Raw genomic sequence first — 56125 nt, 5'->3', positions numbered from 1 at the left:
CTGAACCGCAGCCTGATCCGCAGCAATAACACGCTCAACGCGAGCCCCAGCTATCCGCGCTACATGACTTTCCTGACCCGCGTGATGCCGGTGAGTGGTGTGAGCTATGACGTCAATACCCGCCTGGCTGAGTTCGAACTGGCCTTTGCCGACAGCCGTGTGGTGCTGGTGCTGCGCGGAGACGCCAGCAGCAGCAATGTGCGACTGCAGACTGTCGAACAGGGTGGGAGTGATGTGGTTGCGAAGATCGACATGACCCAGCCGCATATCTTCCAGATCGCGGTGACCCTGACCAGCGCCTATGCCGGTACCGTGGCAGTGTATGTGGATGGCGACTCCACCCCCTTGCTGGGCCCGCTGAGCACCACCAACATGCAGCGCACCTATGCGGTGGGGCAGGACTATGTCCAGTTCGGTGACAACCGCAATGTGGCCTTCCGCAGCAATCTGGACTGGATGGCATGGACCACCCAGGGCGCTTACAGCCCGGCGCAGCTGGCCGGCAAGCTGCCCAGTGGCCTCGGGGTGACCACCGGTTACTGATCCGCTATTGCCGTAGTCGCGAGGGCGCAGCTTTGGCTGCGCCCTTTTTCTTTGTTGCGACGCATCACGCTGAGCGGCGCAGGCTGGCAGAATCCGGTTTTGCCGATTTCTGGCCGCTTGCCATGATCCTCTACCTCCACGGTTTCCGTTCCGGCCCCCAATCCCAGAAGGTGCAGGCGCTGGCCCTGCGCATGGCGCAGCGCGGCCTGGGCGATTACCTGTGGTGCGAACAGCTGTCGCCGGTGCCTTGCGAGGCGATTGCCCAGGCCGAGGCACAGCTTGCGCGCTGCACCACGCCGCCACTGCTGGCGGGCAGTTCGCTGGGCGGCTTCTACGCCACCCATCTGGCCGAGAAGCATGCGCTGCAGGCTGTGGTGATTAATCCCTTCGTGCCCCATGCCGGCTTTGACCAGAGTCTGTTCATCGGAGAGCACCAGATGATCTACAGCGGTGAGCGCTTCAGCTTCACGGCGGAACACGCCGCGCAGATCGCCGCGCTGGATGTGGCGCGGATCAGTCGGCCGGAGAATTTCTGGCTGCTGGCTGAGGAGGGCGACGAGGTGCTGGACTACCGCCATGCGCTCAAGCGTTACGCCGGCTGCCACCAGAGCGTGCTGCCCGGCGGCGACCATAGCTTCACGCGCTGGGATGATTACCTCGATGCAGTGATCGAGCGCGCCGGGCTGGCCGCATGAACGCAGCACAACAAGGCACGCGCGCCGGTTTCCTGGCGGCGCTGACGGCGTTTTCGATCTGGGGCGTGGCCCCGCTGTACTGGAAGCTGCTTACCGGCGTGCCAGCGCTTGAAACGGTGGCCCACCGCGTCGTCTGGTCGCTGCTGATGCTGACTGGCGTGATGGCCTGGCGGGGGGGCTTCACGGTGTTGCGCCGGCTGGCGGGCGAGCCGCGCCTGATCGGTCTGCTGGCGCTGACCACGACCCTCACAGCGGTGAACTGGTTGCTCTTCGTGTGGGCCATCGTCAACAACCATGTGCTGGAAGCCAGCCTCGGCTACTTCATCGCGCCGCTGATCAATGTGCTGCTGGCCGCGATCTTCCTGCGTGAGCGTCTGCATGCCTGGCAGAAACTGGCGGTGGCCCTGGCCTGTGCCGGCGTGCTGTGGCGGGTGTGGCATCTGGGTACGCTGCCCTGGGTGTCGCTGAGTCTGGCCGTGACCTTCTCGCTCTACGGCCTGCTGCGCAAGCGCGCGCCGATCGGAGCGCTGGACGGGCTTTTCGTCGAAACCCTGCTGGCTGCGCCGGTGGCGCTGGGCTGGCTGCTGTGGCTGCAGGCCGGTGGCGAGGGCCATTTCAGCGGTGCCGGCACGATTGCGGCGCTGATCGGCACCGGCCTGATCACCGCTGTGCCACTGTTTCTCTACACCGTGGGCGCGCGCCGCTTGCGTTACACCACCCTGGGCTTCATCCAGTATGTGGGCCCGAGCCTGCAATTCGCCCAGGCGGTGTTCCTGTTTCATGAGCCCTTCAGCCATGTTGCGCTGATCAGCTTCATGTTCATCTGGGCCGGGCTGGCGGTGTTTTCACTGGACGCCTTGCGCCGCGCCCGTGCGGCTTGAGCAGCTTCCGGGGCGGCGCCCGCTATAATCGCCGGTCGCAACCCCCGCAGGCTGAATTTGATGAATGTGCTGTTTGAAGAGGACGGGTCTTTCAAGACCGCCACCATCCTCACCGATAACGATTCCTCCCTGCAGGTGGAAACCGCCACGGGCAAGCGTGTGAAGCTCAAGGCGGCGAATGTGCTGCTGCGTTTTGCCAGCCCCTCTGCGGCTGATTTGCTGGCCCAGGCCGATGTACTCACGGCCGACATGGATACCGAATTCCTGTGGGAAATGTGTGGCGACGACGAGTTCGCCTTTGCTGAATTCGCGGCCGATTATTTCGGTCACACGCCCTCGGCGGTCGAGTCGAGCGCCGTGCTGGTGAAGCTCTTCGCTTCGCCGATCCACTTCCACCGCAAGGGCAAGGGCCGCTTCCGCAAGGCCCCGCCCGAAATCCTCGCGGCCGCCCTGGCCGGCGCCGAGAAAAAGCGTCTGCAACAGGAGCAGGTCGAGCGCATGAAGACCGAACTCATGGCCGGCACGCTGCCCGCCGAGTTTCCGGCCATGCTGCAGGCCTTGCTCTACAAGCCGGACCGTAACCGCCTCGAAACCAAGGCGCTTGAAGCGGCGGTGGACGAGAGCGGCCAGTCCGCGCCGCGCCTGCTGCTCAAGGCCGGCGCCTTGAAGAGCAGCCACGAACTGCATCTGGGCCGCTTCCTGTTCGAGTATTTCCCGGAAGGCACGGCCTTCCCGGCGCTGGCCGCCCCGCCCCTGCCGGAGGATCTGCCGCTGGCACCGGCCTCGGCCTTCTCGATCGACGACGCCACCACCACCGAGATCGACGACGCCTTTTCGCTGGTGCCGCGTGCCGAAGGTGGCTGGACAGTGGGCATCCACATTGCCGCGCCGGGCCTGGGCATCCGCCCCGGCTGCCCGATCGACGCGGTGGCCCGCAAGCGCCTGTCCACGGTGTACATGCCCGGCAACAAGATCACCATGCTGCCGGATGAGGTGGTCAGTGCTTACACCCTCGGAGAAGGCCAGGCCCGCCCCGCGCTGTCGCTCTACGTCGAAGTGAATCGCGACTTCAGCATCGCCGGCATGGCGAGCCGTATCGAGCGCGTGCATGTGTCGGCCAACCTGCGCCATCACGACATCGAGCCGGTGTTCAACGAAGACAGCCTGCAGGCCGAGGCCTTGCCGGATGCGCCTTACATGACTGAGCTGAAGACCCTGTGGGAGTTCGCCACGGTGCTGGAGGCCGGGCGCGGTAAGCCTTCGGCCAACCAGAATCAGATGGACTTCAACTACTACGTCGACTGGTCGCAGGAGACGCAGGATGGCCCGGGCTTCATCACCATCGAGCAGCGCAAACGTGGCTCGCCGCTGGACAAGCTGGTCGCCGAGCTGATGATCCTGGCCAACTCCAGCTGGGGCAAGCTGCTGCATGAAGCCGGCCTGCCGGCGATCTACCGCATCCAGGCCGGTGGCCGGGTGCGCATGAGCACGGCGGCCGGCCCGCACGAAGGCCTGGGCGTGGATAACTACGCCTGGAGCTCCAGCCCGCTGCGCCGCTATGTCGACCTGTGCAACCAGTGGCAGCTGATTGCCCACCTGCGTGGCGAAGCGGCCCCGTTCGCACCGGGCTCGGCCGAGCTGGCGCACGCGATGAGCGATTTCGACGCCACCTACAGCGCCTACAACGAGTTCCAGCGCGGCATGGAGCGCTACTGGTGCCTGCGCTGGCTGCGTCAGGCCGGGGTGAAGGAAATGCCGGCCAAGGTGCTGCGCGAAAACATCCTGCGCCTGGAAGAGGTGCCGCTGGTGTTCAAGCTGCACTCCCTGCCGGCGGGTGTGAATGCGCATGAGCGCGTGCAGGTGGGCGTCGACAAGGTGGATCTGATCGACGTTGAGCTGCGCGGCAAGTACCTCGCCACCCTGGCGCCGCTGACCACCGCGGAAGACGGGACCGACGGCGAAGAAGAAGAAACGCCGCTCGCGTAGAATTCCCGCGCATGTCTGCCGCTACTCCCCGCCCCTCCACCCCCAAAGCAGCCAAGGCTGAAAAGCCCGCTGCGGCGGTGAAACCTGCTGCCTTGGCTAAGTCGTCTTCTTCCGGCAAGCCGGCGCGCAAGCGGGTGCGGGGCCGTTCCCTGTCCTGGCTGGGCGGCCATGCCCTGGGCTTGGGGATTGCGCTGTCGGTGCTGTTGCACGGCGTGTTCGGCGCAATGAATTTCGTGGCGCCCCCGGGCGGCCTCAAGAAGCTGGAGGAAAAGGGCCTCCAGGTGGTGCTGGTGAATTCCCGCCACAAGAAGCCCCCGCGCGATGCGCAGGCCTTGGCTCAGGCCAACCTCGATGGGGGGGGCGAGCAGGCTGACCAGAAACACATGCCGACTTCGCCGCTGCCGCCGCAGGATTCGGTGCGTGATGGCGAGGCCGTGGCCGAAGCCCAGCAGCGTGTGCGCCAGATGGAGGCGCGCCAGCGTGAATTGCTGGCCCTGGCGCAGGGCAGCAAGAAGCAGGTGGCACCCGAGCGGGCCAAGCAGAGCGAAGAAACCCCTAGCGAAACCAAGCCTACCGAGCGTGGCCTCGATCTGAATTCGGCTCAGGCCATCGCGCGCCAGGAGGCGGTGGTGGACAAGCTCGTCAAGGATTACGCCTCGCGGCCGCGCAAGGGCTTCATCTCGCCGCGCACCAAGGAACACAAGCTGGCCATGTACGGCGAAGCTTTCCGCCTCAAGCTGGAGCGTATCGGCGAGGTGAATTTTCCGCGCAGCGCGCGCGGCTCCATGTACGGCAGCGTGATGGTGGTGGTCGAGATCCGTCCGGACGGTTCGCTCGAATCCGCCGAGATTGCCCGCCCGAACGCCAATCCCAAGCTCAATGAAGCCGCACTGCGCATCGTGCGGTTGGCTGCGCCCTATGCGCGCATCCCGGATGAGCTGCGCAAGGATTACGACATCCTGGTGCTGGCGCGCACCATGAACTTCACGCGCGACGAGATCAGCGTCGAACAGTGAGCGCTGACCGGGGGGCGAACATGTTCAGACTGATTGCTGCCAGCCTTCTGATGCTCGCCCTGCTGCCGGCCGCCCGGGCTGACGAGGCGCCACTGGCGGCGGCGAGCCCGCCAGCTGAAGCCGCCGCGCCGCGTACCATCGTCGTGGCCCTGCGCAGCCGCGAAGCGCGCCTAGCCTTCTATCGTGAGGCCTGCCTGCAACAGATCCTCTCTGAATTGCGCGAGCGGGTGCCGCGCGATGCGGCAGGCAAGGTCGCCCATGGCAAGAGCCTGCTGTCGCTGGAAGTGGCTGCCGATGGCAGGCTGGTGGCGAGCGAGCTGATCCAGCCGGATACCAGTGCGGCCCTGAATGCAGCGCTCTTGCAAAGCGTGCAGGCGGCCGCGCCCTATCCCGCTTTTTCACCGGCGTTGAGCAAGGATTACGATCACATGGTCCTGATCCTGCCCTTCAATTTCGGTGACTGAGAAGCGCCTCACGCACGCTTCCAGCGGGCCAGAGGCGGCCCTCGAAAGTTTGCGCGTGCTGGCCGCCGCGGCCGTGGTCTGCGTGCATGTGGCGGCGACCGCCCTGATCGCTGCGCCCGATGCCGTGAGCTGGTGGAGCGCGAATCTGTGGGACAGCTTTGCGCACGGGTGCGTGCCGGTCTTCGTGATGCTCAGCGGCGCCTTGCTGCTCGGTCGCCGCGAGCCGGCCCCTCATTTCTGGCGCAAGCGCGCGGCGCGCCTGGTGTGGCCGCTGGTCGGCTGGAGCCTGATCTATCTCGGGCTGCAGGCCTGGCAGGCTGCGCACTGGTCGCTGCCGGGCCTGCTGGCTTTGCTCGTGCGCGGCACGCCTTATTACCACCTCTGGTATCTGTGGATGTTGCCGGGCCTGTATCTGACCACGCCGGCGCTACGCCTCTGTGTGGCGCGCTGCTCGCGGCGCCAGTTGTGGTGGCTGTGTGCAGGGCTCAGCGTGCTGGCGGCACTTGAGGTGCCGCTGGGCTGGAGCAAGCAATTTTTCCTGAGCAGCAGCCTGGCGTATCTGGGCTGCTATCTGCTGGGATGGCTGTTGTTCACCCAGCCAACCCAGCCGCCTGTGCGCTGGCTGTGGGCCGGTTTTTTGCTGGCCGGCGCTGGGGTGGCGGTGGGCGCCGGGCTGTTGCGACCCCTGCTGGGAGCACAGGCCATTGAGTGGATGTATGCCTACCCGAACCCGCTGGTGTTGGGCATGGGCGCCTGTGCCTTCATGCTGGGCCTGCGCCTGTTGCCGGGGAAGGCCTGGGCCGGGTGGCTCGCACAGTTCGCGCCACTTTCCTTCGGCATCTACCTGGTCCATCCGCTGTGTTTGCTGGGCCTGTCGAAAGCCGGCCTTACGGCCCTGCACTGGCATCCGGCACTGGGCATTCCGCTGCTCAGCGGACTGGTGCTGCTGCTCTCGGCCGCCGGTGTGGCCTTGCTGGCGCGGCTGCCGGGGATGTGGCGCCTGGTCCGCTGAGCGAAGGCTGCATACGCTAGCATTTTGAGTTGGGTCAAGTAAGGCGCGGGTGGCTTCAAGCTTGGCTGCGGCCGGCCGTTAGGACCTGATGGCCCGCTTCATTTGTCACCCTGAGCGTGACGCAGATACGGCCTCTCCTTTGACTCCTGTGCATTCCCCACGGCCATGAACCTCAGCGTATCCAGCCGCCTGCTCGTGATGAGCGGCGCATCCATCCTGTCCCTGTTCCTGGTTTCATTGGCCGGTTTCTTTGCCGCCAGAGCCCCGCAGCAAAGCCTTGAGCAGTTCCAGCAGAACCTGTTGCCAAGCATGGAGCTGGTGGCTGATATCGAGCGCGATTTCCTGGCCGTGCGGCGCCTGATCACGGTGCACGTCACCGAGCTGTATGACACCAAGAAGAAGGAGGATCGCGCTGCGATCATGGCAGCACGTCAGCGCATGGATGCCGCCTTCGAGCGTTACAGCCGGGAGATGGTGGTCGATGAGGAGGACCGCAGCCTGCTCGAAGCGGTGCGCAATGAAGTGGCCACTTACGATCGCGTGCGCGACGAGGTGCTGGCCAAGTCCGATGATTTCGATGTGGATGGCGCCCGCGATGCCCTCACCGGCATCGGCGTGGCGCAGGGCAACAAGGTTTCGGAGGCGATCAAGGCCCATCGCGAGTACAACCATCGGCAGGCGGACCGGATGGTGCAGGCGGCCTCCAGTCAGGCCTCTTTACTGCTGACGGTCTCCTGGATCGTGGCCTTGCTGGCGACCGTCATCAGTGGTGGCCTGGCTTTCATGCTGATCCGCAGCGTGCGCGTGTCACTGCATGCGGTGCAGGATACGGTCGAGCATATTGAGCGCCGGCTGGATTTCACGCGGCGCATCCCGGTACTGCAGCGCGACGAGCTGGGCGCCATCGCGGGGGCGATCAATCGCCTGATCGATCGCATGCAGGGCAATCTGCAGACCATTGCCGGCAACGCCCAGTCCCTCGCCGCCGCCGCCAGCCAGACGGCCGGATCCTCCGAACAGGTCGCACGCGCTTCGCTGCAGCAGAGCGAAGCCGCTTCCGATATGGCGGCGACCGTCGAAGAGATGACGGTGAGCGTCAACCATGTGGCCGAACGCGCTCAGGAGGCGAACCAGCTCTCCAATGCGTCGGCACAACTGGCGGCCAACGGCGAACTGGTGATCGGCCAGACCGTGCGTGACATCAATGACATCGCCGTGGTCGTCGCGGATTCCTCGGCCCGCATCCACGAGCTGGAGGCTCATGGCGAACGCATTTCCAGCGTGGTGGCCGTGATCAAGGAAGTAGCGGATCAGACCAATCTGCTGGCCCTCAACGCAGCCATCGAGGCCGCCCGGGCGGGTGAGCAGGGGCGCGGCTTTGCCGTGGTGGCCGACGAGGTGCGCAAGTTGGCCGAGCGCACCCGCAGCTCCACCCAGGAGATCGGCTCCACCATCGAGGCTATGCGCGGCAGCGCCTCTGCGGCGGTGGCCTGCATGCAGGAAGCCGTGCTGCGGGTCGGCACCGGCGTTTCCGGCGCGGAAGAAACCAACCAGGCGATTCAGGTGATCCGCAGCGGTAGCCGCGACGCGGTGCAACGCGTGGAAGAAATCGCCACCTCGATCCGTGAGCAGGGCGCCGCCACCAACTCGATCGCGATCCAGGTCGAGAAGATCGCCCAGATGTCCGAAGAAAGCAGCGCCGCCGCAGGCGAGAGTGCCGACGCGGCGCGTGCCCTGGATCAGCTGGCCCGCCAGATGCACGAGATCGTGGCGGCCTATCGGCTGTGAGGGGGGAGTAAAGTTGGCGCGGTTTCCGTGGCTGCGGCGTCAGTCACGCGCAATGCTGACGCCATGACTGGCTTCGAGTTCGTCGAAGAAATCATTGAGGCGCCGGCCGGGCTGGTCCGGGAAGCGGGCGGGCAGGGTGTCGAGATGCTGGATGCGGTCGACACGGAAATGGCGGAAGCCCTCGCGCAGTTCGCACCAGGCAATCAGGGTCCAGGCGCGTCCCCAGAAGAACAGGCCTAGCGGCCACAGGCGGCGCTGTGAGGGGGTCTGGTCTTCGCGCACATAGGCGATGTGCACGATCTTGTGCTCGCGTACTGCAAGGCGCAGCGGCTGCAGCCAGGGGAGCAGATCTGCGCCGATCGGTGGCACGAACAGGCGGGCGAGCTGGGCTTCGCGTTTGAGCGCTTCCGGCAGCACGTTGTGAATCTTGGCCAGCGCAGCGCCGGCCGAACGCGCCAGTTCCGCATCGCCCCAGGCCTGCACCATGCGCGAGCCGACCAGCAGGGCTTCGAGTTCTTCCGGGCTGAACAGCAGTGGCGGCACATCCAGCCGGTAGCGCAGGCGGTAGCCGACTCCGGCCTCACCCTCGATCGGCACGCCGGAGAGGGTGAGGTCGTGGATATCGCGGTACAGGGTGCGCAAGGACACCTGCAGCTGCTCGGCGAGCCACTGGCCGGTGGCATGGCGCCGGGCACGCAGCAGTTCAACGAGGCGGAAGAGGCGGTCGGCGCGGCGCATCAGGCAGAGTGGAGCGGATAGCTGAAGAATCGCACCTTACACCAGGCCGCTCAGTGCATTGAATGCAGGCCGATGACATTGCCCTCGGTATCAAAGAACAGGGCGAAATAACCGATCTCGGGGCGGATCAGGGTCTTGGGCGTCACGATCATGCCGCCGGCTGCTTCGACGCGCGCCAGCACCTGGCCCAGGTCGTCGCCACCGTTCAGATAGATACGTACCCCGTCCTTGTGCGGGCGGGCCTGGGCCATTTCGATCAGGCAGCCGCTTACCGCTTCGCCAGCGTGCGGCCAGATCGCCATGCGGCTGTCCGGCCCGCAGGCTTCCGGCTTGAGTTCGATGGCGAAGATAGTTTCGTAGAAACGGCGGGCGCGCTCGAAATCGGCGACGGGGATTTCAAACCAGTGAATGGCATGCATGACAGACTCCTTGTTGCGGTTGAGGAGACGTCATGTTGCGCGGGGCCTGCTGACAGCGTGGTGTCAGCAGGCTAGCGCTGCAGACTCAGTTGCAGCGGCCCTGCAGCGAGTTGCAGCAGCACGCTGCCGTCCGCCTGCTGCTGCCAGCTTTGCGCGCCACTGAGGGTTTTCACGCCAAAGCCGGGGCGCAGCCGCAAGCTCAGTGGCTCGCGTAGCGTGGCGGAGAGACTCAGCCCGTGGGGAGTGCGGAGGCCTTCCAGACTGAGCGCTGCGCTGGCGGAGAGCTCCAGCGGGCCCGCCAGGCTGCGGGCTTCGATCAGGCTGAAGCGCAGCGTATCGCCCTCGCTGCTGAAGCTGGCGGCCATCCCGGCAAGCTGCCAGCCCGCCGCCTCGACCTGCTTCTCGGCCTCGCGGGCGATCAGGATGAGATCATCGCCAATCCGGGCGGCGTAGCCCTTGCTGGCGGGCAGAGTCTGCACATTGGGCAGACCCGCTTCGTTTGCCCGCCAGGGATAGAGCAGGGTGAGGAAATCCTGCTGCTGCGCGGGCGACCTTGTTTCGGTCGTGACATGCCATTCGTTCGGCATTTTCGCTTGGTAGCTGGCGCCCACCGGCGGTTCGAAGGTGTCGCTCTGGCGCATCGTCAGGGCACTCGCTGCCGGGCTGAGGAAGCGCACCGTGAGGCGTGCGTCCTTCTGTTGCTGGGTGATCTCGCCACGCTCCGGCACGAGGCTCATTTCGCTGCGGGCATGGAGTTGCCACTGGAACTTCACCGCCTCCGCTGCGCTGGCTTCATCGAGCATCACGAAGTAGCGCCGGTTGACGAAGAACACGTGGCGCAGAGCGCGCTCGGCATGCGGGGAATAGGCGCGGCTGGCGTCGCCCGTGGCGAAGCTGTAGCTGGCGCCATCGGCAAAGCGCGTGATCGTGCCGCTGGCCGAGGCGTCCTTGATGCGCTGGCCCTCGCCGCCGAAGAGCAGCGCGTTCTTGGATTTCGTCTGGCGGCTCCAGCCTACGTGGTGCGGGCTGTCGTAGAACTCGCGGTAACCCGAGTTGATCGCCAGCGGCTGGCCGAAGGCGTTGAGCACGAAGCTGTTCTGGTCGGCAAAGCCATGCGAGGCCGAGCCCTGTGGGCTTGAGCGGAAGGCCAGCATGATGTCGTCCGGCGAGCCGAGTGCTGAGTGCATGCTGACGACGCCGATGTCGTCGAAATAGCGGCTCTGCGGCAGCTCCGTGAGCTTCACGTCAGGCAACGCGGCCTGGCCGGTGCGGAAGCGTTGCAGGAAGGCGTCGATGCCATCGTAGGTGTAGTAGCCGAAGCTGGCCGGTGGTTTCTGCCGCAGCAGGCGCGCATAGGCCAGCGGGTAGGGGTCGGCATTCAGCACCGCGGCCTTTTCGAGGATCAGCGCGATGCTGCCGGAGGGGTTGGCGATGTTGTTCAGATCGCCGAAGAAAGAGCCGCCATAGGGCATCTGGTTGTACACGCCGAAGTAGGCGGTGTTGCGCCAGAAGGGGCGGGCCAGCGGTTCGCTGAAGCCCAGCAGGGCCATGCCTTCGAGGAAGCGTTGGTGCTGGGTGATGCCGGTGCTCCAGTAGTTGAGCCCTTCGGCCCAGCCGCCGGCCGGTCCGCCCCACACTGGGAACTGGCGCAGGTAGTACTCATGGCTCCAGGCCAGCCAGTCCGCTGCAGCCTTGTGTTCGTGCAGCAGCGCGAGGCCGCCCTGACCGAGCGTGGAGATGAAGCGCATCGGGTGGCTCAGCGAGTTGTCCGGCACGGTCGGGCGGGTGAGGCTGAACTTGGGCTGAACCTGACTCGCCAGCACTTCCATGCGTGCAATCAGCGCGCGGCTCACGGTCTTGCGCTCGTCTTCGCTGAGCGCGCCATGAGCCCAGTCGTACGCAAACAGCATGGGGCGCAGGGATTGGATGAAGAGCTCGTCGTTGCTGCGATAGGTGTCGCGGTCGATCGACCAGCTGGCCAGATGCAGCAGCCAGCGCGCGGCTTCGCGGCCGTAGGCGGGGTCTTCGGTGAGCAGCCAGGCCAGCGCGTAGCGTTGTGCCCAGGCGGCGGTGTCATTGGCGGCCTTGTAGCCGGCCTGCCAGAGCTGGGTGCCCTCGCTTGTGCCGTTCTTCACGGCGCGGGGTTCGGGGATCAGTGGCTTGTTGTCCAGCGCGGGCAGGGCCAGCTTCGCGAGCGTGGCGCCGTCCGGTTGCGCCGGCAAGTCTTTCAGGAAGGCACGCAGGGCGGGCAGGTCGGCCGGGCGCAGCAGCAGGCGCGGATGCGTGTTGGCGATTTTCTGGCTGAACTCGGCACTGCGCGTAGCGACCAGATTCGCGTCGCTCTGCGCGAAGACGGGCAGACTCAGGAAGGCGATGAGGCAGAGCAGCTGGCGCATGGGGGTTCTCACGAAAAAGCTGTGCAACGTAGGTGCGACTTCAGTCGCACGCGGAGTGTGGCGGCGGACTGAAGTCCGCCCTACGAAAACCCGCCTCGCTTCTACAGGAGTTCGACCAGCACCGGCGCGTGATCGGAAGGCCGCTCCAGCTTGCGCGGTGCTTTGTCCACCCAGCAGCGCGTGGCCTGAGGTTGCAGCGCCTGCGAGAGCAGCAGATGGTCGATACGCATGCCGAAATTACGGCGGAAGGCCATCATTCTGTAGTCCCACCAGGAATAGATTTTCTCGGGTTGCTCGAAGAGGCGGAAGGCATCCGCGAGGCCCAGATCGAGCAGGCGGCGGAAGGCTTCGCGCTCGGGCACCGAGACGTGGATTTCGTCCTTCCAGTCCGGGTGGGCGTCCCGGTCTTCCGGGGCGATGTTGTAGTCGCCGGCCAGCACCAGCTTCGGGTGGCGGGTGAGCTCATCCTTGATCCAGGCGGTGAGTGCCGCGAGCCAGTCCATTTTGTAGGCGAATTTCTCGGACCCGACTGCCTGGCCATTCACCACGTAAGCGCTGATGATGCGCACATCACCTACGGTGGCGGCAATGATGCGTTTCTGCTCGTCGGCGAAGCCGGGGATATCGCGCTGTACATCCTGCGCCGGCAGTTTCGAGAGGATGGCCACGCCGTTGTAGGTCTTCTGCCCGTTGAACACCGCGTGATAGCCGGCCGCTTCGATCTCGGCGAGCGGGAAGGCCTTGTCTTCGCACTTGAGCTCCTGCAGGCAGACGGCGTCGGGCGATTCGCTCGCGAGCCAGTCGATGAGATGCGGCAGGCGGACCTTCAGGCTGTTGACGTTCCAGGTGGCAATCTTCATCTGTTGTTTAACCTATTGATTTTTTGTTATAAAAAATATTTGTTTTTAAAAAATACCCGCATCGATACCCGCTTTCAGCGCTCATCGTAAGGTGGCCCTGAACGACCCATCGCTGTGCGGGGGGGCTCTGATGGCGGCTTTCCTTTGAATACTCGCACAAGTGAGCGCGTTCTCGTCCGCTCCCTTACCGAGAGCCTCAACGGGTTGCATTCTCTTTGAATTGTTTTTTGCTATTGAGTGTAGTTTTGCAATAGCTATAAATAATCAATTATCAGGCTGTATTTCTCCTATACGAACAGTGACGTCATTTGACGTTCCCGGACATTGGCGGACTTCCCCGTCTGCCATTTGAGGCATATTCAATTTTCGAGGACACATTTCCCGGACAACCCAATGGGGACGGAAATGCGTAATGAACACGACTACTTCTTTCCTGCGTTTGCCGGAAGTTCTATCAATTATTCCAATTTCACGGGCAACTTGGTACGAAGGCATCAAGAAAGGCCGGTTTCCTGCACCGGTAAAGCTGGGGCCGCGAGTGTCACTTTGGCGGCGTACCGACATCGACAGGCTCGTAACCGATATTTCATCGCCGGACATTTCGTAACCATCAACCTCTCGCCGCTCGCAGCGTGAGGAAATATATCGAATTTTAGGACAATTATTTGAGCTGTATGCGGCATGCACTTGGAGCATGCCTTGGCTTCTGCCGCACTTGTCGAGCTCGTCACAGAGTTCGCACCCCGCCGACCTTATTGTGCCTGGGACAAGCACGCAGCGCGTGTACGCCCGCAGGCAATGGCGCTGACCGCCCCTTATCTGCAACTCAATCCTCCAGCCCATCATGCCTGGTTGCTGATTGATATTGACCGCATAGGGGCCGCAACCGCCTGGATAGATAAAGACCTTCCGCCGCCGACGTACATTGCTATCAATCCAGAAAATGGCCATGCGCACATGGGATATTCGCTCGCAGCGCCCGTTTGCAAAACAGAGTTGGCTCGATTGAAACCGCTTCGCTATTTGGCTGCGATTGAGCATGCTTTTACCGAAAGGGCCGGTGGTGACTTCGGCTTTACAGGTCCGCTCGCAAAAAACCCCCTGCATCCCCAGTGGAAACTCTGGGAGCCGGCGAACGCCCCGAGATACGAGCTGGGATATTTGGCGGAGTTCGTGGACTTGGCGCGCCGACGCATGCCTCTGGAGGCAGGAGTTGGCCGCAATTGCGAACTGTTCGATTCCCTTCGGTTTTGGGCTTATAGCGCCGTGCGTGAGTTTTGGGGGCCTGGGAGAGGTGATGCGTGGCGAGAGGCCGTTCGGAGGCAGGCAGAGGCCTTAAATACGTTCCAGCAGCCCTTAGGGAACTCCGAGGTCGCCGGGATTGCGCGAAGCGTTGCAAAGTTCATCTGGAGGTCATTTACGCCTGCGGGGTTTCGTGACATTCAGGCAGAACGAGGACGCCTGGGCGCGGCAGCCTCCGCCAAGGTCAAGCGTGCCGAGCATGAGAAGGTCATTCTTGAGGCTATCGAGCATTTGTCTGTCGAAGGCTGGATGCCTTCTATGCGGACCGTCGCAAAGGCCGTTGGATGCTCGATTTCGACCTTGTCGGAAGGCTATGGACATCTCTGGACGTCATAAGACAAAGTGCTCGGTTAGGCCATGTCAGGTAGCAGCACCCAGGGGGTGGGATGGACGCAATCCCTGCGGATTGGGGGAGGCTCGCCGGGAGATGCAGGACTCGAGGGTATGCAGCTATGGCGAGGGGCGAAGCCCACCCCAAATCATGCGGCACACTTGTAGGCTGCACGGGTAGATAAGCTAGGGGAAGTGCGGACTTCGACCTGTTTGATTGTCGGTGCCGGTGAGCGCTGACTACTATGCTGGTTCCGACTGGGCCGTCGTTCCCTGCCAGACGCGGACGCTTCTACGATGCCGCGCAAAGCAATCAGATGCCCTCAGTGATGTATATGCGCTCACAAACCAGACCTGCCTGTTTGCACTATTTTGATGTGCGCATACAGCGTGTCCCTTGTATGATATTTCAAATCATGGGCCTAGGGCTTCAAGCACCTGCCCGAATTATCAGCCGTAGTCGGACCACCTAGCTCATCTACTGACAAGTTATCCATCCTTACTACCCACCTGGAGCCATCAATGGGAAATGAAATTACGACAATTGAATCTGCAACGAGCTTGACGGGCATAGACATTAATAAAGCCGTCGAAGAGGCCCAAAGAGTTGGCCAGCTTTTCGAGAAGATGGGAATCAAGGAAGCCACCCTGCATAACGGGAACTACTTCAACCATAATCTCGAAAGCAACACAAAAACAGTAGTCACTGAGGGCTGTATTGTTCAAGAGCAAGAAAATACGGTGACTGTCATTCTCAAGAAAACAGATGCGGCGCCACTTGCTGCCGTCTCAGAGATTGATAGCCAAACACAGAAGGCTCTCGGAGCGTTCGTCGGCAAGTCTCAACCGTGGATTTCTCAAAACAAAGAGTAACCGCATAACAACGCGCTAAGGCCGAGCCTCTAAAGGGGGAGGCTTGGCACAAAAGTTACAGGAGCAATCATGCCTCATCAGCAATGGCGAGTCAGCTACAAAGACCGCGAAGGAAACCTAGGCAGCACAATCATCGAGTGGCCAGGTGAGCCGTCGATTGAGCATGCTGCAATTCGCATTCGTGAGCGACTGCTCGGGGATAATTATTTGCTCGTTGACACGCCCCGCGGCCATTCTGAGCCCACAGTTTTTCTTCTACAAAGTTATGGCTATCAAATAACAGGCATAGAAGAAATAGCAGAGTAGCCCTCTAAAAGAGGGCTCAATTTTTGCTCACTTCGTCCGCCGTATACCAGCTTCTTTAGTAAAGCGAGAAAGGCTTTGCTGGAGGCCATCTACACACTCTTTTGCTGCGATTGAACCATAGGTCGAGCTTCGTTCAAAGCTGCGTCGAACTCAAACACCTGTACCCGTTGCATGACCTCCAGGAGATTGGACCGAAACTCATAATCATCCCGCGCAGCTTGTTGCAGTGCTTTAAATAGCCGTTCGCCGACCGTCCTGGCGCAATCTGCGGTGACAATCAGTGTCAGCGTGCCAAAGGGCTGAAAGTGGTTTCGATACCACTGGCGGCAAAAAGCTACCAGCCGCTGGAGGTCGCGAGGGCTGCGGTAGCTGTTCTCGATTTCAAGCCAATATGTGCTCCACCCGTCATTGCGGGAGACCTTGATTATTCCGTCCGCAACCTTGTCGAGAGAACGGTTATCCGGACCGCTCCAGTATTGCATCTGACCCAGCGCTCGGTTGGCGGCAATCTCCAGTTCGGAGCGAACAATGTGACCATCGGCGGGTGGATATTTTCTGAGGTAGTAGGCAAGGACTCCATTTGCCGCCGTGCGATGTGAATTGACATGCCGAAGGTTGTCGCGAACCGATGGAGCTATGCCCCCCAGAGCTGGAATTTGTTCGGCGGCAAGGCGAGCGCCTGACGTAGTGAGTGCTACAAAACGTTCCGTCTGCAAGCGGTCGATACGCTCGTGGATGAGATTGTCGGCCAGCATCCTGGATAGCGTGCGATTGAGCATGTTGGTTTTGTTTTTGGATGCGCTCCCGGTGCAGTAGTAAGCCAGTTGGCGGGTTGTTGCATAGCCGGCTCTGGCCAGGAAATACAGCACATCGAGGCGGCGCTGTGCGCCAATGAGGCGCTGGGGATTGGTGTCGGTCGTCATGCACGGTATAGCGCATCCGACGGCAGCCCAAAGCTATTCTCCGACCTATTTTTGTGTATGTGTGCCGACCAGTATGTTGCCGCGCATACATGTCTCGGGCATAGGGCTGGTTACCTGTCCGACTTTACGAACTTCGCCCTTCGGGCTGCGCGTCGATTCTCCGAATCTCCTTGCGGGCCAACGTGTTTCGCGGCCGGGGCTGGACGCCCCTGCGAACCACTCGACGACTAGGGTCGTCGTGTCCCTGCGGCCCCTCGCTACGCTCGGGCAACCCCTTTTCTGCGGTGCTTCGGACTTGCGTCCTCGCAGCCCCAAGGGGCCTCCCGTCTCCGACGTCCGCCTTGAAACGGGGTTGCCCGACCGCAGGCCGGGGCCGGGGGCATAAGCCCCCCGGACTACGGGTCGGCGCTGGGGCGCCTCGCGGTCCTGGACCGCGCCCCTTGCCGGCTCCCCCCAAAACGGGCATCCGTCCGCTGGGGCGGCCGGACTGCTCCGGGCGCCTGCCCTGCGCAGCCCTTTGGGTGTGCGCGCAAGCATAGCCCCTACGCTAGGCACCAGCCTGAAGTTGTACACCATCTATCATAGTAATCTGCATAAGAGCCTGTCTTTCTTTTAGGGCGAACTTCATTTGCAGACGGAATATGTTTAAGGGGAAGGCATGTTTGATATATATCCAGTAAACCCTGAATTAGAGCGCGTACGGGCGTATTCTGTGCAGAAGAAAATTTCATTTCTGCGCACCCATTTCGAAAAGATTGAAAACATTTTCAATCAAGAGCTTGATGCTCTGTCGCGCGAATGTGTTTTGGAAATGGAACGAACGCAGGGCGATGATGATGACGGCTCTTACGACTACCGTGCTTCGGAGGCGATGCGCGAAATTGAATACGTTTTTCTTAGGATGCACCGGTATTCAGCGATTCTTGCAATCTATTCATATCTTGAAACAAGCATGATGGTTTTGTGTAAGGACGCAAAGGAGTCTCTTGAAATTAGTATCTGTGTCAATGATTTGAGAGGTGAAGGTATCTTTGCATGTAAGAAATATCTTGAGCTCTTAGCTGGAGTGGACTTCAATAAAATAAACGGTACGTGGTCGAACTTAGTTGTGTTAAATAAAGTCAGAAATTGCATAGTGCACGCTGACGGAGATGCAAATAAAGCCAGACGTGATGACCTTTTAAATATTATTGGAAGCAATAGAGGGTTGTCTTTTGTTGAAAAAAGTTTGATTATGGTTTCAAGTGATTTTATTTTTGATGCAATTGATGATGTTGAAAATATTCTTGTGTACTTGGCTGAAACTGAAAGACCGAAGAGAGTCAGTGCTTCCTTTTGATTCTGGTTGGAATGAGTGCCGTTCTTTTTAAAAAACTAGCGCTGGACGATTGGATGGTTCATGTTTTTAGATTGGCGCGGCTAGCAATTGATTGGTATTGAGTCAGGCCGACTTTGATATTCCTACCAGACGATGTTTTGTAAAGGGTGGCAGCAGAGAGGCTGGCTGTTTTGACGGCGACGCCCTTATTTTTACTCATCTAAAGAGGGGTTTTGCGCGGTGATTTTGAATTGCTCGAATTACGAGACAACCGTACGGTCGCTTTCTGATATTTTTGGGGTCAGCAATGAGTCCTTTGTATCTTTTGTCAGGACTGTTGGCGATGCTCCGATTGAAAAGGAGCCTGATGTTTTTATTTATGAAAAAGCTATCGAAGAATTCGGGAGAGTGGCGAGCGATTTTCGTGCCTATTGGTTTCATGGGACACGAGTTGCTTGTCCGGATGTGTTTATGCACGAGGGGATACTGCCGAAAAGCGAAGCACTAGGTAAAATTAAGTCGTTGGTTGAGTTGTTGGCTGAGGGATTGTCCCGAGATGGCGAGAGCCCATTCTCCACGTCCATGGCGTTTAAAAATGGTCTTGGTTCGAAGGATGAGGGGCCGTTCGGGTTTTTTTTTAAAATAGTTGCAAGTGATGCACGCGGTTCAACGCACAACTACAGTGATGTGCCTGAGTCAGTGGAGGACTTGGCTGGCCTGATATTGGGTAATAATTATCATTTGTTGATTGAAAAGTTTAAAAGAGTTACTCGGCCATGTGTTGTTACATTTGTGGGTCTTGCTGGCGAGTATGAGTTGCGTCGGGCTTTGTGGCATGTTCAGCAAGTGGAGCAAGGTGTGGGTTTTTTGGAGTCCGCTTTGCATACCCACACTTGCTATAACGGGAATGGTGTCGCCGTTAGTCCTGGCGATATAATTGAAGTCGACGATTTAACTTTGACGAAAACTGCGGTTAGCTAGTGAGTAAGAAAAAATTATTGGTACTCCTGTTCTTGGAGCTCAACTAGCTTTGGTGACTTTGGCTGTACAAAGATAGTCGGCCCACTCTTGAAGCAGCTTTCGCCGTTCAGGCGCGTAATCCCAATGATTGTAGGCGGCTCGGACTTTATCGCCAGGTTCGTGCGCAAGGCAGCGCTCAATCGCCTCTTCGTTGCCTCCAAGTCGATTGAAATGAGTGCTAAACCCAGACCGTAGGCCGTGAGGCGTTCCTTTTCCCTTTAGACCATGTCGATTCATGATGCTATTAAGGGTGTTGCCAGCCATGGGGCGCGCGGGGGTTCTTCTGTTTGGAAAAACATAAGGCGAATTGCTGTCGGAGTAGCGGTGCCACTCTTTAAGGAGCTGGACTGCTTGCGTAGACAGCGGAATCCAATGCGCAACTCTTCCCTTCATTCGTGCTTTGGGTACGAACCACTCGCCTTTCTCAAGGTCGATTTCATCCCATTGCGCGGATGTTGCTTCTGTTTTCCTGCATACAGTGAGCATGACAAGCTTGGTTGCAACGATGGTTTTCATCTCGCTTGTGTCGTCTTTGCAGAGACAATCCATGAAGTCGATGAGTGCGTCGCCCAGTATGGCTGAGTGGTGACGTACTGGCGCTCTCTTGATATTTCTTCGCGTTGGGCACGGATTGCTGGCCAAAACGCCATCGTCAATCAATGACTCAAAAATAGCCATGAAGTATTGACGCAAATTGCGCGCAACTTCCGGGGCGCTTTTTTCAACTGGACCCAGAATTTCAACAATATCCCTTCGCGCGATTCCATTGACTGGTCTGGAGAGAAGAGAATTTGCGTGCTTAGCAATCTCCCTCTTGCGCTGAGCGATAGTCTTTGAATCAAGCCCCTTGGAGGTGGCCGCCAGCCACTTCTCGTATGCTGCTCGGAATGTGTTGGTCTTCTTAAGCTGTTCGTCCTGCGCGGCTTGGCGGCGCTCGTCCTGTCGGACTCTGTTCGGGTTGTGCCCCTCGCGTACGAGGTCGCGCGCGACATTGCGACGGCGCCTAGCCTCCCGCAAGGATAGTGTTGTTGGGTGGTAGAGCCCTATGGCGTGGGTGTTCTCGCGGCCAAGCAACTTGAAGCGGTACTGCCACAGCTTCGTTCCGTTGGACTTTACGAGCAGATAGAGGCCGCCTCCATCGGAGAGCTTGTCGCCTGGCTTGGCGTGTCTGACTTGGATGTCTGTAAGGTAGTTTTCGCTGCGCATCGAGAAACGATACCCGCCTCGATACCCGCTATCAACCCCGGCTGTAGCTAGCTGTTACCGGACAACGTCAGACTCGACCGTAAAGTAAATCGCTGTTTTATATGGAAATAACTTTACTTTCTGGATTGGTGCGTACTTTGTCGTACATCAATTAATATTCCAGGTGGCAATTTTCATGGCGGCTCGTGTTCTTTGCGGCGCAAGGGTGTTGAGGGTGGTGCAGTCATCCGGCTACGCCGGTGATGATTTGCTTGTGGCAGGCCGACAGTTGGGCACACTGCCTTGGCTGTGTCCGGCACAGGAAAGGCAGTCGATGCAGGCGGGGCATGAGGTTGTCAGAAAGCGTGCGACAGGAACAGCCCGGCCTCCCAGCTATCCAGTTTGCTGACCCCGATGCTTTGATAACTGGCATTGAGTTCGATCTGTGTGCGGGCACCGAGCGAAACGCGGCCGCCCAGACGAATGAAGCCCAGCCATTCGGCATAGTCGGACTGCAACACGTTGCTGCTGGCCGAACTGGGCCACTGTTTGGTGTAACGGGCTCCGAATTCCGCGAAGGGCACGTAGAGCTGGTCCTTGCCCCGCCTGATTTCCCGATTGATTTCGAAACTACTTTCCGCCGACCAGCTCTCGCTCTGTTGTGCGTCCAGACCGACGCTCACGCTCTGGCCAAGTATCTGGCCGGCAAGCATGAAGGAGTCGGTCTTCGTGTGCTGATAGCTGAGGCCGATACGCGGTCGCAGGAAGCTTTCTTCCGATAAGGCGTGCTGGCCCTGGGCATTGAGGCTCGCGCTGAAAAGTCGTACGTTGGCTTCACCGGATAGGCTGACGACTTGGTGATCATCGCGCTGATAGCCGAGGCCCATGCTGCCAAATAGGGACCAGTGCTCCGAAATGCGCTGGGAGAGGTAGGGGCCGACCGAAAAGCCGCTGGATTCCTGGGTGACGGAGCCGGAATAGCGCCGGCTTTCGGCGTCGAGCGCAGAGGCCATGATTCCGATGGCCAGACCGCTGTGAACCTGGCGGTCCACTCCAAAAGTCAGGGTGCCGCTCCGGCTGCTGCTTTCAAAACCCGAACGCTGATCCTTGGTGCGGAGCGCGCGTGCGTCGGCCCATGAGTTCCAGAGCGAGTCCTCCAGCAAGTCGCGGCCCGGCGTCAGGGGCACTTGCGTGCTTGTCTGCTGCTCGGGCGCGCTGCAGGGATCGAGGCGCTGGGCGCTTGCGTCGATCTGCGTGGAAGCTTGGCCGTGACACGGGAGGGTCATGACTAGAGGCATGCCCTGATCCAGGTGCTGGGCAGGTGGGCGCTCAGGCTGCAGCCCCTCTGGCGGCAGTACGGCAATCGGCGGTGTAGGCCTGACCGGCACGCTCGGGGTGATACCGTCCGGTGGCAGCACACCAAGCGGTGGCGCCGGTCTGGAGGGGAGTGTAGGTGTCACGCCGTCTGGAGGTAGCACCGCGATAGGGGGAGCGGGTCTGACCGGCAGGCTAGGAGTGACGCCCTCAGGTGGCAACACGCCAATCGGTGGCGCCGGCCGGCTGGGGCGAGACGGTGTGACGCCCTCGGGCGGAAGTACACCGATCGGCGGCGTGGGCCTGACCGGCACGCTCGGGGTGATACCGTCCGGTGGCAGCACCGCGATAGGGGGAGTGGGCCTGACCGGCAGGCCAGGAGTGACGCCCTCAGGTGGCAGTACACCAATCGGCGGAGTCGGTCTGGTCGGGAGTGTGGGCTTTATGCCCTCCGGGGGCAGTACCGCGATTGGCGGCGTGGGGGCAACCGGAGGTCTTGCCGGCGGGCGCCAGTTGGGCGGCACCGTGAGTCCGCCTTTCTGATTTTGGCTGTCGAGCTGGCAAGACTTGTTGCCGTCTGTGCCATACAGCTTGTGGGTGCCCCCATTGCCCGGGGATACAACATCAGACAGGGTCAGGTGTGCGCCTGCGTTGCTGCGGCTCCAGCGATCCCGTTCGGTTCCCTGGGCTTCGACAGAGAATTCGCCGGCGCTCGTCGCGGAGAGCCAGACCGAACGGCCCTGCCCGACGGTGTTGCCGACATAGAAGATCTGGCCATTGCTGTCGCAATTCCCGGCCATGGCGGCGGCTGGCGCGAGCGCTGCGATCAGTAGTGCGATCTTTCTCTGGGGGGGGTGTCCGTGGGGCATGGCGGACCTTTGTTCTTTTAGTTTTTGACCGGGGAAGTGTGCCAGTGCATCCGAGTGATGACAACCGCCTAGATTGTGACGGAAAAGTTGTGCCCGTTAGGGCTAGCAGAGCTAGCGTATGAGCCCTCGCGCAGGAGCGACTGGGGTGGGTAGATCTCTGGCAGCCTGGCCGGCTACTTTGCGTCAGTCGGGGCGGTGGTAGAGCAGCACTTTCAGCGCGCGCTCTTCCGACTGGTCAGCAAAGACATCCGGGTTGGCCAGGCGGCGCACGAACTCCAGCTCTGGCGCAGCCTCCTGCATGCGCTCGGTGAGGAAGGCCGTGTCGAGCTTGGGCGCGTTCAGGCACACCAGGGCGTGGCCGCCGGGGGCCAGCAGGCCGGGCAGGCGACGCAGCAGGCGGATGTAGTCCTTCTCGGCCACGAAGCTGCCTTTCTGGTAACTGGGCGGATCGACGATCACGATTTCATACGGCCCTTCCCGCCCGAGCCGGCCCCAGGACGTGAAGATGTCGTGCGGCAGGAAGCTGGCGCCGCGCTCCAGGCCGTTGAGCTGGTGATTGCGTTTGCCGATGGCCAGCGCGCCCGGGCTCATGTCCACATTCACTACGCGGGCCGCGCCGGCCTGCAGGGCGGCTACCGAGAAGGAACAGGTGTAGGCGAAGAGGTTCAGCACGCGCCCGCCGCTGTGGTCCGCGAGATGCGTGCGCAGCCAGCGCCGGGCTTCCCGCATGTCCGGAAAGAAGCCGTGGTTGAGGCCGCGCAGCAGATGCACGCCGTAGCGTGCGCCGTCTTCGCTGACGATATGCGGCTCTGGCACGCTGCCGGCCATCAGGCGGGTTTCGGCGCGGGCATCCTGGCGGAACTGGTAGATCCAGTTGAGCGCCTGGCCCGGTGCGAGGCTGGCCAGGCGGGTGGCCAGTGCGTTGTGCACGACGCCGAGCTGCGCCTCTTCGAGCGGCTGAAAACTGGTGAGCAGCCAGACCGGCGGGTAGAAGTCGAGCGAGAGGTGTTCGCAGCCCGGGTGCAGGCCACCCCGGCCGTGAAAGATGCGACCGGCATCGGTGGGCAGATCAGTGTGGGCAATGGCGTCCAGCAAGGCTTGCATGGGGGAGCTAGGGTGGGGATGAGGGCGGCCATTCTGCCAGCGTCTTAGCCGAGTGGCGCTTTCGCCTGCGGCTGCGGGCTAGAATGCAGCACTCCCACGAAGACGCTTTCCGATGACAGCCCTCTGGATTCTGGTATTGCTGATTGCGGTGTCCGGCCTGTTTTCACTGGCTGAGATGGCTTTTGCCTCGGCGCGGCGCGCGCGCCTGATGCAGATGGCGGAAGACGGCGATGAGGGCGCGGTGGCCGCGCTGGCGATCAAGGAGCAGTCGAGCCGCCTGCTGGCCGCTACGCAGACCGGCATCACCGCTGCTGCACTGCTGATGGGCGTATATGGCGAATCGGCGCTGACCAGCGAGCTGGTTCGCTGGCTTGATCTGCACGCCCCGGCGCTGATGGACTGGAACGGCATGATTGCCTTCAGCTGCATGATCGTGGTGGTGACGGCGACTTCGATCGTGTTTGGCGAGATCGTGCCCAAGCGCATTGCGCTGGCCTACCCGGAGCGCCTGGCAGCCTCGCTGGCGCCGATGATGACGCTCTTCATCCGTGCCTTGTCGCCCGCCATCTACCTGCTCTCCTTCCTGGCTGACCGCGTGATTGCGCTGCTGCCGGTGCAGGCCGCGCCGGCTGTGACCAGCATGGAAGACATCCTCGCTTTCGTGACCGAGGGCGAGCGCACCGGCTCGATCCAGCGTGAGGAAAGCCATCTGCTGGGCAATGTGGTGCGCCTGGAGGATTGGCGCATGGCGACCATCATGACGCCGGTGAGCGACGTGGTGTACATCGATCTGCTCGACTCGCAGGAGAACAATCTCAAGCGCATGGTCGAGTCGCCGCATTCGCAGTTGCCGGTATGCAAGGGGGATGTGCAGCAGGTGATCGGCATCGTGCAGAGCCATGACATTCTCAAGGCTTCGCTCGAAGGCCGGATCGAGTTCGGCTCGCTGCCGCTGGAGCCTCCCTTGTTCGTGCCTTCCAGTCTGACCCTTGGTGATCTGCTGCGTACCTTCCGCCAGCGCCGGGCGGACTTCGCCTTTGTCGTCAGCGAGTTCGGCCTCACCGAAGGCATCGTGACACTCGGGGATCTGATGACCTCGCTGGTGGGCGACATGATGCCCTTCTCGGATGATCCGGACGAAGCGCTGGCGGTGGAGCGCCCCGATGGCTCCTGGCTGCTCGATGGCCTGCTGCCAATCGATGAGATGCGTGACAAGCTGGGCCTGCGCGAGCTGCCGATCGACTCGATGGGCACCTATCACACCGTGGGGGGCTTCGTGCTCGCTACGCTGGGGCATATCCCGCGCAAGGCCGAACGCCTCGTGTGGGAAGACTGGGAATTTGAAGTGGTCGACATCGACCGCAATCGGGTGGACCAAGTGTTGGCGAGCCGCCTTTCGGGCCCTGTTACGGCTGTGCCGGGCTGAAGCGCCGCTGGCGCTTCAGCCCGGCAGGGCCCGTCGGGCACGCTGCGGCGCACACACAATTGCGCCCCGAATCCTTGGCCTGATAGAGCAGCTTGTCCGCATGCTCGAGGAGTGCCTCGGGAGCCATCTCGGAGGTTGGCACCAAGGTGCTGACGCCCAGGCTGATGGTGACCGAGGGCGCGCAGACCGAGCCGCGGTGCGGGATGCCCAACTCAAGAATGGCCTGACGGCACCTTTCCGCGATCAGTGCAGCGGCCTCATTGGGCGTGTCGGGCAGCAGCATCACGAACTCCTCGCCGCCGTAACGGGCAAAGAGATCCGTTGAGCGGACCGGGATTCCAGTGATCGCGCGGGTGAGGCGCTGCAGGCACTCGTCGCCCTGCAAATGACCGTAGCTGTCGTTGTACTGCTTGAAGAAATCAATATCGAAGATGATCAGGGACAGCGGCGACTGGCTGCGCTGCGCACGCGCCCATTCGCTCTTCAGGTGCTGATCGAACAGGAAGCGGTTGCCGATACCGGTCAGCCCGTCGCGCCGAGAGATCTCCTGCAGTTTCTCGTTGAGGGAGAGCAGCTCTTCTTCCATCCGCTTGCGCTCGGAGATGTCGAACATGAAACCGACCAGATCCGTCGTCTTGCCCTCGGCGTCGCGGATCACATGCACCACATCCCGAATCCACACGAAACTTCCGTCTGCCTTCAGCGCACGATAGTCCGCCTCATGGTCGATGCCTTCTTCCGACTGACGGATGCAGAAGGCTGCTATGGCAGCACGCTCTTCCTCATGGATGCGGTTGATCCAGTCCATGGCGCCCAGCCAGCTCTCCTGCGGCCAGCCTAGCAAGGCTTCGATCTGCGGACCGATATAGTCGAACTGTTTGGTCTCCCAGTTGAGTTTCCAGGGGATCGCATTGGTCGATTCCAGCAGCGTCTTGTAGATCCCCCAGTCGTCATCCCTGGGCTCGATCTTTTGGGCGGGCTTGAAGTTGTCGATGTAGTCCATGGCCGGAGTTTCTCAGAGGTGGTGGGGTCAGCCGGGGCCGCAGGTATCGGGGGTCTTTGCATGCAAAGACCATGCTCGGCTCAACTTGTGCAACGCGCCAATCAGGCGGGGCTGATCGTGGGCAGCGAGATGGCCAGCGTTCAGCACCTTGATCCAGCTGAGGCCGCCGCCATCCTGGATGAAGCCCAGCACTGGCCCCTGGGGATCATCTTTCCATTGCTGCGTGGAGGCGCGCTGGAAGGCCGCGGCGCTGTCGCCCTGCAGGCGGCGCAGCCACGCGCCGGTGCCGAGGAAGTTGCAGTCCTTTGCATCATTCAGGCCAGACACGATGATGAACTGCAGGCCACCGTCCAGCAGCTTCTGTACCGTACCGAGATACGAGTCATTCACGCCAAACGCATACAGATTGCCGATTGCTGCGGACCACGATTCAGTGACGACAGGCTCCGCGGGCGCATGGATCGCCGCGCGGACGTCTGCCCGGTTGATGTAGTCCAGTACTGGCTGGAAAGGTGGATCCTCGGTTTGCGCCGTATTCGCCATGTAGAGGCCGCAGAGCTGCTGGATGGCCTGATTGATCTGCGGGTAATTGTGCGCATAGTCCGTATCGAGCGTCTGCTTCTGCTCCGGCGTGATCAGTCCGTGGCTCAGGGCATAGCTGGTGTCAGTGGCCATCTGGGTCATCGGATCGACCCAGGCATCGGCGAGTACTAACGTCTGCAGATCCAGCACCGGATTGCCCGGCACCTGATTGCCGGTGAGGATGGCTTCGGCCAGCAGGGGCAGATAGGTGCCGGCGTAGGATTCGCCTGCCAGAATCAGCGGATTGGCCGCGATTTCCGGATGCAGGCGGATGAAATTGATCAGCGCCTGGTAGAGCTGATCGATGCCTTGCTTCACGTTCTGCGGGAGATTTTTCTCATCCTTCGCGAAGGACAGCGTGACGCCGAGCGGATGCTCGAATACCAGATAGTTCGCGACCTGGTTCCAGCCGTTTGGATTGTTGGCAATCCTGAAACTGCCACTCTGGTCTTCATTGAACACAAAGGGGCCGTTTTCGATAAACAGGCCCCAGAAGCTGCTGGAGCCTGGGCCGCCGTTGGACCACAGGATGGTCGGGCTGTTCTTGTAGTCAGCCGTGCCGGCGAACCAGTAGAACAAGGCCTCATCATCCGGCCCACCGGGCTGGGGGCGAATCGAGGCGTAGCCGGCGAACTGCGTCTGCGCAGGCACGCCCAGATCCGGCAGCGTCGTGACTTGGTCGGCTGGCAGGAAGGGGGCGGGATGGGGGCGAGGATCAGGCACGCTCATCGCCCTGGCCGCCAGTCCGGCACCACATTGCGTGCCATCTCGAGGCTGTCCTTGTCATACACCAGCACCGTGTTGGCACTGGCCAGCGCAGAGTCCGCCACGGTCAGCGCATACACGCCGACCAGCGTGCCATCGCCGTGGATCGTGCCGCTCGGGGTGTAGAGCGCATAGCCATACGGGATCTGGAAGGCGGTGAAGTGAAAGACTTCCTCTGCAATCTGCTTGCCGATCACGATGTAGCCGCCGCATGCTTCCGAAGTCGGGATATGGATGTGCGGGAAGTCGTGGGTCTCGACGAAGATGCCACCACCACCGTGGACCTTCATCAGAAAGTCTTTCTTGTAGTCCTTGGTGTAGTCGTACTCCATCAGGGCGATTTCGTACTTGGGCGACGAGAGCACGAAATCGCTGCCGGCTTCGATCAGTTGCAGGCCGTAGTAGCCGACGTTGTCCGGCGTGGCGATGACGGTCGGGATGCTGAAGTCTTCCGGCACCAGCAGGCAGCCCATCGCGCCGAACACGTTGGCGCTGCCGCCGCTCACTACCTTGATGCCGGTTTCGAGCGCTTCCTGCGTTGAGAACCAGCGTGCCTCCACCTTCACCATCGGCGGTCGTTCAGCCACCGGACGGATCGCATGCGGGTCCGATAGCTCGAAACGCCAGCTGGAGACGCCTTTGTCGACAAAGGCGAGGTTCTTCCCGGTTGTCATTACCGGCTTGCTCGGGTCCGGTTTTCCCTTGCGAATAGCATAGCGGGTCAGTTCCACGCTCTTGACGATGGTCTCGCGCAGAAGCCCGGGATGAAGCTTGCCCTTCTTACGACTGCTCTTCTTGTTCATCGTTGTTGTTCCCTGTTGGTTCGAGCGGACTTTCGGGAGCCCTGGAGTTATTTGCGACTAATACCAAAGTATAAAATCGATATTAGTGGCAAATATGCTAAATCCAGCCATTGAACAATGCAAAGGATTACAAATATTAGGTTTGAGTGATGATGGTGGGGATTTCCTGGTGCGCTGCCTGTGGACGCGCGAGCGCCTCCTGCCTGCGGCGGGGCGCCGATGCAGGGAAGCGGGAGCGGGCCGGATGGCCCGCTGCGGGAGATGACGCTGAGAAAGTTCTGGCGGGCGGCTTACTTCGGATAGCCTGCCAGATCCAGCTCGCTGCCCCAGGTGCCCGGCTCGAAACCGTCTAGCACCCGGCTGCCGACCATCAGTGTCGGCACGCTGAACTCCTTCTTGCCGGTCTGGAGCTTGTAGGCGTCGATCTCTTCCTGGGTCTTGAGCAACTTCTCGCTGAAGGGCGCCTTGCGTTTGCCGAGGTAGTCGCGCGCCAGCTTACAGGGCTCACCGCAGCCTTCGCCAGTGACCAGAACCAGCGGGAAGCGACTGGCTGCCTGGCGCGTTGTGTAGGGCAGCTTTTCCTGCTCAATGCTGCTGTCGTAGAGGCGACGGGTCTGGGCCTCGGTCTCCGTGGGCGGGGTGTCGGAGTAATGCACCTTGCCGCTCTTGTCCGTCCAGCGATAGACCTCGGCACTCGCCGTGCCGGCAAGGCACAGCAGGGCAATGACCAACAGAATCTTCGAATGCTTCATGCTGCCTCCTTGCAGGATTTCAGGCGGCGATCATGCCGCTGTGGCGCAACAGGGCGTCCACTTCCGGATCACGGCCGCGGAAGGCGCGGAAGGATTCCAGCGCCGGCCGTGAGCCGCCCACCGAGAGGATCTCGGCGAGGAAGCGTTCGCCCACCTGACTGTCGAACACGCTGCCGCCGGCTGGGCGGGCTTCTTCGAAGGCCGCGAAGGCGTCCGCCGACAGCACCTCTGCCCATTTGTAACTGTAGTAACCGGCTGCGTAGCCGCCGGCGAAGATGTGCGAGAAGCTGTTGGCGAAGCGGTTCCAGGCCGGCGGGAAATTCACCGCCACTTCACGCCGCACTTCGTCGAGCAGCGGTTGCACGCCGGCCGCGGGATCAAAAGCCCAGTCATGGTGCAGGCGCAGGTCGAAAAGCGAAAACTCGAGCTGCCGGACGGTCTGCATCCCGCTCTGGAAGTTCTTGGCCGCCAGCATCTTGTCGAATAGCGCGCGTGGCAGCGGCTCGCCGTTTTCTACATGGGCGCTCATGCCGCAGATCACATCCCATTCCCAGCAGAAGTTCTCCATGAACTGGCTGGGTAACTCGACTGCATCCCATTCCACGCCGGAAATGCCGGATACCCACAGATCCTCGATCCGGGTCATCAGGTGGTGGAGGCCGTGGCCGGCCTCGTGGAACAGGGTCTGCACATCGTCGTGGCTGAATGTTGCAGGTTTGCCATCCACCGGGCCGGGGAAATTGCACACCAGATAGGCAATCGGGGTCTGCACGCCACTGGCCAGGCGGCGGCGTGACAGGGCGCTGTCCATCCAGGCGCCGCCGCGCTTGGTGGCACGGGCGTGGAGGTCGAGGTAGAACTGGCCGACGAGCTGGCCGGCACGTTCGATGCGGTAGAACTGCACATCCGGATCCCACACTGGCGCCTGATCGGCCCGGATCTGCACGCCGTACAGGCGCTCGACCACGCCGAACAGGCCAGCCAGTACCTTGGGTTCCTGGAAGTACTGTTTCACTTCCTGATCGGAATAGCTGTAGCGCGCCTGGCGCAGTTTTTCAGAGGCGAAACCCACATCCCAGGGCTCCAGCGTGCTGAGACCCAGCTCGCTAGCGGCGAAGGCGCGCAGTTCCATCATGTCACGCTCTGCGAAAGGCTTGGCCTTGGCACCCAGATCGCGCAGGAAGGCCAGCACCTGTTCCGGTGACTCGGCCATCTTGGGTACCAGCGAGACTTCGGCATAGCTCTGGTAGCCGAGCATGCCGGCCGCTTCGCGGCGCAGGGCGACGATGCGGGCGATGTTCGGCGCATTGTCCCATTCCGGATGGCCCAGTTCGGCCGAGAACTCGGAGGCGCGGGTGGCCGAGGCACGGTACATGGCTTCGCGCAGGCTGCGGTCTTCGGCGTACTGCATCACCGGCAGATAGGAAGGCATGCGCAGCGTGAACAGCCAGCCCGGCTTGGCTGCAGCTTCGGCCTCGTTGCGCGCTGCGGCGATCACGTCGGCCGGCAGGCCGGCCAGGCGGCTTTCGTCGGTGACATGCTCGGTGTAGGCGTTGGTGGCATCCAGCACGTTTTCTGAGAACTTCGCGGCCAGCGCGGCGAGCTCTTCCTGGATCGCCTGGAAGCGCGGCTTCTGGTCTTCGGGCAGCTCGGCACCAGAGAGGCGGAAATCACGGATCTCATTCTCGATGATGCGCTGGCGCACGCTGCTCAGGCGGGCGAACTCTGACGAAGCGCGCAGGGCCTTGTACTTGGCGAAGAGGGCGAGGTTCTGCCCGAGCTCGGAGTAGTAGCGCGTTACTTCCGGCAGCAGGGCGTTGTAGGCATCGCGCCAGGGCGGTACGTCGAGCACGCTGTGGAGATGGCCAACGATGCCCCAGGCGCGCGACAGCCGCTCGCCGGCATCCACCATCGGGGCTACGAAGGCATCCCAGGTGGCTGGCACTTCAGGAGCGGTCTGGCACGCGATGAGGGCGCGGCCTGCTTCCAGCAGCTCACGAATGGCCGGGCCGACCTCTTCCGGGGTGACGGCATCGAAACGGGGCAGGGAGGAGAAATCGAGCAGGGGAGAGGTCATTTTCGAGTCCTGGAGGCAAATACTGAAGTTCAGGTGCCATTCTGCCGTCAATAAGGCAGAGCGGCAAAAATCGGCGCGAGAGGGTTGGACTATGGCGGAAACAGGCGATCGACGGGCGGCTTTCAGTGCCGCCATCGAAAAGGAATTGAAGAGCGGTGAACTGGTCTTCCCGACCAGCATGCAGGCCACGATGAAGATCCGGCGCGCGCTGGATGATCAGAATTCGAGCCTCACGTCGGTATCCCGGGTGATCAGCCTGGAGCCACTGCTCTCGGTGAAGCTGCTGCGCATGGCCAACTCGGCCTTCTTCAACCCGGCCGGGGTGGAGGTGACGGATGTGCAGCGCGCGCTGATGCGGGTGGGGGTGAATAATGCCCGTACCCTGGCACTGGCCGTGATCGGCGATCAGCTGGCTACGGCTCAGGAGTTTGCGCCGGTGTGGCGCCTGGCTGACCAGTTGTGGCGGCATTCGCTGGACGTGGCCTCGCTGTCCTACGCGATTGCCATCCAGCTCGACAGCACGGTGCCCGATACCGCGCTGCTGGCCGGCATGGTGCATGACATCGGCCAGTTCTACCTCCTGGCGCGTGCGCACGAATTCCCCGAGCTGCTCGAAGAGCAGAGCGAGCTGGCTGAGTTCATCCTGTACTGGGACCGGCGCGTGAGCCAGGCCGTGCTGCAGTCGCTCGGTACGCCGGAAACCATCACCGACGCGCTCGACGCGCAGGAGGAGTGCAGTGGCAGCTGGCCGCCGCGCAAGCTTTCGGACATCCTGTTTCTCGCCAACTCGGCCGCTGGTACGCCGAATCCTTTCTCCACCGTGTCGCTCGAAGAGCAGATTGCCCGTCGCCAGGCAGCTTTCGCCGGTGCCGATCACGAACTGGTGAACCGCCTGCTTGATGAAGCGCGCATCCGGCGCGCGGCGGCGATGGCGATGCTTACGGCCTGACTCAGGCCTGGAACGCGGGAGTGGGGTTTCAGGGGCGGGCGGCCACCAGGCGTGCATCGCCATAGACTTGCGCCAGCAATTGGCGGAAGGCCGGGCGCTGCGTGATCGGGGTGGGCCGGATCACGCCTTCTGCTTGCAGGGCGGCAATCAGCTTGAGTGGCGCCACCTCACGATCACCAATGATCTCGACATGACCGGCCTGCAGCTCCAGCCGTGTGGTGCGTGGATCACCATCGACGGCAGGCTGCTGCTGCTCGGCGAGCGCGAAAATCTCGTCACTCTCCACACAGCGGCTTCCTTCAAAACGGCGGCAGGTATTGCGCTCGTCGGTGTCGATCTTCAGGTGGCGAGTCACCTGCGTAGCGAGGCCACCGGGCTGGCGGATGAAACGTGAGGACCAGGTGATGTCCGCCCACTTGGCGCCGGTGACCATGTGGCAGGACGCCGGCATCAGCCCCAGCGTCACGACGCGGAGCCAGCCTATACCACAGGGCGCGGCAGCCTTGATGCCGGCAAAGGGACCGGAAACGGTCACCAGTTCCTTGCTACCTCCCGCTGGCAAGGCTTCGGTCAGAGGCTGATCACTCAGCGCCCGGCGTGCAATCAGTGCGCCCTGGCTGTGACCGATCACCGTGACGGCCGGGCGGCTGCCACCCTCATCGAGCAGATGCAGGGCACGCCGCAGGGCGCTGGCGCTGTCGTCCAGCGCGGCACGATCATCGTAGGTGAAGCAGGCGCTTTGTTGGCCGTGGAAGGCCAGCACCTGGGCCAGCGAACGGAATTCCCCGCTGGAGCCGAAGCAGCCATGCACCATGATGTTGACCGGCTCGCCACTACGGATGCGCAGGGTGCGATCCGGGTTGTCGGTGCAGGGGCCGAGGCCGGGAATGTCCAGTGCCAGATCTGCTGTTGGCAGGTGACCCGGCTCGATGTTGAGTGCCGGTCTGGAAGGCGTGGGGGCAGCACAGCCGGCAAGTACAAGCAGCAGGGTCAGTAGGGCAGCAGGGCAGCGCATGGGCAGGGGCTCCGGCAGCAGCGGGCGGGAGCAAGTATTCTGCCCGATTTGTGCCTGCCGGAATCAGGGAGTGGCCGCTTGGCCGTTCTGAGCTGCGGGCATTTGTCTCTTTGGACTACGGGTGCTGCGTGATGCTGGCTTGTCCATATCGACGCTGGCCGCTGTTGCTGCAATCGGCTCACCCACCTGAACGCAGGCCTCCTCGATGTCCCAGCCCTTGCTCTTGCCGATCCGGCTGAGGGTTTCGCTGCAGGCCGTGAGTGTGCGCCCGGTGACCGGGATCGAGAGTTTCCAGAAATCGTTGTGGACCTTGCCGGCAAATGGCAGCTTGATGGACTCCGCCGTGCAGCGTACAGGTTGGTTGCCGAAAATGCCGATCAGATATTCGCAATGCTCCTTGTCCGGCAGGGTCAGTTCATTCAGTGGCGCATCGGTCGGCCCGACCTGCAGGTAGGGGCCGTCGGCACGCAGGATCTTGGCGCCGCAGGCGCTGAGCGTGAGACATAGCAGTGCGAGTGAAAGAGAGTGGCGCATTGGGTGTCCGATCAGAGTTTGTGGCATTCAGACAAGACCTTGCCGTTGCCTTTGGCTTCGGATTTCAAGCTGCCTTCGCGTGCTTTCTCGCAGGCTTCCATGCTGCGTGCGGAAATGACAAGTGGTTCTAACAGAGGCGGCTTGCTGTCAAAACCGTAAGTCAGCTTTGCACTGCTGGCCGCGCAGTGGCTGATCTTGCGCTGGCGGTAAGGCATCTCTTTCAAGACCATCTCGCAGGTGCCACGGGTTTCGAACGGGATTTCTGAAAATGCGGCGTCCGCGGGCCCGATCTGCAGGAAGCGCCCTTCAACGATCAGTGGTGTGGAGGCGCAGGCCGCCAATATCAGGCAAACCGTTGCCAGTGCGATGTGTTTCATGGATATCCCCGGAGTGTTTTTGTGCGAACGATTGTAGCAAGGCCGCTGGGGGCCATGCGTGGACGTATGCTCAGGCACCGTAGACGTGACAAGGGCCGCACTGGGCGGCCCTTGCTGAGTGCGGGGAGGTGCGGCAGGCTCAGTCGGCGAGTTGCTTGCCGGTGAGGCGCTCGTAGGCTTCCACGTACTTGGCGCTGGTCTTCTCGATCACGTCAGCCGGCAGGCGCGGGCCCGGGGCGGTCTTGTTCCAGTCCAGCGTCTCGAGATAGTCGCGCACATACTGCTTGTCATAGGACGGCGGCGAGATGCCTTCGGCGTAGCTGTCGGCGGGCCAGAAGCGCGAGGAGTCCGGCGTCAGGGCCTCGTCGATCAGGTGCAGGGTGCCGGCAGCATCCACGCCGAACTCGAACTTGGTGTCCGCAATGATGATGCCGCGGCTGGCGGCGTAGTCACGCGCTTCGGCGTAGAGCCGAATGGCGGCATCACGGGCGCGGGCGGACAGGTCTTCACCCATCAGTTCCACGCACTTGGCGAAGTCGATGTTCTCGTCGTGCGTGCCCATCTCGGCCTTGGTCGAGGGCGTGAACAGCGGCTGGGCCAGTTTGGCTGCCTGCTTCAAGCCCACCGGCAGGGTGTGACCACAGACCTGGCCGGTGGCGAGGTAATCCTTCCAGCCACCGCCGATGATGTAGCCGCGCACCACGGCTTCGATCGGCAGGGGCTTCAGGCGCTTCACGACCAGCGCTCGGCCGCGCACCTGATCGCGTTCGCTGGCGGTCACCACGTCTTCCGGAGCGATGCCGGTGAGCTGGCCGGGCAGGATGTGGGCCAGCTTGTCAAACCAGAACAGGGCCGTCTGGGTGAGCACCTGGCCCTTGCGCGGGATCGGGTCCGGCAGGATCACGTCGAAGGCCGACAGGCGATCCGAGGTAACGATCAGCAGCTTGTCCTCATCGACAGCGTAGATGTCGCGCACCTTGCCGCGGGCGAGCAGCGGCAGGCTGTTGATCGAGGATTCGTAGAGGGGCTGGCTCATGGCGGGAAACCGTGGAAAGGAATGAAGGGAAGCGGAAACAGGCTCGGGCACCGGAAGCTGTCCGGCGCCGGGCGCAGTCTCTGGCCGCTTACTGGGCGGGCGGAACGAAGCCGGTGGCGGCATCCGCGCCACCGCCGAAGAAATGGCGATCCATCTGTTCGGCGAGATATTTGCGGGCCTTCGGGTCCATCAGGTTGAGGCGGTTTTCGTTGATCAGCATGGTTTGATGCTTGATCCACTGCTGCCAGGCCTCTTTCGAGACGTTTTCCCAGATTTTCTTGCCCAGTTCGCCGGGAACGGGCGGGAAGTCGAGGCCTTCGGCCTCGGTGCCGAGCTTGATGCACTTGACCATGCGTGCCATGACGGGATTCCTGTGTTGCGTTGGGGGAGGCGCAATTGTAGTGGAAACCTGCGGCAAGGCGAATCTTCAGCGCCCCCGGCGCAGATGCCCGCCGCGCGATGGCCCGCTGCTGCGGCGCTGGCCGGATTTGTGGCCGAAGCGGTCGTCCCGCACGGCAGCTCGCTGGTGGCTCTGGTGCTGGCTGGCGAGCATCTGGTCGACGCGCTCCGAGGTTTCGCGGGCAATTGCCACGGCCGCTTCGGCATCCGGGAAGTAGTCCGGCATCCGGTAGCCGAGCCAGGCATAGGCCGAGTATTTCTTGCAGGCATCTTCGGCCGCCTGCAGCGGGAAGCGGGCGCGCTCGAAGGCTTCCAGGTCTTCGCTCAGGTAGTTGGGGCGTTGCCGGGCGACATTGCGCGCCCAGCCCTGCCAGGCGTCGTTGAGCATCGGTACGCGGCTGGAGATCGGCACCAGCGAGAAGGTGAAGCGCTGGGCCAGCGGCAGGCGCAGCTGATCAAGCCACAGCGCGCGGTTGATCTGTTCCTCCAGATTGCCGGGCAGGAAGAAATCGTCCGATAGATCGATGTTGCGCGAGAAGAGTTCGAGCAGCTTGGCCAGCGATTTCTCGCCGGTGGCGCGGGCGATGGCTTCGAGCTGCTGCAGCGAGGGCGTGACGTAGAAGCCGCGCCGCGGCAGGGCGCTGGCGTGGGTCTTCATCAGGCGTGCAATCAGGCGGTGGGTGTGATCGTCGAATCCGGCGATATGGCCGGCCTCGTGAATGCCGTAGCGCCCCGCCCGGCCGGCGATCTGGTGGGTGAGCCAAGCCGGCAGGATGTCTTCGGAGATGCCATCGTATTTTTTTGCGGTGCTGAACACCACGCGCCGGATCGGCAGGTTCAGGCCCATGCCGATGGCGTCAGTGGCCACCACCACGTCGGCCTCACCATCGCGAAAGCGCTGGGCCTGGGCGCGGCGCACTTCGGGCGAGAGGTTACCGTAGATCGTGGCGACCTTGAGCCCCGCCTTGGTGATGTTTGCCGCCCATTCCAGCACTTCGCGGCGCGAGAAGGCGATCAGCGCATCGCCGCGCAACAGCTTGCCGACATTGCCGACGCACTGGGCTTCCATCTCCAGTGGCGACTTGCGCTGCAAGGTGATGACCTCCAGCGGGCACTCCAGGCGCTGAGTGAGCGCTTCGATCGCCGGGCGCGCTGCCAGCGAGCCGAGCAGGTAAACGGTTTTTGCCGGTACGCCACAGACCGCAGCGGTCCACGCCGAGCCGCGCTCCAGATCTTCGAGCATCTGGATCTCGTCGATGATGGCGATTTCCACTGCGCGCGTTGCGTCCATCATCTCGATGGTGCTGGCGACATGGGTAGCACCTTCGGTGAGGCGGCGCTCTTCACCGGTGACGAGGCTCACCGCCACATCCCGATCCACCAGACGCTCGTAGTTCTCCAGTGCCAAGAGACGCAGTGGTGCGAGGTACACACCGCTTGCGGCCGCGGCCAGCGCTTCCATGGCCTGATGGGTCTTGCCGGAATTGGTCGGACCGAGAATGGCGATGAAGCGGCGGCGCATGCCGGTGGCCAGCTCGAAGGATTCCGGGTAACGGGCGAGGCGCACGGAGTGCAGCGCGGCCTCGGCCTGGCTGTGTTCTTTCTGCTGGAAGAGCGCCTCGGCGAGGCGGTCTTCCACCACCTGGAAGCGCCGGCTGGCGAGCTCGCGGCCGGTTTGCAGCGCGCCGAGTAAAGGCAGCGCATCCAGCCCCGCTTGGCGTGCGCGGCGCTCAACGCCGGCGATGAAGTGCTCGATCTCGACCTGCAACTCGGCCAGGGTGTCGGCATTCAGGCGCTCCTGTACTAGGGCCAGACGCTGCACCGCATGCAGCTTGCGCCACTTCATCACCCGCGCCAGCGAGCCTCGATCCGGCACCAGCCGGAAGGGCACGCCAGCGGCTTCGCCGCTCACTTCGATGGAGATGGCGTCGTTGCCGTGGATCAGGCGGGCATTGAAGCGGGCGAGATAGGCCTCGATGGCGTCGTCAGAGGCGGCGAGTTCGAGTTCTTCGGCTGCGTCGGAAGGGGGAGCGGTATGTGGCAAGGTGATGATCTGTCGGTACGAGGCGTGAGGCCGATCTTAGCTGGACCTTGGTGCAGGTGAGGGCTTATTGCGCGAGACGGCTGCGGCCTGATGGCACAATGCGGCTGCCAAGCACGCGTTGTCGGGAGGTCGCATGTATAGAATTCTTCGCTCCGCTCTTCTTGCGGCACTGACCACCAGCGTGCTGGCGGCGTGTGTTTATTACGAATCGCCCCCTGGCCCTGGCCAGCTTTCGGCTTCGCCAAGCAACTTCGAGCGGGCCTGGTACGGTGCGCTGGCCGCAGCACAGGATGCCGGGATCACCCTGAGCAGTCAGGATCAGGCCAGTGGCGTGATCCGGGGCTCGCGCGAAGGTATCGCGGTGACGATTCAGGTCTGGCGGCAGGCCGATGGTAGCGTGCGCGTGCAGTTCGATGCCAAAGGACCGGTCGAGCGTGATCCGGATCTGAGCCAGCGGTTTTCACAGGCCTACGATCGGCGCACCGGGCGTTACTGAGTCCTTGAAAAGAACAAGGCCTCCGCGCGGGAGGCCTTGTCAGTGCGGCAAGTACTTGCTTACTTGACCTGCTGGGCCAGTGCGCCGCTCTTGTAGGCCGCGGCGATCTTGTCCAGCGCGATCGGGCGGATCTTGCTGGCCTGACCGGCGCAACCGAAAGCTTCCATGCGCGCCTTGACGATGGCCTGGGCGGCGGTACGGGCCGGCTTGAGGTAGTCGCGCGGGTCGAACTTGGAAGGATTCTCGAACAGGTACTTGCGGACGGCGGCTGTCATGGCCAGGCGGATGTCGGTGTCGATGTTCACCTTACGCACGCCGTACTTGATGCCCTGCACGATTTCCTCGACCGGCACGCCGTAGGTTTCGCCGATGTCGCCGCCGTACTGGCGGATGATTGCCAGCAGATCCTGCGGCACGGAGGACGAGCCGTGCATCACCAAGTGGGTGTTGGGCAGGCGCTCGTGGATCTTCTTGATCAGGTCGATGGCGAGGATGTCGCCAGTGGGCTTGCGGGTGAATTTGTAGGCACCGTGGCTGGTGCCGATGGCAATCGCCAGTGCGTCACACTGGGTGCGCTTGACGAAGTCGACGGCCTGATCCGGATCGGTCAGCATGGCGCTGTGATCCAGCTTGCCTTCGGCGCCGATACCGTCTTCTTCACCGGCCATGCCGGTTTCCAGCGAGCCGAGGCAGCCCAGTTCAGCCTCCACGGAAACGCCGATGGCGTGCGAGAACTTCACCACTTCGCGGCTGACTTCGACGTTGTATTCATAGGAGGACGGGGTCTTGCCGTCTTCCAGCAGGGAGCCGTCCATCATCACCGAGGAAAAGCCACTCTTGATTGCGGCCATACACACGGCCGGGCTCTGGCCGTGATCCTGGTGCATGACGACCGGGATGTGCGGATAGGCTTCGACGGCGGCGTCGATCAGGTGGCGCAGGAAAGCTTCACCGGCGTATTTGCGGGCGCCGGCGGAGGCTTGCATGATCACCGGGCTGTCCAGTTCATTGGCGGCTTCCATGATGGCGGTGACCTGTTCAAGGTTATTTACGTTGAACGCGGGCAGGCCGTAGCTGAATTCGGCTGCGTGGTCGAGCAGCTGGCGCATGGAAACGAGAGCCATGATGGGAGTCCTCTGGGATTGTCGAAGTGTTCGTGATGACTGCTGGCAGCCACCCTGCAGGACGCGATTCTACCGTGCTGAACTTGTTATCGCATGTGCACAATTCCCGCCTCATGAAAAAACGGCCCCCCTTTTGCAAGGAGAGCCGTTTTTGGCCTTCAGGCGGGCTGCTGCATAAACCCGCATAGCGGGCTTAGGCTCAGCCGCCGATCTTGACGATCTTCAGGCTGTTGGTACCACCGGACTGGCCCAGCGGTTCGCCCACGGTCACGACCACGATGTCACCCGGCTGCACCAGTTTGTGCTTGATCAGGGTGAGTTCGGCTTCGTGCAGCAGGTGTTCGCTGCTGTCCGTGATGCGCGGCATGGCGATCGGGAACACGCCACGGTACAGCGCGGTCTTGCCGACGGTGTCTTGCTGCGAGGTCAGGGCGTAGATCGGGGTGCCCGAGTGCATGCGGCTCATCCACAGCGCAGTGGAGCCCGATTCGGTCAGGGCCACGATCGCCTTGGCGCCGAGGTGGTGGGCCGAGAACAGGGCGGCCATGGCAATCGACTGGTCGATGCGGGTGAAGTTGCGGTTCAGGAAGTCCTGGTCCAGGGTGTTCGGGTAGGACTTCTCGGCTTCTTCACAGACGCGCGCCATGGTTTCGACCACTTCAACCGGGTACTTGCCGGCAGCGGTTTCGGCCGACAGCATCACGGCATCGGTGCCATCCAGCACGGCATTGGCCACGTCGGACACTTCGGCGCGGGTCGGCACCGGGCTGGAGATCATCGACTCCATCATCTGCGTAGCGGTGATGGCCAGCTTGTTCATCTCGCGCGCCAGCTTGATCATCTTCTTCTGCAGGGCCGGCACGGCGGCTTCGCCGACTTCCACAGCCAGGTCACCACGGGCGACCATCAGGCCGTCAGAGGCTTCGAGGATTTCGCGCAGGGTCTGCGGTTCAACCGCTTCGGTACGCTCGATCTTGGCGATGGTCAGGGCATTGGAGCCGGCAGCGCGCAGCAGGGTGCGGGCCATGTACATGTCAGCCGCGTTCTTCGGGAAAGACACGGCCACGTACTCGATGCCGATGGCGGCAGCGGTCTTGAGGTCTTCCATGTCCTTGGCGGTCAGCGCCGGAGCGGTCAGGCCGCCACCCTTCTGGTTGATGCCCTTGTTGTTGGACAGCTCGCCGCCATGACGCACGCGGGTGTGGATCTCGGCACCGATGACCTTTTCCACGTCCAGCACGATGGCGCCGTCGTTCAGTAGCAGGATGGTGCCCGGCTTCACGTCGTTGGGCAGTTCCTTGTAGTCGAGGCCGACGCGCTCGTCGTTGCCCAGTTCGCATTCAGCGTCGAGGATGAAGCTCTGACCCTTCTCGAGGAAGGTCTTGCCGTTGGCGAACTTGCCGACGCGGATCTTCGGGCCTTGCAGGTCGGCGAGGATCGCCACCGGCTTGCCGACGCGCTTGGCGGCTTCGCGCACCACGTTGGCGCGGTTCATGTGATCTTCGGCTTTGCCGTGCGAGAAGTTCAGGCGCACGACGTCGACACCGGCGCGGATCATGCGCTCGAGGGTTTCGGCATCATTGGAGGACGGGCCGAGGGTGGCGACGATCTTGGTGTGACGTTGCATGGAGACTCCTTCGTTGGAAGTGTTTTGGAGAGAGGGGGATTGAGTGGCGGACTTTGCCTGGGCAGCCTTGGGCGCAGCTTTACGCGGCGCGGCGGGTTTCTTTGCAGGCTTGGCAGCCGGAGTATCTTGTTTGCTCATCGGGAGGCGGAGTTTAGCGGTAGTAGTGAATTCCGGGCGGTTCAGTGTGCGCGTTGCTGCAGGGCTTCAATGGCTGGCAGAGTCTTGCCTTCGAGAAACTCGAGGAAAGCACTGCCGGCGGTCGAGATGTAACCGATCTGTTCTGCGATGCCGAATTTGGCGATGGCGGCGATGGTGTCGCCACCACCTGCCAGACTCATGGCCGAGGATTCTGAAATCGCCTTGCCCAGCATGCGGGTGCCTTCGGCGAAGGCGTCGAATTCGAAGACGCCGAGCGGTCCGTTCCACACGATGCTACGGGCAGTCTGCAATTGTGCCGTGAGTTTTCCAGCGGTTTCCGGACCAATATCAAGAATCATGTCTTCATCGCCCACATCGGCGACGCTTTTGATCGAAATTTCGGCGTGCGGCGAGAATTCCCGCGCCACCACCACGTCCACCGGCAGGGGCACTGCTGCGTCACGTGCGACCATCTTGTCGAGAATGCGCCGGGCGTCAGGCACCAGATCGGTCTCTACCAGCGAGCGGCCGATCGGGTAACCGGCCGCCAGCAGGAAGGTATTGGCGATCCCGCCGCCAAGAATCAGCTGATCGGCCTTGTCGGCCAAGCTATCAAGGATGGCGAGCTTGGTGGATACCTTGGAGCCACCAACAATCGCCAGCAAGGGGCGTTCGGGCGTTTCCAGGGCGCTGCTGAGTGCTTCCAGCTCGGCGGCCAGCAATGGGCCGGCACAGGCGATCGGCGCAGCCAGCGCCAGGGCGTGGGTGGTGCATTCGGCGCGGTGGGCGGTGGCGAAAGAGTCGTTGACGTAAATGTCGCAGAGCTTCGCGAGGCGGGCGGCGAGTTCGGGGCTGTCCTTCTTTTCGCCTTTGTTGAGGCGGCAGTTTTCGAGCAGCACGATCTGGCCGGGCTCGAGTTTGAAATCTCCGCCGATCCAGTTCGGAACCAGCGGTACAGGGCGGCCCAGCAAGCGGCTCAGTTGCGTAGCGATTGGCGCCAGTGAGTCCTGAGGGTTTGGCTCACCTTCGGCGGGGCGTCCCAGGTGCGAGGTGACCATCACCGCTGCGCCCTGAGCGAGGGCCATCTGCAGCGCCGGTAGTGCGCTGTGGATGCGTGTGTCGTCACCAATGTTGCCGCTGTCGTCGAGCGGCACATTGAGGTCGGCACGGATGAACACGCGCTTGCCGGCGAGATCGAGATCGCTGAGTTTCCGGAACTGCATGGCCAACCTCCCGGCGGGAGCCGAAAAAAACGAGCCGCTGGTTCTCAGCGGCTCGTTCGGGTCTTACTTGCTGGCTGCGACGCGGACCATCTCCAGCACCTTGTTGGAGTAGCCCCACTCGTTGTCATACCAGGACACGATCTTGACGAAGGTCGAGTCCAGGGCGATGCCGGCGTCGGCATCGAACACGGAGGTGCAGGATTCGCCACGGAAGTCGGTCGACACGACCTTCTCGGTGGTGTAGCCCAGCACGCCCTTCATGGCGCCTTCAGAGGCAGCCTTCATGGCGGCGCAGATGGCTTCGTAGCTGGCTTCCTTGTTCAGTTCCACGGTCAGGTCGACCACGGAAACGTCGGAAGTCGGCACGCGGAAGGACATGCCGGTCAGCTTCTTGTTCAGCTCGGGGATCACCTTGCCCACAGCCTTGGCGGCGCCGGTGCTGGAGGGGATGATGTTTTCCAGAATGCCGCGACCACCGCGCCAGTCCTTGTTGGACGGGCCATCAACGGTCTTCTGGGTAGCGGTAGCTGCGTGCACCGTGGTCATCAGGCCGCGCTTGATGCCGAAGGTGTCGTTCAGCACCTTGGCGACCGGAGCCAGGCAGTTGGTGGTGCAGGAAGCGTTGGAGATGATGGCCTCACCGGCGTAGCTGGCGTGGTTCACGCCGTACACGAACATCGGGGTGTCGTCCTTCGACGGAGCCGACATCACGACCTTCTTGGCGCCGGCGGCGATGTGCTTGTCAGCGCCCCATTGGCCGCTCTTCTCGAGGAACAGGCCGGTGGACTCGACGACGACATCGGCGCCGACTTCGTTCCACTTCAGGTTGGCCGGATCGCGCTCGGCGGTCAGGCGGATACGCTGACCGTTCACGATCAGGGTGTTGCCTTCAACGGAGACTTCACCCTTGAACTTGCCGTGCACGGAGTCGTGCTTGAGCATGTAAGCAAGGTAATCAGGCTCGAGCAGGTCGTTGATACCAACGATCTCGATGTCCTTGAAGTTCTGCACGGCGGCGCGGAACACCATGCGGCCGATACGACCGAAACCATTGATGCCGACTTTGATTGCCATCTTGTCTTACTCCTGAGAACAAAAATAATTGTTGAACAATCCACCACCATCGCGTGCTGCGCCGGACTGTTGAATCCTGCCGGCTTCACCGGAGCGGGGGAGCACCCCGGTGCGCGAAAAACAAACAGTCTAAACCAGACTCTTGACGGCTTCGACCACCTTCTCGGGCGTGAAGCCGAAGTGCTTGAACAGCGTGCCGCCGGGGCCGGATTCACCGAAGCGGTCCATGCCGATGACGATGCCATCCAGACCGACGTACTTGTACCAGCCGTCCGACACGCCGGCTTCGATGGCCACGCGCGGCAGACCCTTGCCCAGCACGCCGTCGCGGTAGGCCTTGTCTTGTGCGTCGAACAAACGGTTGCAAGGCATCGACACCACGCGCACCGGCACGCCGGCTTCGGCCAGCTGCTTCTGCGCGGCCAGCGCCACGCCGACCTCGGAGCCGGTGGCGATGATCACGGCCTTGGCGTCGGCGGCGTCGACCAGCACATAGCCGCCCTTGCGGATATCAGCCAGTTGCTGGGCGCTGCGGGCGCTGAAGGGCAGGTTCTGACGCGTCAGCGCCAGAACGGTCGGGCCATCGGCGCGTTCGATGCCGTGGATCCAGGCCACCGAGGCTTCGGTGGTGTCAGCCGGACGCCAGACATTCAGGTTCGGGATCAGGCGCAGGGAGGCGGTGTGCTCCACCGGCTGGTGGGTCGGGCCGTCTTCGCCCACACCGATCGAGTCGTGCGTGAACACCATGACCTGACGGATGTGCATCAGCGCGGCCATGCGGATCGCGCTGCGGCAGTAGTCCGAGAACACCAGGAAGGTCGCGGTGTAGGGAATGAAGCCGCCGTGCAGGGCGATTCCGTTGGCAATCGCCACTTCGGCGAACTCGCGCACGCCGTAGTTGATGTAGTTGGCGTCATTCACGCCCGGCAGGAAATCTTTGGTGCCAGACCAGTGCGTGAGGTTAGAGCCGGCCAGATCGGCGGAGCCGCCGAGCAGCTCGGGCAGACTCGGTGCCAGGGCTTCGATGGCGTTCTGCGAAGCCTTGCGGGTGGCAATGGTTTCGGCCTTGGCCTGCACCTTCTCGATCAGTGCGTCGGCGGCAGCCTTGAAGCCAGCCGGTAGTTCGCCGGCGAGGCGGCGCTTCAGCTCGCTGGCCAGTTCCGGATGGGCAGCGGCGTAGGCGGCGAACAGCGTGTTCCACTCGCCTTCAGCGGCAGCGCCAGCAGTCTTGGCATCCCACTGGGCGTAAATGTCGGCGGGGATTTCAAACGCGGCGTGCGGCCAGTTGATGGCCTTGCGCACGCCTTCGATTTCCGTCGCGCCGAGCGGGGCGCCGTGCGCGTCGCAAGAGCCGGCTTTGGTCGGAGCGCCGGCGCCGATGGTGGTGCGGCAGATGATCAGGGCCGGGCGCTCACTGTCCGCCTTGGCTTCTTCCGTGGCGGCTTGCAGGGCGGCGGCATCGTGGCCGTTGATCGGGCCGATGACTTGCCAGCCGTAGGCTTCGAAGCGCTTCTTGGTGTCGTCGGCAAACCAGCCGCCGACTTCGCCGTCGATGGAGATGTTGTTGTCGTCGTAATAAGCGGTGAGCTTGCCGAGCTTCCACAGGCCAGCCAAGGACGCGACTTCATGGCTGATGCCTTCCATCAGGCAGCCGTCGCCGAGGAAAACCCAGCTGCGGTGATCGACGACTTCAAACCCGGGGCGGTTGAAACTGGCGGCGAGCATCTTCTCGGCCAGTGCGAAACCGACGGCATTGGCGATGCCCTGACCCAGCGGGCCGGTGGTGGTCTCGACGCCCGGGGTGTAATGCACTTCAGGATGGCCAGGGGTCTTGGAGCCGAGCTGACGGAATTTTTTCAGCTCGTCGAGCGGCAGGTCGTAGCCAGTGAGATGCAGCAGCGCGTAGAGCAGCATCGAGCCGTGGCCGTTGGAGAGCACGAAACGATCGCGATTGCTCCAGCCCGGGTTGGCCGGGTTGTGGCGCAGATGGCGGCGCCACACCACTTCGGCGATCTCGGCCATGCCCATGGGCGCGCCGGGGTGGCCTGAATTGGCTTGCTGGACGGCATCCATGGCCAGCGCACGGATGGCGCCGGTAAGGGGAGTGAATTCGATGCTGGGGGTGCGGGTGCTCATGTTGGATCTCGGCGGTGCGCCATCAGGGGTCGGGAACCTTGCATTATCTGACAAGCCCCGCTGCTTCGCTACCGGCGATTGATAGCCTTGAATTACGAATTTTCGTAGAAACGATAGCTGAGCCGGGGTGGGCTGGAATTGATGGAACTCAAGCCGTTCGGGTTTACCCGGAATGCTGCGCTGCAGCGCGTTTCTCCAGCAAAGCCTTGATTCGCGGCAGCAAAATCACCTGTAGGCCCAGCTCCAGCATTGGGCCTGGCATGACCAGGGTGTTTGGTCGGGTCATCCAGCTGCCGTGCAGCAGAGTGAGCAGTTCCGGGAAGTTGACGCCGGCAGGGTTGCGGAAACTCACCACCACCAGGGTTTCGTTGGGCAGTGGCACATCCTTGGCGGCGAAAGGGTTGGATGTATCGACGATCGGCACGCGCTGGAAGTTGATATGGGTGCGCGAGAACTGCGGCACGATGGTGTGCACATAGTCGTCCATGCGGCGCAGGATGGTGTCCTGCACGGCAGGCAGGCTGTGGCCACGCTCCTGCATGTCGCGCATCAGCTTCTGGATCCATTCCAGGTTGATGGTGGGTACTACGCCGATCAGGAGATCCACGTGCCGCGCCACATCCACCTTGTCGGTCACCACACCGCCGTGCAGACCTTCGTAGAAGAGTAGCTCGCTATCCTCGGGCAAGGCTTCCCAGGGGGTGAAGCTGCCCGGTGGCAGGCCGCGGTGCAGGGCTTCTTCGGTGTCATGCAAATAGCGCCGGTTGAGGCCCTGGCCGGTTTCGGCATAACCGGCAAAGAGGGCTTCGAGCTCGTCGAAGAGATTGGCGGCGATTCCGAAATGACTCGGGCCGCGCTCGCCACGTAGCTCGGCAGCAAGGATCTTTTCCTGCATTTCGCTGCGTGAGTAGCGGTGAAAGGCATCGCCTTCCACGCAGGCGGCGCGGATGCCCTCGCGGCGGAAAATGTGGCCGAAGGTGCGCGAGATGGTGCTGGTGCCGGCGCCGGAGGAGCCGGTGACGGCAATGATCGGATACCTCGCTGACATTATTTTGGGGCGCCGGAGTGAAGAATCAGCTCGATCTTACCTCGCTCCAGAAAGGGCTGTGCACTTCTTGCGAGATCGTGCGTTAACGCCGAGGACTGTTTCAATTACCTTGGTGCGGTGTCACCTACGTGCTGTTGCTGCTTGGCTATCGAAGGCCTGAAAGGTCAAGTCGGCCAGCCGAAAATTATTACAAAGGAAAGGTTGTGAGCATGGGTTTCCCGAAGATTGGGTGCGCTGCTGTTCTGCTGGGGGCGTTTCTGGGGGCTTGCGGGGGAGGTGAGCAGCAGGCGGAGAATGCTGCGCCAGTCGCAGGTGCTGGCAAGAGCCAGGTGGTAGTGACTGGGGAGACTGTTACGCTTGATGCGAGCGCAAGCTTCGATGGGGACGGAGATACACTGACCTACCAATGGACACTCATCAGCAAGCCCGATGGGAGCTCGACAGGTGTTTCTGGCAGCGATACCCAGAAGCCAGTTTTCGTGGCTGACTCCCCGGGCTCCTATACCTTTGGCCTAGCGGTGAGCGATGGCAAGGCGAGCAGCACTAACGCGGCCACGGTAACTGTTGTGACCTATGGCAGCGCGGGCTATACCAAACTGGATGAACACGGCCAGCCCTTGTTAGATAGCGCAGCAAGCTGGAGTTGTGTGCTCGATAAGGCCGGCAAACTTGTTTGGGAGGTCAAGACCAAGGATGGCAGCTCACGCGACTGGCGCAGGCTTTATACCAACTATGACAGCGTGAAGCAGCCCCAGTTGGATGGCGTGAATTTTCCGACAACAGCTCAGATTGACGCCGTGACCAACACGGTGGGCTACCAGGGGGCGGTAAACAGTGCGGGCCTATGCGGGGGCAAAGATTGGCGCCTTCCTACGCAAAGGGAACTGAGTGGCCTACTGACCCAGTCTTCTGCGCCTTATGTTGATGGAATTTATTTTCCTGATGTGGATTTGAGTGCTGGTTCGAGTAGCGAATGGTTCTGGTCATCCACGTCGGCGGGAGAGGCCACGGCTCAGGTTGTTTCGTTTAAGACTTACAGTCCTGTCTATTTTATGTGGTTCGATTTTCGAAGTGCGGCACATTCGTTGCGCTTGGTGCGCTCTGTCCAGTAGCTGCTTTGTGTCGTTGGTTGTCTGGTGAATGGCGGACACTCATTTGCGGTGCGCCTGCAGCCAGGCCAACCATTCGCCGTAGAGGCCGGGGTCCGCCGCCAGCACCACAGCGCGTTTGGGCAGCGGGGCGGCTTCCAGTGGACCGCCATCCAGCACGCCATACACGCCACCGGCTTCTTCAAGGATCAGGCGCCCGGCTGCGTAATCCCACAGGGCCTGGCCGCCATGCAGGTAAACGTCCAGCCGGCCGGCCGCGACAAAGCACCACTCCAGCGCCGAGGAGCCGAAGTTGCGTTGCGAGTAATACGGTGGCGTCATGACCAGATTGGCCGCCAGCTTGTTCGGAATGCGTTTGAAGTCGATCCCGGCCACCGAAAAGGCCAGGCGTTTGGCGGGCGCGCGCAGCGGCAGGCGTTTTCCGTTGAGCCAGGCTCCGGCGCCCTTGGCGGCGTAGAAGGATTCGTCGGTGGTGGGGTTGTAGACCACTCCGAACTGGGTTTCGCCGCCCACCAGATAGGCAACAGAGACGGCGAAGAGCGGGACGCCGTTGGCAAAATTGGTGGTGCCGTCGATCGGATCGATGCACCACACACCTTCCTGGCCGGCCTGCCAGCACTCGAGCTGTTGCTCGGGCGTCATCTCTTCGCCGATCACCGGGGCGTCGAGCACTTCCGGCAGGCGTTCAAGCAAGGCCTGCTGCGAGGCCAGATCGGCGGCGGTGACCGAGCTGCCGTCGTCCTTGAACTCACGGGCGGCACGCAGGAAGTGCGGCATGATGGCCTCGCGGGCGACATCGCGGACGACGGATTCCAGCGCACGGGCACGGGCAAGCAGAGGCATGGCGGACTCTCGGGTGGATTCGGCGAGGCAGCCAGGGATGCCCGGCCATATAATGTTCGACGCTCGCGCGTGCGAGCTGAACGATCATAGCACCATGCCCCCACGCTTCCATTGCCCCCTGCCACTTGCTGCCAACCAGAGTCTGCGCCTGCCCGCCGAAGTGGCGCACCATGCTCTGCGCGTGCTGCGCCTGACTTATGGCGAGCCGATCGTGGTGTTCGATGGTGCGGGCACGGAGTATCTTGGCGAGCTGATCAAACTTGATGGTGAGGCGGCCGTGCGCCTCGACAGAAAGCTGGATGTGCAGCGTGAGGCGCCATTGGCGGTAACGCTGGTACAGGCGCTGGCGGTAGCCGACAAGATGGACTGGATCGTGCAGAAAGCGGTCGAGCTCGGTGCGGTGGGCGTTCAGCCGGTGGATGCCGAGCGCTGTGTGCTGAAGCTTGCCGGCGATCGCGCTGGCAAGCGCATCGAGCATTGGCGGCAGGTGGCGGTTTCCGCCGCTGAGCAATGCGGGCGCAGTCATCTATGTGCGGTGGGTGAGCTGCAGAAACTGCCGGCCTGGCTGGCACAGCCGATGGCCGGTGAGCGCTGGATTCTGGCGCCGGAGGGCGGTACTAAGCTGTCGGTGATGCCGCGCCCGACGGAGCCAGTGAGCCTGCTGATCGGCCCCGAAGGGGGCTGGAGTGACAAGGAGCTGGCGGCTGCGCAGGCCGCTGGGTGCAAACCCGTGAGCCTCGGACCGCGCGTGCTGCGTACCGAGACGGCGGGTCTGGCGGCGCTGGCCGCGATGATGGCCCTGTGGGGCGACTATTGAGATGGACAGAATGAATCAGGAAAACCGGGTACTCAGCGCCAACCTCTCCGCCGCGGTGCGCATGGGCGATGACGAGGCGATTCGCTTCGTAGACTGGGTGCGCGGCGCCGCGCCTTACTTCCATGCCTTCCGTGGCAAGACCTTCGTGCTCGCCTTTGGCGGTGAAGTGGCGCAGGGCGAGCTGATGGAAGACTTGTGTCACGACTGCAATCTGCTGGCCGCGCTGGGCGTGCGTCTGGTGCTGGTGCATGGCGCGCGGCCGCAGATCGAGGCCGAACTGGCCCGGCGCGGGCAGGAGTCGCGTTATCACAAGGGCTTGCGCATCACCGACGAAGCCGGGCTGGAGTGCGTCAAGGCGGCGGTTGGTGTCACCCGCATCAATATCGAGGCGGCCTTGTCGCAAGGCTTGCCGAATACGCCCATGGCCGGCGCCTACATGCGTGTGACTGGCGGCAACTTCATTACCGCGCGGCCGATTGGTGTCGTTGACGGAGTCGACTATCAATATACCGGCACCGTGCGGCGTGTGATTGCCGAGGAAATCAAGGCCGATCTGGATCAGCAGAACGTGGTGCTGATTTCCAACCTCGGCGTGTCACCCTCCGGCGAAATTTTTAACCTCGTGATGGAAGAAGTCGCCGAAGCGGTGGCGATTGCCCTGCAGGCCGAAAAGCTGATCTACCTGTGCGATGCACCGGGTTTGCTGGATGAAGAAGGCCGCCTGATCGAAGCGATTACCGCCGAAGAGGCCGAGCGCAAGCTCAATGCCGGCGTCGGTCTCACCGAGGATCTGCACCTCTTCCTGCCGCGCGCCATCAAGGCTGTGCGGCGCGGCGTGGCACGTGCCCACCTGATCGATCGCGACAAGGACGGCGGGCTGCTGCTGGAGTTCTTCACCCGTCAGGGTGTGGGCACCATGGTCAGCCGTGAGCCCTTGCATCGCCTGCGCGACGCGACCATCGACGATGTGGCCACCCTGCTGCAGTTGCTCGGCCCGCTCGAAGCCGATGGCACCCTGGTACGGCGCGGCCGCGAGCTGATCGAGATGGAGATCGATCGTTTCGTGCTCGCCGAGCACGATGGTGTGGTGGTCGGTTGCGCTGCGTTGTACCCCTTCCCTGAAGACGGCATGGCCGAGATGGCCTGTCTTGCGGTGACTTCTGAATTCCGTCGCGCCGGTCTCGGTGAGCGCCTGATGCAGCACATCACCGAGCGCGCGCGCAGCGCTGGCTACAGGGAGCTCTTCGTGCTCACTACACGCACCCAGCACTGGTTCCGCGAGCGGGGCTTCCGCGAGGCCGGGCCGGAGGAGTTGCCCGAGCGCAAGCGCGATCTGTACAACTTTCAGCGTCGCTCCAAGATTTTCATCAAATCCCTGCTGCCGGGCTGAGGATCAAACGCGTGCTGCACGACCTGCGCAAGCGCCTTTTTCCGGAAGACCTTCACTATCGCCGCTGGTTGCGCATGCTGCGCATCTATGCGCTGAGCGCAGGCCTTGTCGCTGGCTCGGTGGACCTCGTGGTGGATAGCTTGGCCAATGGGGGCGTCGAAGCGACCACGCTGTTGGCGGCGAGCATCACGGCCTTGGTTACGATTCTGCTGGTGACTGGCGCTTTTCTCGCTTCGCGCGAGATCGCCCAGAACAATGCCCGCCGCATGATCCGGCGGCTGGAAGACTCGGTCATTGACGGTAGCCTGCCGCATATGCCGAGCCTTGGCTGGGAACTTTTTGATCGCGGCCGCGAGGCCACGCTGCGCTTGCTGGAAGATCGTGACGAGAAGATCGCCAGTCTGCAGCGTGAGCTGGAGTTCTATCGCCCCTTGGCTGAGGACATGCCTGGTCTCGAGTTGCTCTTCGATCTGGATGGGCGCCTGGTGTGGGCCAATCCGGCGGTCCACACGCTGACCGGCTACAGCGCGGCTGAATGCCTCCAGGCCGCTGACCCGGCCTGTCTGTGGGTGTATGCCAAGGATCACGGCAGCCTGCGGGCCATGCTGACGGCTGCGCTGCAGGGCGAGCCGCGAGAGGGCCAGGAATTGCGTGTGCAGCATCGCGACGGCACGCTGCGCTGGTATGCCTGCCGCTGGTATTCACTGCGTGATGCGCAGGGCGGCATCTGCGGCATCCGCATGTCCGCTCAGGATGTGCAGGCGCGTAAGGATGCCGAGCTCAAACTGCTCGAAAACGTGGCTGCCTTGCGCCGCGCCCAGGCGCTCAAGGAGCACTACCTCAAACGCAGCAATGATGAACGCATGCGTCTGGCGGCGTTGCTGGAAATGCTCAGCGTGGGCATCCTGTTCGTCGATCACGACCACCGCGTGGTGTATGCCAATCAGCGCTGTGCGGCGATGTGGGGGCTGGGCGACCGCAACGACATGGTGGGCGTGCGCGACGAGATCGTTCTGGCCAAGACCGGGGCGCAGCGTGTCGACAACCAGGCCTACCTGCAGCACGTTGAAGAGGTCGTCAGCCAGCAGCAGGAGAACACCGTCTACGACATCTACTGCAGCGATGGCCGGGTGATCCGCGAGCGCTCGTCAGGCGTGCCCTCCGCTGAAGGCGACATGCTGATCGGACGGGTATGGATCTTCGAGGACATCACCGAAACCCTGCAGACCCAGGCGCGCCTCACCGAACTGGCCGAGCGCGATCCGCTCACCGGTCTCTATAACCGGCGCCGCTTTCATGAAGACCTGGGGCGCATGCTCGCCGAGAGCAACCGGCGCAAGGAGGCGCTGGGTTTGCTGATCTTTGACGTGGACAATTTCAAGGACATCAACGAGGCCCATGGTCATCAGAGCGGTGACCAGATGCTCTGTGCGCTGGCTACCGAGCTGCGTCAGGTGATTCGCCGCAACGAGTTGCTGTTCCGCCTCGGTGGTGACGAGTTCGCCATTCTGGTGGCCCAGCCGACCCTCGAGAGCGTCGCCTATATCGCGCGGCGAGTGGCCCAGCGCGCCGAACAACTCCGCCTCGAATTCAACGACGAAGCCTGCCAGCTCAGCATCAGTATCGGTGTCGCGCTGGCCCCATTGCACGCGCATGATGTCGACAGCCTGGTGCAGGCTGCAGATCGTGCGCTGTATCAGGCCAAGGCCGATGGCCGCAACTGCTGGCGCATGGCTTTCCGCTGGAATGGCGAAGAGCCGCATGTAGCCCGTTTCATTTCCAACGCTCCCGAGACCTTGCAGTGAGTCAGCCCTCCAGCCCCGCCAAGCCCCGCACTGTTACCTGCCCGCAATGCGGCAAACCCGCGCTGTTTGCGCCCGAGAACAAATACCGCCCCTTCTGCACCGAGCGCTGCAAACTCATTGACACAGGGGCCTGGGCGTCGGGTGCCTATGTGGTGCCGGGGCAGGAAGAGCCGCTGTCGGATGACAGCGACAAGGACTGAGTAACGTAGCTGGCTGCTGGGTTTCATGCAGCATCGGCCAGTGGCCGCGCGCGCTCCTGCAAGTCAGCCCCACGCCCCGCGAATCATCGCCATGCCGTGCGCACCATGCGCGCGGGCGTGAGCCATGTCCGTCGGCGTAAGGCCACCAATGGCTAGCACCGGAAGAGGCAGCCCGGCACACAGTTCGGCAAAGCGCACCCAGCCCAGATCAGGCTGACCGGCGTGGCTGGGGGTCTGCTGCACATGCCCCAGTAGCGCGTAGTCCAGCCCGAGCTCGGCGGCTTTTTCCAGTTCGGCGCGGGTGTGACAGGAGGCGCCGACCCATTCAGCTTCTGGTCGTGCGGTGAGCTGCATCAGCAAGCGGGCCGGCAGGTGCAGGTTTGCGCCAGGGTGAGCTGAGGCTTCGATCTCGGCAGCATTCAGGCTGCACAGGGCCCCGGCCTTGGCGCAGCGGGCTTCGACTTCCGCGATGAAGGCGGCGCGCTCGGCGGGCGGCATGTCCGGCTCGCGCACCTGTACCCATTTGAGGCCATTGGCCAGCGCCCGATCCAGCGCGGCGAGCTGGGCTTTTACGCCGACCTGCGCAGCCTGCGTCACGCCCATCACGCGCGGCAGGCGCAGGGCTTTCAGGATCGGGCCGTTGGCCGGCAGCATCGGGCCTACCTCAAGTGCATCGGCCTGTTGCCAGGCCAGCGCGCTGTGCACCTTGGCGTGTGCTTCGCCCCGCCACTGTGTGACTTCGAAGAAGTGCAGATGCACATGGGCGTGCTCATACACATGCTCGCGGGTCAGCCAGGGGTGGGCCACTTCGACCTCGATGGCGAGCTCTTCGGCGAGCTCGCGCACCAGCGCCTCACGCGGCGTTTCGCCGGCTTCGACCTTGCCGCCCGGGAATTCCCAGTAGCCTGGGTAGAAGGTGTCTGGCGCGCGCTGGCCGAGGAGGAATGAGCCGTCCGGGCGGGTGATGACGGCGGCGGCGACGTGAGTGATTTTTTTCATGATAGGGAGGAGTCAGGCCAGAGCATTGGCATTGGAGACGAGACAGACCTGGCGGGCATGAATGGCGGCCAGACGATTCAGTACGATGGATTTACCCGGGAGTTCTGCCGGGCGAATGGCTTCTTCGAGCAGCGTGAGATTCAGTGAGGCGAGCGCAGCTTGCGAGACGGGCGCGTAGGAGAGGTGCCAGGGTTCTGGATGCAGGCCGCCACGCTCGGCATCATAGGGCCGGAAAAAGCCGAAGCGGGTCATGTTCTGGTCCAGCCACTGATTCAGATAGGCAAAGATGCCGTGGGCGGCGTATTCCTCGGGCAGCAGTTGCAGGCGGTAGCCGCTGGGCAGCGCGGCCTGATCGAAGACATCGAAATCGCTACCCCAGTGGTGTCGGCTGGCGCCGGGGAGGGCAGACCATTCGAGGATCGCGCTGACGCGTCCGGCGTCGTCCAGGGTGCTGCCGTCGATCAGCTTGCCGGCCTCGTCGTACAAAGGCAGTTCGCCGCGCCACTTGCGTTGCCAGATGCCGAGCTGCGCATCGAAGCTGCGGAAGGCGCTGGCCGGGCGCAGATCGATGCGTTCGGCAGCGGCGGCCTCGCGCATGCGCAGAAACGCGAAGGCCGCTTCGGAGTGGGCGCGAAACGTCGTGCCATCGGCGAACTGGAATTCGCGGATGTGGCTGTCGCTGCGACCGGTGAGCTGAAGCGGGTCAAGCATGGGGGTGTCGTCAGGCGTTGGTGCGTCCCGCAAAATCCCGCGCAAACTGCCAGGCCACCCGGCCGGTGCGCGAGGCCCGCATCTGCGACCAGAGCAGGGCTTCGGCACGGATGCTGTCCTCCCACGCGGCAAGGCTGACGCCGAAAACTGTGAGCCAGTGACGCACGATGTCAAGGTATTCATCCTGGGTAAAGCTGTAGAAGCTCACCCAGAGGCCGAAGCGGTCTGACAGCGAGATCTTTTCCTCGACGGCTTCGCCCGGATGGATCTCGGCGTCGCCATGGCGGGCCTGCAGGTTGTCACTCATGTATTCCGGCATCAGGTGGCGGCGATTGCTGGTGGCGTAGATCAGCACATTGTCCGGCACCGCCGCGAAGCTGCCGTCGAGTACGCTTTTCAAGGCCTTGTAGGCCGGCTCGCCATCTTCGAAGGAGAGGTCGTCGCAGAACAGGATGAAGCGCTCCGGGCGAGCTGCGACGAGCTCGACGATGTGCGGCAGGTCGGTGAGATCAGTCTTGTCGACTTCGATCACACGCAGCCCCTGATCGGCGTATTCCGTGAGTACGGCCCGCACCAGCGAGCTCTTGCCGGTGCCGCGTGCGCCGGTGAGCAGTACGTTGTTGGCGCGGCGCCCGAGTACGAACTGGCGCGTGTTGGTGGCGACGCGTTCTTTCTGCTCGTCGATGTCGCACAGGTCAGCGAGGCGGATTCTGTGCAGGTTGTGCAGTGGCTCCAGCCAGCCCCGGCCCTGACGGGTGCGCCAGCGGTGAGCCAAGGCGTTCCAGTCCGGTGCGGGTGGGGCAGGGGGGAGCAGGGTTTCGAAGTGCGCCAGCACGTGTTCGGCGCGGAGCAGCAGGCGTTCAAGTTCGGGGCTCATGCGATTTTCCTGTTGGAGCGGCCATCGGCCGCGAACCCTGCGCGGCCGATGGCCGCTCCCACACATTGGCGTGGGCCGCCCAGTATACTTCCCGGCTTCACCAACGAGGGCGGCAAGCATGAAGCAGGCGTGGATTCTGGCAGGGCTGTTGATCGCAGGTTGTGCTTCGCAAAGCGTGCCGCTTGAGCCGGCGAGTGGCGAGAGCTGTCCAGTGTGCCCGGTGTGTCCCGAGCCGGAGAAGAAGCCTGAGCCACCGGTGAGCCAGTCAGCGCCGGCCGCGCCGGCCTTCCGAGAAGCCGCCTGGAGCGAGTTGCCGGACTGGTCGCGTGACACCTTGAACGAAGCGTGGCCGGGCTTGCTGGCCTCGTGCCGGGCGATCCGCCAGGCCGAGGTGAAGGCCGCCTGGGCGCCCACTTGCGAAGCCGCGAAGATCTTGGGTGACAAGCCCTCCAGTGCGCAGGTGCGCAGCTTCCTTGAGGAACGTCTGCAGCCGCTGCAGATCCAGAATGCGGATGGCTCGCAGGAAGGCCTGATCACTGGCTACTACGAGCCGCTGATCCAGGGTAGCCGCTGGAAGAGCGCTAAGAATCCGGTGCCGGTACATGCGGTGCCGGAGGATTTACTGCAACTCGATCTGGCCGAGGTCTATCCGGAGACGAAGAGCTTGCGCCTGCGCGGGCGGATCGAGGGGCGCAAGGTGCTGCCTTATTGGTCGCGGGCGCAGATTGAAGCGGCCGGCGAGGCTTTCCCGGCCAAGGTGCTGCTGTGGGCGCACGACCCAGTGGAGTTTTTCTTCCTGCAGGTGCAGGGTTCGGGACAGGTGCAACTCGCCGATGGCAGCCGCGTGCGCATCGCCTATGCCGACCAGAACGGCCACCCCTACAAGTCCATTGGCCGCTGGCTGATCGACCGTGGCGAGCTGACCCTGGCACAGGCCAGCGCACAGGGCATCCAGAAGTGGGCGCGCGAGAATCCGCAGCGCCTCTCCGAGCTGCTCAACGCCAATCCGAGTTATGTGTTCTTCCGCGAAGAGGCGGCCAATGGTGAAGGCCCCAAAGGTTCGTTGGGCGTGCCGCTGACAGGCGGACGCGCGATCGCGGTGGATACGCGCACGGTGCCGTTGGGGGCGCCAGTCTTCCTGAGCTTTTCGATGCCCGATGGCAAGCCGATGCGGCGCCTGATGATGGCGCAGGATACCGGCGGTGCGATCCGTGGCCGGGTGCGGGCGGATTTCTTCTGGGGCTTCGGTGCGGAAGCCGGCGCGCAGGCCGGCAAGATGCGTCAGCAGGGCAAGATGTGGCTGCTGTGGCCCAAGGGGGCCGCCCTGCCGGTGGCGCCATGAGACGCAGGTCGGACCAAACCTGACACGGCGCGGCTGGCGCGACCGGCAGGAAACATCGCTTC

52 protein-coding genes (1 of these 52 running past the window's edge) are annotated in these 56125 nt (G+C 62.5%); 23 read left to right on the top strand and 29 right to left on the bottom strand.

The window, feature by feature from the left end; all coding sequences use genetic code 11:
• From C0V76_RS19600 to C0V76_RS09595, 8 genes are all read left to right on the top strand, one after another.
• Positions 1–543, top strand: the 3' portion of a protein-coding gene (locus C0V76_RS19600; protein ID WP_143707390.1) for a hypothetical protein. The gene continues 870 nt to the left of window position 1, outside the view; only the last 543 of its 1413 coding nucleotides appear in the window; its start codon lies off the left edge, out of view; it ends in the stop codon at positions 541–543.
• A gap of 122 nt (positions 544–665) precedes the next feature.
• Positions 666–1238, top strand: a complete 573-nt coding sequence (locus C0V76_RS09625; protein WP_101942249.1) for a YqiA/YcfP family alpha/beta fold hydrolase — start codon at positions 666–668, stop codon at positions 1236–1238.
• Positions 1235–2119 carry an EamA family transporter RarD gene (gene rarD / locus C0V76_RS09620; protein WP_101942168.1) on the top strand — a complete coding sequence of 295 codons (885 nt, stop codon included), beginning with the start codon at positions 1235–1237 and terminating at the stop codon, positions 2117–2119. The genes C0V76_RS09625 and rarD overlap by 4 nt, the downstream gene beginning before the upstream one ends.
• A gap of 60 nt (positions 2120–2179) precedes the next feature.
• Positions 2180–4105, top strand: coding sequence for a ribonuclease catalytic domain-containing protein (locus C0V76_RS09615; RefSeq protein ID WP_101942167.1), 1926 nt, complete (start codon positions 2180–2182; stop codon positions 4103–4105).
• An 11-nt stretch (positions 4106–4116) separates the two neighbouring features.
• Complete coding sequence (locus C0V76_RS09610; RefSeq protein ID WP_101942166.1) at positions 4117–5121, top strand: energy transducer TonB; 1005 nt, start codon at positions 4117–4119, stop codon at positions 5119–5121.
• A gap of 20 nt (positions 5122–5141) precedes the next feature.
• Positions 5142–5585 carry an energy transducer TonB gene (locus C0V76_RS09605; protein ID WP_101942165.1) on the top strand — a complete coding sequence of 148 codons (444 nt, stop codon included), beginning with the start codon at positions 5142–5144 and terminating at the stop codon, positions 5583–5585.
• Positions 5578–6597, top strand: a complete 1020-nt coding sequence (locus C0V76_RS09600) for an acyltransferase (protein ID WP_158239198.1) — start codon at positions 5578–5580, stop codon at positions 6595–6597. The genes C0V76_RS09605 and C0V76_RS09600 overlap by 8 nt, the downstream gene beginning before the upstream one ends.
• A 165-nt stretch (positions 6598–6762) precedes the next feature.
• Positions 6763–8385, top strand: a complete 1623-nt coding sequence (locus tag C0V76_RS09595) for a methyl-accepting chemotaxis protein (RefSeq protein WP_101942163.1) — start codon at positions 6763–6765, stop codon at positions 8383–8385.
• Between the two features lie 39 nt (positions 8386–8424).
• Here C0V76_RS09595 and C0V76_RS09590 read toward each other — a convergent pair whose 3' ends face one another.
• From C0V76_RS09590 to xth, 4 genes are all read right to left on the bottom strand, one after another.
• Positions 8425–9123, bottom strand: coding sequence for a YafY family protein (locus C0V76_RS09590; RefSeq protein ID WP_101942162.1), 699 nt, complete (start codon positions 9121–9123; stop codon positions 8425–8427).
• 50 nt (positions 9124–9173) lie between these two features.
• On the bottom strand, positions 9174–9542 hold the full coding sequence (locus tag C0V76_RS09585; RefSeq protein WP_101942161.1) for a VOC family protein: 369 nt from the start codon (positions 9540–9542) through the stop codon (positions 9174–9176).
• A gap of 71 nt (positions 9543–9613) precedes the next feature.
• Positions 9614–11938, bottom strand: coding sequence for a heparinase II/III family protein (locus C0V76_RS09580; RefSeq protein ID WP_101942160.1), 2325 nt, complete (start codon positions 11936–11938; stop codon positions 9614–9616).
• A 101-nt stretch (positions 11939–12039) separates the two neighbouring features.
• Positions 12040–12798, bottom strand: coding sequence for an exodeoxyribonuclease III (gene xth, locus C0V76_RS09575; protein ID WP_101942159.1), 759 nt, complete (start codon positions 12796–12798; stop codon positions 12040–12042).
• A 412-nt stretch (positions 12799–13210) separates the two neighbouring features.
• Between xth and C0V76_RS09570 the strand changes: the two genes are divergently transcribed.
• The 4 genes from C0V76_RS09570 (at position 13211) to C0V76_RS19595 (ending at position 15609) form a co-directional block, all read left to right on the top strand.
• Positions 13211–13405, top strand: a complete 195-nt coding sequence (locus C0V76_RS09570) for an AlpA family transcriptional regulator (RefSeq protein ID WP_101942158.1) — start codon at positions 13211–13213, stop codon at positions 13403–13405.
• Positions 13406–13479: 74 nt separating this feature from the next.
• The gene (locus C0V76_RS09565) at positions 13480–14436 is read left to right on the top strand and encodes a replication initiation protein (RefSeq protein WP_101942157.1); all 957 of its coding nucleotides are present in this window, start codon (positions 13480–13482) and stop codon (positions 14434–14436) included.
• 516 nt (positions 14437–14952) lie between these two features.
• Complete coding sequence (locus tag C0V76_RS09560) at positions 14953–15303, top strand: hypothetical protein (RefSeq protein WP_101942156.1); 351 nt, start codon at positions 14953–14955, stop codon at positions 15301–15303.
• A 69-nt stretch (positions 15304–15372) separates the two neighbouring features.
• On the top strand, positions 15373–15609 hold the full coding sequence (locus C0V76_RS19595) for a hypothetical protein (RefSeq protein ID WP_143707389.1): 237 nt from the start codon (positions 15373–15375) through the stop codon (positions 15607–15609).
• A gap of 89 nt (positions 15610–15698) precedes the next feature.
• Here C0V76_RS19595 and C0V76_RS09555 read toward each other — a convergent pair whose 3' ends face one another.
• A complete protein-coding gene (locus tag C0V76_RS09555; RefSeq protein ID WP_101942155.1) occupies positions 15699–16532 on the bottom strand; it encodes a hypothetical protein in 834 nt (277 codons plus the stop codon).
• 658 nt (positions 16533–17190) lie between these two features.
• Between C0V76_RS09555 and C0V76_RS09550 the strand changes: the two genes are divergently transcribed.
• The gene (locus tag C0V76_RS09550; RefSeq protein WP_101942154.1) at positions 17191–17871 is read left to right on the top strand and encodes a hypothetical protein; all 681 of its coding nucleotides are present in this window, start codon (positions 17191–17193) and stop codon (positions 17869–17871) included.
• A 219-nt stretch (positions 17872–18090) separates the two neighbouring features.
• Positions 18091–18831 (top strand): hypothetical protein, encoded by a 741-nt coding sequence (locus C0V76_RS09545; protein WP_143707388.1) that lies wholly within the window; start codon positions 18091–18093, stop codon positions 18829–18831.
• A gap of 39 nt (positions 18832–18870) precedes the next feature.
• Here the strand turns inward: C0V76_RS09545 and C0V76_RS09540 are convergent, their stop codons facing one another.
• From C0V76_RS09540 to C0V76_RS09530, 3 genes are all read right to left on the bottom strand, one after another.
• Positions 18871–20076 carry a tyrosine-type recombinase/integrase gene (locus C0V76_RS09540; RefSeq protein ID WP_101942152.1) on the bottom strand — a complete coding sequence of 402 codons (1206 nt, stop codon included), beginning with the start codon at positions 20074–20076 and terminating at the stop codon, positions 18871–18873.
• 335 nt (positions 20077–20411) lie between these two features.
• The gene (locus tag C0V76_RS09535; protein WP_101942151.1) at positions 20412–22238 is read right to left on the bottom strand and encodes an autotransporter outer membrane beta-barrel domain-containing protein; all 1827 of its coding nucleotides are present in this window, start codon (positions 22236–22238) and stop codon (positions 20412–20414) included.
• Between the two features lie 183 nt (positions 22239–22421).
• Positions 22422–23342 carry a class I SAM-dependent methyltransferase gene (locus C0V76_RS09530; RefSeq protein ID WP_101942150.1) on the bottom strand — a complete coding sequence of 307 codons (921 nt, stop codon included), beginning with the start codon at positions 23340–23342 and terminating at the stop codon, positions 22422–22424.
• A gap of 112 nt (positions 23343–23454) precedes the next feature.
• On the opposite strand from C0V76_RS09530, the gene C0V76_RS09525 reads away from it, so the two are divergent.
• On the top strand, positions 23455–24768 hold the full coding sequence (locus C0V76_RS09525; protein ID WP_101942149.1) for a hemolysin family protein: 1314 nt from the start codon (positions 23455–23457) through the stop codon (positions 24766–24768).
• On the opposite strand, the gene C0V76_RS09520 is transcribed toward C0V76_RS09525, so the two are convergent.
• The 5 genes from C0V76_RS09520 to C0V76_RS09500 all read right to left on the bottom strand — a co-directional run bounded on the left by C0V76_RS09520 (position 24749) and on the right by C0V76_RS09500 (position 30750).
• Positions 24749–25771, bottom strand: a complete 1023-nt coding sequence (locus tag C0V76_RS09520) for a GGDEF domain-containing protein (RefSeq protein WP_101942148.1) — start codon at positions 25769–25771, stop codon at positions 24749–24751. The two genes, C0V76_RS09525 and C0V76_RS09520, sit on opposite strands and share 20 nt — an antisense overlap.
• A gap of 27 nt (positions 25772–25798) precedes the next feature.
• Positions 25799–27076 (bottom strand): hypothetical protein, encoded by a 1278-nt coding sequence (locus C0V76_RS09515; protein ID WP_158239196.1) that lies wholly within the window; start codon positions 27074–27076, stop codon positions 25799–25801.
• A gap of 2 nt (positions 27077–27078) precedes the next feature.
• Positions 27079–27921, bottom strand: coding sequence for a hypothetical protein (locus C0V76_RS09510; protein ID WP_101942146.1), 843 nt, complete (start codon positions 27919–27921; stop codon positions 27079–27081).
• A 290-nt stretch (positions 27922–28211) separates the two neighbouring features.
• Positions 28212–28673, bottom strand: a complete 462-nt coding sequence (locus tag C0V76_RS09505) for a glutaredoxin family protein (RefSeq protein ID WP_101942145.1) — start codon at positions 28671–28673, stop codon at positions 28212–28214.
• 19 nt (positions 28674–28692) lie between these two features.
• The gene (locus C0V76_RS09500) at positions 28693–30750 is read right to left on the bottom strand and encodes a M3 family metallopeptidase (protein WP_101942144.1); all 2058 of its coding nucleotides are present in this window, start codon (positions 30748–30750) and stop codon (positions 28693–28695) included.
• A gap of 91 nt (positions 30751–30841) precedes the next feature.
• Here C0V76_RS09500 and C0V76_RS09495 point away from each other — a divergent pair, with 91 nt between their 5' ends.
• Positions 30842–31699 carry an HDOD domain-containing protein gene (locus C0V76_RS09495; RefSeq protein ID WP_158239195.1) on the top strand — a complete coding sequence of 286 codons (858 nt, stop codon included), beginning with the start codon at positions 30842–30844 and terminating at the stop codon, positions 31697–31699.
• 28 nt (positions 31700–31727) lie between these two features.
• On the opposite strand, the gene C0V76_RS09490 is transcribed toward C0V76_RS09495, so the two are convergent.
• The 6 genes from C0V76_RS09490 to C0V76_RS09465 all read right to left on the bottom strand — a co-directional run bounded on the left by C0V76_RS09490 (position 31728) and on the right by C0V76_RS09465 (position 37104).
• Positions 31728–32714, bottom strand: a complete 987-nt coding sequence (locus C0V76_RS09490) for a triacylglycerol lipase (protein WP_101942143.1) — start codon at positions 32712–32714, stop codon at positions 31728–31730.
• Between the two features lie 63 nt (positions 32715–32777).
• Positions 32778–33248 carry a hypothetical protein gene (locus C0V76_RS09485; RefSeq protein ID WP_101942142.1) on the bottom strand — a complete coding sequence of 157 codons (471 nt, stop codon included), beginning with the start codon at positions 33246–33248 and terminating at the stop codon, positions 32778–32780.
• An 11-nt stretch (positions 33249–33259) separates the two neighbouring features.
• Positions 33260–33625: a hypothetical protein gene (locus tag C0V76_RS09480; protein WP_101942141.1), complete on the bottom strand. Its 366-nt coding sequence runs from the start codon at positions 33623–33625 to the stop codon at positions 33260–33262.
• A gap of 139 nt (positions 33626–33764) precedes the next feature.
• On the bottom strand, positions 33765–34661 hold the full coding sequence (locus tag C0V76_RS09475) for a phosphoribosylaminoimidazolesuccinocarboxamide synthase (RefSeq protein ID WP_101942140.1): 897 nt from the start codon (positions 34659–34661) through the stop codon (positions 33765–33767).
• Between the two features lie 88 nt (positions 34662–34749).
• Positions 34750–35022, bottom strand: a complete 273-nt coding sequence (locus tag C0V76_RS09470; protein ID WP_101942139.1) for an oxidative damage protection protein — start codon at positions 35020–35022, stop codon at positions 34750–34752.
• 66 nt (positions 35023–35088) lie between these two features.
• Positions 35089–37104 carry a helicase-related protein gene (locus C0V76_RS09465; RefSeq protein WP_101942138.1) on the bottom strand — a complete coding sequence of 672 codons (2016 nt, stop codon included), beginning with the start codon at positions 37102–37104 and terminating at the stop codon, positions 35089–35091.
• A 133-nt stretch (positions 37105–37237) separates the two neighbouring features.
• On the opposite strand from C0V76_RS09465, the gene C0V76_RS09460 reads away from it, so the two are divergent.
• Complete coding sequence (locus tag C0V76_RS09460; RefSeq protein WP_101942137.1) at positions 37238–37600, top strand: hypothetical protein; 363 nt, start codon at positions 37238–37240, stop codon at positions 37598–37600.
• A gap of 59 nt (positions 37601–37659) precedes the next feature.
• On the opposite strand, the gene fba is transcribed toward C0V76_RS09460, so the two are convergent.
• From fba to C0V76_RS09430, 6 genes are all read right to left on the bottom strand, one after another.
• A complete protein-coding gene (fba, locus tag C0V76_RS09455) occupies positions 37660–38724 on the bottom strand; it encodes a class II fructose-bisphosphate aldolase (protein ID WP_101942136.1) in 1065 nt (354 codons plus the stop codon).
• Between the two features lie 199 nt (positions 38725–38923).
• Entirely contained in the window at positions 38924–40351 is a 1428-nt protein-coding gene (gene pyk / locus C0V76_RS09450; protein ID WP_101942135.1) for a pyruvate kinase, read from the bottom strand.
• Positions 40352–40530: 179 nt separating this feature from the next.
• The gene (locus C0V76_RS09445; RefSeq protein ID WP_101942134.1) at positions 40531–41712 is read right to left on the bottom strand and encodes a phosphoglycerate kinase; all 1182 of its coding nucleotides are present in this window, start codon (positions 41710–41712) and stop codon (positions 40531–40533) included.
• 63 nt (positions 41713–41775) lie between these two features.
• On the bottom strand, positions 41776–42786 hold the full coding sequence (gene gap / locus C0V76_RS09440; RefSeq protein WP_101942133.1) for a type I glyceraldehyde-3-phosphate dehydrogenase: 1011 nt from the start codon (positions 42784–42786) through the stop codon (positions 41776–41778).
• 129 nt (positions 42787–42915) lie between these two features.
• Positions 42916–44922: a transketolase gene (tkt, locus tag C0V76_RS09435; protein ID WP_101942132.1), complete on the bottom strand. Its 2007-nt coding sequence runs from the start codon at positions 44920–44922 to the stop codon at positions 42916–42918.
• A 163-nt stretch (positions 44923–45085) separates the two neighbouring features.
• Positions 45086–45970, bottom strand: coding sequence for a phosphoribulokinase (locus C0V76_RS09430; RefSeq protein ID WP_101942131.1), 885 nt, complete (start codon positions 45968–45970; stop codon positions 45086–45088).
• Between the two features lie 209 nt (positions 45971–46179).
• Between C0V76_RS09430 and C0V76_RS09425 the strand changes: the two genes are divergently transcribed.
• Positions 46180–47082, top strand: coding sequence for a DUF1566 domain-containing protein (locus C0V76_RS09425; RefSeq protein ID WP_101942130.1), 903 nt, complete (start codon positions 46180–46182; stop codon positions 47080–47082).
• 39 nt (positions 47083–47121) lie between these two features.
• Here C0V76_RS09425 and C0V76_RS09420 read toward each other — a convergent pair whose 3' ends face one another.
• Complete coding sequence (locus C0V76_RS09420; protein ID WP_101942129.1) at positions 47122–47922, bottom strand: inositol monophosphatase; 801 nt, start codon at positions 47920–47922, stop codon at positions 47122–47124.
• Positions 47923–48016: 94 nt separating this feature from the next.
• Between C0V76_RS09420 and C0V76_RS09415 the strand changes: the two genes are divergently transcribed.
• The 4 genes from C0V76_RS09415 to C0V76_RS09400 all read left to right on the top strand — a co-directional run bounded on the left by C0V76_RS09415 (position 48017) and on the right by C0V76_RS09400 (position 52134).
• Positions 48017–48739 carry a 16S rRNA (uracil(1498)-N(3))-methyltransferase gene (locus C0V76_RS09415; protein ID WP_101942247.1) on the top strand — a complete coding sequence of 241 codons (723 nt, stop codon included), beginning with the start codon at positions 48017–48019 and terminating at the stop codon, positions 48737–48739.
• 61 nt (positions 48740–48800) lie between these two features.
• Positions 48801–50129, top strand: coding sequence for an amino-acid N-acetyltransferase (argA, locus tag C0V76_RS09410; protein WP_170021278.1), 1329 nt, complete (start codon positions 48801–48803; stop codon positions 50127–50129).
• Between the two features lie 11 nt (positions 50130–50140).
• Positions 50141–51934 (top strand): diguanylate cyclase domain-containing protein, encoded by a 1794-nt coding sequence (locus C0V76_RS09405; RefSeq protein ID WP_101942127.1) that lies wholly within the window; start codon positions 50141–50143, stop codon positions 51932–51934.
• Positions 51931–52134 (top strand): DNA gyrase inhibitor YacG, encoded by a 204-nt coding sequence (locus tag C0V76_RS09400; protein ID WP_101942126.1) that lies wholly within the window; start codon positions 51931–51933, stop codon positions 52132–52134. The genes C0V76_RS09405 and C0V76_RS09400 overlap by 4 nt, the downstream gene beginning before the upstream one ends.
• A gap of 63 nt (positions 52135–52197) precedes the next feature.
• Here C0V76_RS09400 and C0V76_RS09395 read toward each other — a convergent pair whose 3' ends face one another.
• Genes C0V76_RS09395 through C0V76_RS09385 form a run of 3 tightly spaced genes read right to left on the bottom strand, consistent with a single transcriptional unit; the run spans position 52198 to position 54721 of the window.
• Entirely contained in the window at positions 52198–53133 is a 936-nt protein-coding gene (locus tag C0V76_RS09395) for a Nudix family hydrolase (RefSeq protein WP_101942125.1), read from the bottom strand.
• A 12-nt stretch (positions 53134–53145) separates the two neighbouring features.
• On the bottom strand, positions 53146–53844 hold the full coding sequence (locus C0V76_RS09390) for a M15 family metallopeptidase (protein ID WP_101942124.1): 699 nt from the start codon (positions 53842–53844) through the stop codon (positions 53146–53148).
• A gap of 10 nt (positions 53845–53854) precedes the next feature.
• The gene (locus C0V76_RS09385; RefSeq protein ID WP_101942123.1) at positions 53855–54721 is read right to left on the bottom strand and encodes an ATP-binding protein; all 867 of its coding nucleotides are present in this window, start codon (positions 54719–54721) and stop codon (positions 53855–53857) included.
• A gap of 118 nt (positions 54722–54839) precedes the next feature.
• On the opposite strand from C0V76_RS09385, the gene C0V76_RS09380 reads away from it, so the two are divergent.
• Positions 54840–56063: a murein transglycosylase A gene (locus C0V76_RS09380; RefSeq protein WP_173893983.1), complete on the top strand. Its 1224-nt coding sequence runs from the start codon at positions 54840–54842 to the stop codon at positions 56061–56063.
• Positions 56064–56125: the final 62 nt, after the last annotated feature.

It is taken from the genome of Uliginosibacterium sp. TH139 (assembly GCF_002855595.1).
GTDB classification, from domain to species: domain Bacteria; phylum Pseudomonadota; class Gammaproteobacteria; order Burkholderiales; family Rhodocyclaceae; genus Uliginosibacterium; species Uliginosibacterium aquaticum.
The sequence above is the reverse complement of the archived record's forward strand: the minus strand, read 5'-3'. Positions and strand labels throughout refer to the sequence as shown.

Coding starts and splice junctions, on each gene's coding strand:
- C0V76_RS09625 (WP_101942249.1), top strand. CDS start 666: ATGATCCTCTACCTCCACGGTTTCCGTTCCGGCCCCCAATCCCAGAAG.
- rarD (WP_101942168.1), top strand. CDS start 1,235: ATGAACGCAGCACAACAAGGCACGCGCGCCGGTTTCCTGGCGGCGCTG.
- C0V76_RS09615 (WP_101942167.1), top strand. CDS start 2,180: ATGAATGTGCTGTTTGAAGAGGACGGGTCTTTCAAGACCGCCACCATC.
- C0V76_RS09610 (WP_101942166.1), top strand. CDS start 4,117: ATGTCTGCCGCTACTCCCCGCCCCTCCACCCCCAAAGCAGCCAAGGCT.
- C0V76_RS09605 (WP_101942165.1), top strand. CDS start 5,142: ATGTTCAGACTGATTGCTGCCAGCCTTCTGATGCTCGCCCTGCTGCCG.
- C0V76_RS09595 (WP_101942163.1), top strand. CDS start 6,763: ATGAACCTCAGCGTATCCAGCCGCCTGCTCGTGATGAGCGGCGCATCC.
- C0V76_RS09590 (WP_101942162.1), bottom strand. CDS start 9,123: ATGCGCCGCGCCGACCGCCTCTTCCGCCTCGTTGAACTGCTGCGTGCC.
- C0V76_RS09585 (WP_101942161.1), bottom strand. CDS start 9,542: ATGCATGCCATTCACTGGTTTGAAATCCCCGTCGCCGATTTCGAGCGC.
- C0V76_RS09580 (WP_101942160.1), bottom strand. CDS start 11,938: ATGCGCCAGCTGCTCTGCCTCATCGCCTTCCTGAGTCTGCCCGTCTTC.
- xth (WP_101942159.1), bottom strand. CDS start 12,798: ATGAAGATTGCCACCTGGAACGTCAACAGCCTGAAGGTCCGCCTGCCG.
- C0V76_RS09570 (WP_101942158.1), top strand. CDS start 13,211: ATGAACACGACTACTTCTTTCCTGCGTTTGCCGGAAGTTCTATCAATT.
- C0V76_RS09565 (WP_101942157.1), top strand. CDS start 13,480: ATGCACTTGGAGCATGCCTTGGCTTCTGCCGCACTTGTCGAGCTCGTC.
- C0V76_RS09560 (WP_101942156.1), top strand. CDS start 14,953: ATGGGAAATGAAATTACGACAATTGAATCTGCAACGAGCTTGACGGGC.
- C0V76_RS19595 (WP_143707389.1), top strand. CDS start 15,373: ATGCCTCATCAGCAATGGCGAGTCAGCTACAAAGACCGCGAAGGAAAC.
- C0V76_RS09555 (WP_101942155.1), bottom strand. CDS start 16,532: ATGACGACCGACACCAATCCCCAGCGCCTCATTGGCGCACAGCGCCGC.
- C0V76_RS09550 (WP_101942154.1), top strand. CDS start 17,191: ATGTTTGATATATATCCAGTAAACCCTGAATTAGAGCGCGTACGGGCG.
- C0V76_RS09540 (WP_101942152.1), bottom strand. CDS start 20,076: ATGCGCAGCGAAAACTACCTTACAGACATCCAAGTCAGACACGCCAAG.
- C0V76_RS09535 (WP_101942151.1), bottom strand. CDS start 22,238: ATGCCCCACGGACACCCCCCCCAGAGAAAGATCGCACTACTGATCGCA.
- C0V76_RS09530 (WP_101942150.1), bottom strand. CDS start 23,342: ATGCAAGCCTTGCTGGACGCCATTGCCCACACTGATCTGCCCACCGAT.
- C0V76_RS09525 (WP_101942149.1), top strand. CDS start 23,455: ATGACAGCCCTCTGGATTCTGGTATTGCTGATTGCGGTGTCCGGCCTG.
- C0V76_RS09520 (WP_101942148.1), bottom strand. CDS start 25,771: ATGGACTACATCGACAACTTCAAGCCCGCCCAAAAGATCGAGCCCAGG.
- C0V76_RS09510 (WP_101942146.1), bottom strand. CDS start 27,921: ATGAACAAGAAGAGCAGTCGTAAGAAGGGCAAGCTTCATCCCGGGCTT.
- C0V76_RS09505 (WP_101942145.1), bottom strand. CDS start 28,673: ATGAAGCATTCGAAGATTCTGTTGGTCATTGCCCTGCTGTGCCTTGCC.
- C0V76_RS09500 (WP_101942144.1), bottom strand. CDS start 30,750: ATGACCTCTCCCCTGCTCGATTTCTCCTCCCTGCCCCGTTTCGATGCC.
- C0V76_RS09495 (WP_158239195.1), top strand. CDS start 30,842: ATGGCGGAAACAGGCGATCGACGGGCGGCTTTCAGTGCCGCCATCGAA.
- C0V76_RS09490 (WP_101942143.1), bottom strand. CDS start 32,714: ATGCGCTGCCCTGCTGCCCTACTGACCCTGCTGCTTGTACTTGCCGGC.
- C0V76_RS09485 (WP_101942142.1), bottom strand. CDS start 33,248: ATGCGCCACTCTCTTTCACTCGCACTGCTATGTCTCACGCTCAGCGCC.
- C0V76_RS09480 (WP_101942141.1), bottom strand. CDS start 33,625: ATGAAACACATCGCACTGGCAACGGTTTGCCTGATATTGGCGGCCTGC.
- C0V76_RS09475 (WP_101942140.1), bottom strand. CDS start 34,661: ATGAGCCAGCCCCTCTACGAATCCTCGATCAACAGCCTGCCGCTGCTC.
- C0V76_RS09470 (WP_101942139.1), bottom strand. CDS start 35,022: ATGGCACGCATGGTCAAGTGCATCAAGCTCGGCACCGAGGCCGAAGGC.
- C0V76_RS09460 (WP_101942137.1), top strand. CDS start 37,238: ATGTATAGAATTCTTCGCTCCGCTCTTCTTGCGGCACTGACCACCAGC.
- fba (WP_101942136.1), bottom strand. CDS start 38,724: ATGGCTCTCGTTTCCATGCGCCAGCTGCTCGACCACGCAGCCGAATTC.
- pyk (WP_101942135.1), bottom strand. CDS start 40,351: ATGCAACGTCACACCAAGATCGTCGCCACCCTCGGCCCGTCCTCCAAT.
- C0V76_RS09445 (WP_101942134.1), bottom strand. CDS start 41,712: ATGCAGTTCCGGAAACTCAGCGATCTCGATCTCGCCGGCAAGCGCGTG.
- gap (WP_101942133.1), bottom strand. CDS start 42,786: ATGGCAATCAAAGTCGGCATCAATGGTTTCGGTCGTATCGGCCGCATG.
- tkt (WP_101942132.1), bottom strand. CDS start 44,922: ATGAGCACCCGCACCCCCAGCATCGAATTCACTCCCCTTACCGGCGCC.
- C0V76_RS09430 (WP_101942131.1), bottom strand. CDS start 45,970: ATGTCAGCGAGGTATCCGATCATTGCCGTCACCGGCTCCTCCGGCGCC.
- C0V76_RS09425 (WP_101942130.1), top strand. CDS start 46,180: ATGGGTTTCCCGAAGATTGGGTGCGCTGCTGTTCTGCTGGGGGCGTTT.
- C0V76_RS09420 (WP_101942129.1), bottom strand. CDS start 47,922: ATGCCTCTGCTTGCCCGTGCCCGTGCGCTGGAATCCGTCGTCCGCGAT.
- C0V76_RS09415 (WP_101942247.1), top strand. CDS start 48,017: ATGCCCCCACGCTTCCATTGCCCCCTGCCACTTGCTGCCAACCAGAGT.
- argA (WP_170021278.1), top strand. CDS start 48,801: ATGGGCGATGACGAGGCGATTCGCTTCGTAGACTGGGTGCGCGGCGCC.
- C0V76_RS09395 (WP_101942125.1), bottom strand. CDS start 53,133: ATGAAAAAAATCACTCACGTCGCCGCCGCCGTCATCACCCGCCCGGAC.
- C0V76_RS09390 (WP_101942124.1), bottom strand. CDS start 53,844: ATGCTTGACCCGCTTCAGCTCACCGGTCGCAGCGACAGCCACATCCGC.
- C0V76_RS09385 (WP_101942123.1), bottom strand. CDS start 54,721: ATGAGCCCCGAACTTGAACGCCTGCTGCTCCGCGCCGAACACGTGCTG.
- C0V76_RS09380 (WP_173893983.1), top strand. CDS start 54,840: ATGAAGCAGGCGTGGATTCTGGCAGGGCTGTTGATCGCAGGTTGTGCT.